At 61.1% G+C, this 55,328-nt stretch carries 60 protein-coding genes (2 of these 60 running past the window's edge); 27 read left to right on the top strand and 33 right to left on the bottom strand.

Features of this window, described 5'->3' with window-relative positions; translation table 11 throughout:
• A protein-coding gene (locus ACR3FE_RS20795) for a LutC/YkgG family protein (RefSeq protein WP_458209522.1) crosses the window boundary here: on the bottom strand, positions 1-429 show its 5' portion. Its footprint begins 75 nt before the window's first position; the window shows 429 of its 504 coding nt (coding positions 1-429); its start codon is at positions 427-429; its stop codon lies off the left edge, out of view.
• Between the two features lie 31 nt (positions 430-460).
• A complete protein-coding gene (locus ACR3FE_RS20790; RefSeq protein ID WP_458209520.1) occupies positions 461-3,436 on the bottom strand; it encodes an FAD-binding and (Fe-S)-binding domain-containing protein in 2,976 nt (991 codons plus the stop codon).
• 260 nt (positions 3,437-3,696) lie between these two features.
• Between ACR3FE_RS20790 and ACR3FE_RS20785 the strand changes: the two genes are divergently transcribed.
• On the top strand, positions 3,697-3,996 hold the full coding sequence (locus ACR3FE_RS20785) for a PadR family transcriptional regulator (protein ID WP_266080104.1): 300 nt from the start codon (positions 3,697-3,699) through the stop codon (positions 3,994-3,996).
• On the opposite strand, the gene ACR3FE_RS20780 is transcribed toward ACR3FE_RS20785, so the two are convergent.
• The 4 genes from ACR3FE_RS20780 to ACR3FE_RS20765 are packed head-to-tail and all read right to left on the bottom strand — an operon-like array spanning position 3,993 to position 6,693.
• Positions 3,993-4,640 carry a hypothetical protein gene (locus ACR3FE_RS20780; RefSeq protein ID WP_458209518.1) on the bottom strand — a complete coding sequence of 216 codons (648 nt, stop codon included), beginning with the start codon at positions 4,638-4,640 and terminating at the stop codon, positions 3,993-3,995. The genes ACR3FE_RS20785 and ACR3FE_RS20780 overlap by 4 nt on opposite strands.
• A 51-nt stretch (positions 4,641-4,691) precedes the next feature.
• On the bottom strand, positions 4,692-5,090 hold the full coding sequence (locus ACR3FE_RS20775) for a hypothetical protein (RefSeq protein ID WP_458209517.1): 399 nt from the start codon (positions 5,088-5,090) through the stop codon (positions 4,692-4,694).
• Positions 5,091-5,128: 38 nt separating this feature from the next.
• A complete protein-coding gene (locus tag ACR3FE_RS20770; protein ID WP_458209516.1) occupies positions 5,129-5,818 on the bottom strand; it encodes a DUF7530 family protein in 690 nt (229 codons plus the stop codon).
• Complete coding sequence (locus ACR3FE_RS20765; protein WP_458209515.1) at positions 5,815-6,693, bottom strand: NAD(P)H-binding protein; 879 nt, start codon at positions 6,691-6,693, stop codon at positions 5,815-5,817. The genes ACR3FE_RS20770 and ACR3FE_RS20765 overlap by 4 nt, the downstream gene beginning before the upstream one ends.
• Positions 6,694-6,772: 79 nt before the next feature.
• On the opposite strand from ACR3FE_RS20765, the gene ACR3FE_RS20760 reads away from it, so the two are divergent.
• The 3 genes from ACR3FE_RS20760 (at position 6,773) to ACR3FE_RS20750 (ending at position 8,504) form a co-directional block, all read left to right on the top strand.
• A complete protein-coding gene (locus ACR3FE_RS20760; RefSeq protein ID WP_458209513.1) occupies positions 6,773-7,252 on the top strand; it encodes a DUF456 domain-containing protein in 480 nt (159 codons plus the stop codon).
• A 143-nt stretch (positions 7,253-7,395) separates the two neighbouring features.
• A complete protein-coding gene (locus tag ACR3FE_RS20755) occupies positions 7,396-7,938 on the top strand; it encodes a DUF192 domain-containing protein (RefSeq protein WP_458209511.1) in 543 nt (180 codons plus the stop codon).
• A gap of 80 nt (positions 7,939-8,018) precedes the next feature.
• A complete protein-coding gene (locus tag ACR3FE_RS20750; RefSeq protein ID WP_458209510.1) occupies positions 8,019-8,504 on the top strand; it encodes a GNAT family N-acetyltransferase in 486 nt (161 codons plus the stop codon).
• A 74-nt stretch (positions 8,505-8,578) separates the two neighbouring features.
• Here ACR3FE_RS20750 and ACR3FE_RS20745 read toward each other — a convergent pair whose 3' ends face one another.
• On the bottom strand, positions 8,579-9,829 hold the full coding sequence (locus ACR3FE_RS20745; protein ID WP_458209509.1) for an RNA-guided endonuclease InsQ/TnpB family protein: 1,251 nt from the start codon (positions 9,827-9,829) through the stop codon (positions 8,579-8,581).
• A gap of 246 nt (positions 9,830-10,075) precedes the next feature.
• The gene (locus ACR3FE_RS20740) at positions 10,076-10,447 is read right to left on the bottom strand and encodes a hypothetical protein (protein WP_458209507.1); all 372 of its coding nucleotides are present in this window, start codon (positions 10,445-10,447) and stop codon (positions 10,076-10,078) included.
• A gap of 143 nt (positions 10,448-10,590) precedes the next feature.
• Here ACR3FE_RS20740 and ACR3FE_RS20735 point away from each other — a divergent pair, with 143 nt between their 5' ends.
• Positions 10,591-11,178 carry an HdeD family acid-resistance protein gene (locus ACR3FE_RS20735; protein WP_458209505.1) on the top strand — a complete coding sequence of 196 codons (588 nt, stop codon included), beginning with the start codon at positions 10,591-10,593 and terminating at the stop codon, positions 11,176-11,178.
• A gap of 17 nt (positions 11,179-11,195) precedes the next feature.
• On the opposite strand, the gene ACR3FE_RS20730 is transcribed toward ACR3FE_RS20735, so the two are convergent.
• Positions 11,196-11,762 (bottom strand): HalX domain-containing protein, encoded by a 567-nt coding sequence (locus ACR3FE_RS20730; RefSeq protein ID WP_458209503.1) that lies wholly within the window; start codon positions 11,760-11,762, stop codon positions 11,196-11,198.
• A 261-nt stretch (positions 11,763-12,023) separates the two neighbouring features.
• Here ACR3FE_RS20730 and ACR3FE_RS20725 point away from each other — a divergent pair, with 261 nt between their 5' ends.
• Entirely contained in the window at positions 12,024-12,317 is a 294-nt protein-coding gene (locus ACR3FE_RS20725; RefSeq protein WP_458209501.1) for a hypothetical protein, read from the top strand.
• Positions 12,318-12,515: 198 nt separating this feature from the next.
• Positions 12,516-12,785, top strand: a complete 270-nt coding sequence (locus ACR3FE_RS20720) for a hypothetical protein (RefSeq protein ID WP_458209499.1) — start codon at positions 12,516-12,518, stop codon at positions 12,783-12,785.
• 1 nt (position 12,786) lies between these two features.
• Here ACR3FE_RS20720 and ACR3FE_RS20715 read toward each other — a convergent pair whose 3' ends face one another.
• From ACR3FE_RS20715 to ACR3FE_RS20685, 7 genes are all read right to left on the bottom strand, one after another.
• Entirely contained in the window at positions 12,787-14,055 is a 1,269-nt protein-coding gene (locus ACR3FE_RS20715) for an ABC transporter substrate-binding protein (protein ID WP_458209498.1), read from the bottom strand.
• A 78-nt stretch (positions 14,056-14,133) separates the two neighbouring features.
• The gene (locus ACR3FE_RS20710) at positions 14,134-14,874 is read right to left on the bottom strand and encodes a hypothetical protein (RefSeq protein ID WP_458209496.1); all 741 of its coding nucleotides are present in this window, start codon (positions 14,872-14,874) and stop codon (positions 14,134-14,136) included.
• Positions 14,875-14,898: 24 nt separating this feature from the next.
• Positions 14,899-16,479, bottom strand: coding sequence for a protein kinase domain-containing protein (locus ACR3FE_RS20705; RefSeq protein WP_458209494.1), 1,581 nt, complete (start codon positions 16,477-16,479; stop codon positions 14,899-14,901).
• 125 nt (positions 16,480-16,604) lie between these two features.
• On the bottom strand, positions 16,605-16,847 hold the full coding sequence (locus tag ACR3FE_RS20700; RefSeq protein WP_458209492.1) for a hypothetical protein: 243 nt from the start codon (positions 16,845-16,847) through the stop codon (positions 16,605-16,607).
• Positions 16,848-16,856: 9 nt separating this feature from the next.
• Positions 16,857-17,771 carry an MIP/aquaporin family protein gene (locus tag ACR3FE_RS20695; RefSeq protein WP_458209490.1) on the bottom strand — a complete coding sequence of 305 codons (915 nt, stop codon included), beginning with the start codon at positions 17,769-17,771 and terminating at the stop codon, positions 16,857-16,859.
• Position 17,772: 1 nt separating this feature from the next.
• The gene (gene glpK / locus ACR3FE_RS20690) at positions 17,773-19,311 is read right to left on the bottom strand and encodes a glycerol kinase GlpK (RefSeq protein ID WP_458209489.1); all 1,539 of its coding nucleotides are present in this window, start codon (positions 19,309-19,311) and stop codon (positions 17,773-17,775) included.
• A gap of 126 nt (positions 19,312-19,437) precedes the next feature.
• Positions 19,438-20,403, bottom strand: coding sequence for an aldo/keto reductase (locus ACR3FE_RS20685; RefSeq protein ID WP_458209487.1), 966 nt, complete (start codon positions 20,401-20,403; stop codon positions 19,438-19,440).
• Here ACR3FE_RS20685 and ACR3FE_RS20680 point away from each other — a divergent pair.
• The gene (locus tag ACR3FE_RS20680) at positions 20,402-20,527 is read left to right on the top strand and encodes a hypothetical protein (RefSeq protein WP_458209486.1); all 126 of its coding nucleotides are present in this window, start codon (positions 20,402-20,404) and stop codon (positions 20,525-20,527) included. The two genes, ACR3FE_RS20685 and ACR3FE_RS20680, sit on opposite strands and share 2 nt — an antisense overlap.
• Here ACR3FE_RS20680 and ACR3FE_RS20675 read toward each other — a convergent pair.
• Complete coding sequence (locus ACR3FE_RS20675) at positions 20,502-21,341, bottom strand: spondin domain-containing protein (RefSeq protein WP_458209485.1); 840 nt, start codon at positions 21,339-21,341, stop codon at positions 20,502-20,504. The genes ACR3FE_RS20680 and ACR3FE_RS20675 overlap by 26 nt on opposite strands.
• A gap of 229 nt (positions 21,342-21,570) precedes the next feature.
• Between ACR3FE_RS20675 and ACR3FE_RS20670 the strand changes: the two genes are divergently transcribed.
• Together ACR3FE_RS20670 and ACR3FE_RS20665 are read left to right on the top strand one after the other, a co-directional pair.
• Positions 21,571-22,986: an adenylosuccinate synthase gene (locus tag ACR3FE_RS20670; protein WP_458209483.1), complete on the top strand. Its 1,416-nt coding sequence runs from the start codon at positions 21,571-21,573 to the stop codon at positions 22,984-22,986.
• Positions 22,987-23,276: 290 nt separating this feature from the next.
• Complete coding sequence (locus ACR3FE_RS20665; RefSeq protein ID WP_458209481.1) at positions 23,277-23,732, top strand: SHOCT domain-containing protein; 456 nt, start codon at positions 23,277-23,279, stop codon at positions 23,730-23,732.
• Positions 23,733-23,738: 6 nt separating this feature from the next.
• Here the strand turns inward: ACR3FE_RS20665 and ACR3FE_RS20660 are convergent, their stop codons facing one another.
• Complete coding sequence (locus ACR3FE_RS20660; RefSeq protein WP_458209480.1) at positions 23,739-25,466, bottom strand: MutS-related protein; 1,728 nt, start codon at positions 25,464-25,466, stop codon at positions 23,739-23,741.
• Positions 25,467-25,546: 80 nt separating this feature from the next.
• On the opposite strand from ACR3FE_RS20660, the gene ACR3FE_RS20655 reads away from it, so the two are divergent.
• A complete protein-coding gene (locus ACR3FE_RS20655; protein WP_458209478.1) occupies positions 25,547-28,051 on the top strand; it encodes a bacterio-opsin activator domain-containing protein in 2,505 nt (834 codons plus the stop codon).
• A gap of 31 nt (positions 28,052-28,082) precedes the next feature.
• Positions 28,083-29,360, top strand: a complete 1,278-nt coding sequence (locus tag ACR3FE_RS20650) for a TIGR00341 family protein (RefSeq protein ID WP_458209477.1) — start codon at positions 28,083-28,085, stop codon at positions 29,358-29,360.
• On the opposite strand, the gene ACR3FE_RS20645 is transcribed toward ACR3FE_RS20650, so the two are convergent.
• Positions 29,326-30,489, bottom strand: coding sequence for a hypothetical protein (locus ACR3FE_RS20645; RefSeq protein ID WP_458209476.1), 1,164 nt, complete (start codon positions 30,487-30,489; stop codon positions 29,326-29,328). The two genes, ACR3FE_RS20650 and ACR3FE_RS20645, sit on opposite strands and share 35 nt — an antisense overlap.
• 163 nt (positions 30,490-30,652) lie before the next feature.
• Here ACR3FE_RS20645 and ACR3FE_RS20640 point away from each other — a divergent pair, with 163 nt between their 5' ends.
• From ACR3FE_RS20640 to ACR3FE_RS20620, 5 genes are all read left to right on the top strand, one after another.
• A complete protein-coding gene (locus tag ACR3FE_RS20640; protein ID WP_458209475.1) occupies positions 30,653-31,846 on the top strand; it encodes an ABC transporter substrate-binding protein in 1,194 nt (397 codons plus the stop codon).
• Between the two features lie 217 nt (positions 31,847-32,063).
• On the top strand, positions 32,064-33,170 hold the full coding sequence (locus tag ACR3FE_RS20635) for a FecCD family ABC transporter permease (protein WP_458209474.1): 1,107 nt from the start codon (positions 32,064-32,066) through the stop codon (positions 33,168-33,170).
• Between the two features lie 14 nt (positions 33,171-33,184).
• Positions 33,185-33,967, top strand: coding sequence for an FAD-dependent oxidoreductase (locus tag ACR3FE_RS20630; RefSeq protein WP_458209472.1), 783 nt, complete (start codon positions 33,185-33,187; stop codon positions 33,965-33,967).
• Complete coding sequence (locus ACR3FE_RS20625) at positions 33,964-34,827, top strand: ABC transporter ATP-binding protein (protein WP_458209471.1); 864 nt, start codon at positions 33,964-33,966, stop codon at positions 34,825-34,827. Before ACR3FE_RS20630 ends, ACR3FE_RS20625 begins: the two co-directional genes overlap by 4 nt.
• A gap of 77 nt (positions 34,828-34,904) precedes the next feature.
• Positions 34,905-35,327, top strand: a complete 423-nt coding sequence (locus tag ACR3FE_RS20620; RefSeq protein WP_458209470.1) for a hypothetical protein — start codon at positions 34,905-34,907, stop codon at positions 35,325-35,327.
• Positions 35,328-35,791: 464 nt separating this feature from the next.
• On the opposite strand, the gene ACR3FE_RS20615 is transcribed toward ACR3FE_RS20620, so the two are convergent.
• Positions 35,792-36,904, bottom strand: coding sequence for a M24 family metallopeptidase (locus ACR3FE_RS20615; RefSeq protein ID WP_458209469.1), 1,113 nt, complete (start codon positions 36,902-36,904; stop codon positions 35,792-35,794).
• Between the two features lie 33 nt (positions 36,905-36,937).
• Positions 36,938-37,552, bottom strand: coding sequence for a universal stress protein (locus tag ACR3FE_RS20610; RefSeq protein ID WP_458209468.1), 615 nt, complete (start codon positions 37,550-37,552; stop codon positions 36,938-36,940).
• 131 nt (positions 37,553-37,683) lie between these two features.
• Between ACR3FE_RS20610 and ACR3FE_RS20605 the strand changes: the two genes are divergently transcribed.
• On the top strand, positions 37,684-39,060 hold the full coding sequence (locus ACR3FE_RS20605; protein ID WP_458209466.1) for an AI-2E family transporter: 1,377 nt from the start codon (positions 37,684-37,686) through the stop codon (positions 39,058-39,060).
• 124 nt (positions 39,061-39,184) lie between these two features.
• On the opposite strand, the gene ACR3FE_RS20600 is transcribed toward ACR3FE_RS20605, so the two are convergent.
• Positions 39,185-39,463: a hypothetical protein gene (locus ACR3FE_RS20600; RefSeq protein ID WP_458209465.1), complete on the bottom strand. Its 279-nt coding sequence runs from the start codon at positions 39,461-39,463 to the stop codon at positions 39,185-39,187.
• Between the two features lie 31 nt (positions 39,464-39,494).
• On the opposite strand from ACR3FE_RS20600, the gene ACR3FE_RS20595 reads away from it, so the two are divergent.
• Positions 39,495-39,776 (top strand): WNWW family protein, encoded by a 282-nt coding sequence (locus ACR3FE_RS20595; RefSeq protein ID WP_458209463.1) that lies wholly within the window; start codon positions 39,495-39,497, stop codon positions 39,774-39,776.
• A 28-nt stretch (positions 39,777-39,804) separates the two neighbouring features.
• Here ACR3FE_RS20595 and ACR3FE_RS20590 read toward each other — a convergent pair whose 3' ends face one another.
• The 3 genes from ACR3FE_RS20590 to ACR3FE_RS20580 form a co-directional block, all read right to left on the bottom strand.
• A complete protein-coding gene (locus ACR3FE_RS20590) occupies positions 39,805-40,542 on the bottom strand; it encodes a CPBP family intramembrane glutamic endopeptidase (protein ID WP_458209462.1) in 738 nt (245 codons plus the stop codon).
• On the bottom strand, positions 40,539-41,558 hold the full coding sequence (locus ACR3FE_RS20585) for an NAD-dependent epimerase/dehydratase family protein (RefSeq protein WP_458209461.1): 1,020 nt from the start codon (positions 41,556-41,558) through the stop codon (positions 40,539-40,541). Before ACR3FE_RS20585 ends, ACR3FE_RS20590 begins: the two co-directional genes overlap by 4 nt.
• Positions 41,559-41,893: 335 nt before the next feature.
• Positions 41,894-42,574 (bottom strand): MBL fold metallo-hydrolase, encoded by a 681-nt coding sequence (locus ACR3FE_RS20580; RefSeq protein ID WP_458209460.1) that lies wholly within the window; start codon positions 42,572-42,574, stop codon positions 41,894-41,896.
• A 107-nt stretch (positions 42,575-42,681) separates the two neighbouring features.
• Here ACR3FE_RS20580 and ACR3FE_RS20575 point away from each other — a divergent pair, with 107 nt between their 5' ends.
• The gene (locus tag ACR3FE_RS20575; protein ID WP_458209459.1) at positions 42,682-43,134 is read left to right on the top strand and encodes a hypothetical protein; all 453 of its coding nucleotides are present in this window, start codon (positions 42,682-42,684) and stop codon (positions 43,132-43,134) included.
• Positions 43,135-43,140: 6 nt separating this feature from the next.
• Here the strand turns inward: ACR3FE_RS20575 and ACR3FE_RS20570 are convergent, their stop codons facing one another.
• Positions 43,141-43,656, bottom strand: coding sequence for a DUF7988 family protein (locus ACR3FE_RS20570; RefSeq protein WP_458209458.1), 516 nt, complete (start codon positions 43,654-43,656; stop codon positions 43,141-43,143).
• 98 nt (positions 43,657-43,754) lie between these two features.
• Here ACR3FE_RS20570 and ACR3FE_RS20565 point away from each other — a divergent pair, with 98 nt between their 5' ends.
• The 6 genes from ACR3FE_RS20565 (at position 43,755) to ACR3FE_RS20540 (ending at position 47,200) form a co-directional block, all read left to right on the top strand.
• On the top strand, positions 43,755-44,489 hold the full coding sequence (locus ACR3FE_RS20565; RefSeq protein WP_458209456.1) for a sporulation protein: 735 nt from the start codon (positions 43,755-43,757) through the stop codon (positions 44,487-44,489).
• Positions 44,490-44,559: 70 nt separating this feature from the next.
• Positions 44,560-45,405 (top strand): alpha/beta fold hydrolase, encoded by an 846-nt coding sequence (locus tag ACR3FE_RS20560; RefSeq protein WP_458209454.1) that lies wholly within the window; start codon positions 44,560-44,562, stop codon positions 45,403-45,405.
• 66 nt (positions 45,406-45,471) lie between these two features.
• On the top strand, positions 45,472-45,807 hold the full coding sequence (locus ACR3FE_RS20555) for a thioredoxin family protein (RefSeq protein WP_458209453.1): 336 nt from the start codon (positions 45,472-45,474) through the stop codon (positions 45,805-45,807).
• Positions 45,808-45,897: 90 nt separating this feature from the next.
• Positions 45,898-46,335: an NUDIX domain-containing protein gene (locus ACR3FE_RS20550; protein WP_458209452.1), complete on the top strand. Its 438-nt coding sequence runs from the start codon at positions 45,898-45,900 to the stop codon at positions 46,333-46,335.
• 148 nt (positions 46,336-46,483) lie between these two features.
• Positions 46,484-46,738: a Sec-independent protein translocase subunit TatA/TatB gene (locus ACR3FE_RS20545; protein WP_458209450.1), complete on the top strand. Its 255-nt coding sequence runs from the start codon at positions 46,484-46,486 to the stop codon at positions 46,736-46,738.
• A gap of 183 nt (positions 46,739-46,921) precedes the next feature.
• The gene (locus ACR3FE_RS20540; RefSeq protein ID WP_458209449.1) at positions 46,922-47,200 is read left to right on the top strand and encodes a hypothetical protein; all 279 of its coding nucleotides are present in this window, start codon (positions 46,922-46,924) and stop codon (positions 47,198-47,200) included.
• Positions 47,201-47,239: 39 nt separating this feature from the next.
• On the opposite strand, the gene ACR3FE_RS20535 is transcribed toward ACR3FE_RS20540, so the two are convergent.
• Positions 47,240-48,910, bottom strand: coding sequence for a gamma-glutamyltransferase family protein (locus ACR3FE_RS20535; protein ID WP_458209447.1), 1,671 nt, complete (start codon positions 48,908-48,910; stop codon positions 47,240-47,242).
• Between the two features lie 87 nt (positions 48,911-48,997).
• On the opposite strand from ACR3FE_RS20535, the gene ACR3FE_RS20530 reads away from it, so the two are divergent.
• On the top strand, positions 48,998-49,648 hold the full coding sequence (locus tag ACR3FE_RS20530) for a DUF1028 domain-containing protein (RefSeq protein ID WP_458209446.1): 651 nt from the start codon (positions 48,998-49,000) through the stop codon (positions 49,646-49,648).
• A gap of 43 nt (positions 49,649-49,691) precedes the next feature.
• Here ACR3FE_RS20530 and ACR3FE_RS20525 read toward each other — a convergent pair whose 3' ends face one another.
• From ACR3FE_RS20525 to ACR3FE_RS20500, 6 genes are all read right to left on the bottom strand, one after another.
• The gene (locus tag ACR3FE_RS20525) at positions 49,692-50,321 is read right to left on the bottom strand and encodes a hypothetical protein (protein WP_458209445.1); all 630 of its coding nucleotides are present in this window, start codon (positions 50,319-50,321) and stop codon (positions 49,692-49,694) included.
• Between the two features lie 79 nt (positions 50,322-50,400).
• On the bottom strand, positions 50,401-51,720 hold the full coding sequence (locus tag ACR3FE_RS20520; protein WP_458209444.1) for an ABC transporter ATP-binding protein: 1,320 nt from the start codon (positions 51,718-51,720) through the stop codon (positions 50,401-50,403).
• The gene (locus tag ACR3FE_RS20515) at positions 51,717-52,790 is read right to left on the bottom strand and encodes an ABC transporter ATP-binding protein (RefSeq protein ID WP_458209442.1); all 1,074 of its coding nucleotides are present in this window, start codon (positions 52,788-52,790) and stop codon (positions 51,717-51,719) included. Before ACR3FE_RS20515 ends, ACR3FE_RS20520 begins: the two co-directional genes overlap by 4 nt.
• The gene (locus ACR3FE_RS20510; RefSeq protein ID WP_458209441.1) at positions 52,787-53,785 is read right to left on the bottom strand and encodes an ABC transporter permease; all 999 of its coding nucleotides are present in this window, start codon (positions 53,783-53,785) and stop codon (positions 52,787-52,789) included. Before ACR3FE_RS20510 ends, ACR3FE_RS20515 begins: the two co-directional genes overlap by 4 nt.
• On the bottom strand, positions 53,782-54,735 hold the full coding sequence (locus ACR3FE_RS20505; RefSeq protein WP_458209440.1) for an ABC transporter permease: 954 nt from the start codon (positions 54,733-54,735) through the stop codon (positions 53,782-53,784). The genes ACR3FE_RS20510 and ACR3FE_RS20505 overlap by 4 nt, the downstream gene beginning before the upstream one ends.
• On the bottom strand, positions 54,736-55,328 hold the 3' portion of the coding sequence (locus ACR3FE_RS20500; protein ID WP_458209439.1) for an ABC transporter substrate-binding protein. It continues 1,084 nt past the right edge of the window; only the last 593 of its 1,677 coding nucleotides appear in the window; its start codon lies beyond the right edge, outside the window; the stop codon is at positions 54,736-54,738.

Below are 55,328 nucleotides of genomic sequence, written 5' to 3'. Positions count from 1 at the left end.
GGTCGCGCTCGGCCCGGTTGCGAAGATGGCGCTCCCGCCAGCCTCCGCGATGGTTACGAGTCGGTCGAAGGCTGCTGTCATACCGGGCACCACGTCGCTCTCGGCGACGACGGCGACGTGACGGTCGGGGTGGAGGCTCACGCTATCTTCACCCGCATCGGTCGGCTGGACGACGACGGTTCCGTAGTCTGCGATCGCGAACGTCGCGGGCGTGATTCCGGTCTCCGCCCGCTCCAGCTCGGCCAGCGTCGGGTCGAGCGTGACGGACTCGGGAAGCGAGACACCGTCGAACGGCAACGGAGTCCCGACGGCTGGTTCGACGACACACTCCGCGAGCGCATCCTCGGCCCCGGTGGGTGTCGTCCGGGTGAACTCGACACCGAGTTCCCGGAGCGACTCCCGAAATGCGGTGACGGTGTCGGTGGCCATGGCCGAACGTGGCGCACTCTCCGATAAAAAGTTATGGTCGGTGGAGTGCGTCGGCGACCTTTTCGATGGGATGTGGTGGCCGTGTCTCGTACCCATCGAGTTGCGTTCGGCAGGACGCGCCGGGCGCGACGATGCCCTCTGCATCGCTTTCTTCGACCTGTTCGAACAGGATTCGACCGATAGCCTGCGAGAGGTCGTACTGCTCTGTGCGGTAACCGAAACTGCCTGCCATGCCACAACAGCCGCTATCGAGGGGATCGACCTCGTAGCCCGCGCGGCGAAGGACGCCGACCGCGTGGTGGTCGCGGCGAAGTGCTTTCTGGTTGCAGTGGCCGTGGTAGGCGAGCGATTCGTCCACTGCGTCGAACTCGATTCCGGCGTCCAGTCGCTTTCGGTCGATGAACTCACAGACGCCAAAAGCGTTCGCAGCGACCTGTTCGACAGCCTTCGACTGTGGAGACTCGGCGAGGAGGTCGCGGTACTCGTCCTGGAACATAACGGCGTCGGATGGCTCGACGAACACGACAGACCAGCCCTCGGTGAGCCGGGGTTCGAGTCGGGAGACGTTCGTCTCGGCCTGTTCCCGTGCTTTATCGAGGAATCCCTCGGAGTAGGCGGCCCTGCCACTCGGTGCGAGGTCGTCGGGCACCTGCACGTGAACCCCTGCGGCTTCGAGAACGCGGACGGCGGCCTTGCCGGGGGTAGGATGGCTGTAGTTGGTGAACGTGTCCGGAAAGAGCAGGACACGGTCTGTCGCCGCGTCCACCGGAATCCGGGGGCCACGGGCGTCGAACCAGTCGACGAACGTCTCCCGACGGAACTGGGGAACGTCTCGTTCGGGAGCGATACCGAACAGTTTCTCCGCCACGGCGTCCGACCCCGGAAGTTTCGTCGCCCAGTTCGAAAGCGGTGCGAGGGCGCTCCCGAGCGCCGAAACGCGATCGATGTCGGCGAATAGGCGATCGCGGACGCTCGAACCGGCCTTCTTGTGGTGGGCGTGTTTCACCTCGGCTTTCAGCTTGGCGAGGTCGACGCCGGTCGGACAGTCGCGGGCACAGCCCTTGCAGCCGAGGCAGAGGTCGAGCACCTCCTCCTGGAATCGATCGGTGAACAGCTCCTCGGTCGGAATCTCGCCGCTGATGGCTGCCCGGAGGAGATTCGCGCGTCCCCGCGTGGTCGTCATCTCGTCTTTCATCCCGCGATAGGAGGGACACATCGTCTCGCTCTCGGTCTGGCGACAGGTGCCACAGCCATTACAGAGTTCGACGAGATGCGAGAAGCCACCCTCATCAGAGAAATCCTGTACGGTAGTCGGTTCGAGAGAGGAGTATTCGACACCGTATCGGAGATTCTCGCGCATATCCGCGTCGTCCCGAAAGACGACCTTGCCGGGGTTCATCCGCCAGTCCGGGTCGAAGGTCGTCTTCAACTCCTGGAACGCGCTCCAGAGCTGTGGCCCGTACATCTTTGGATTGAACTCAGTTCTGGCGAGGCCGTCGCCGTGTTCACCGGAGAACGCGCCGTGATGATCAAGTACGAGGGTCGTCACGTCCTCGGCGATGGAGTGCATCTTCTCGATCCCGTCTTCCGCTTTCAGGTTCAGGATTGGCCGGATGTGGAGAGTTCCGCTTCCGGCGTGGGCGAAGTAGGCCGCCGACGTGTCGTGGTCGTCGAGAACGGCCATGAACTCGCGGACGTACTCGGCGAGTTCCTCGGGTGGGACGGAGGCGTCTTCGATGAAGGGATACGGTTTCGGGTCGCCCTCCATGCTCATCAGGAGCGGAATCGCTGCTTTCCGGAGTTTCCAGAGTTCGGTCTGTTCTGCTTCCGAATAGGCTTCGAGCACGTCGAAGGCCGCACCAGCGCCGACGAAGTGAGCCGTCGTCTCCGCGATAGCGCCCTCGAAATCAGAGTGAAGTTCGGAGTCGAACTCCAACATCAGGGCAGCCTCGGCGTCCTCCGGAATCGGCTCTGCGTATTCAGCGAACTCGGTCGAGTCACGGGCGAGGCGGAACACTTCGTCGTCCATCAACTCGACCGCGCTCACGTCGAATTCGAGAGCGTCGGGCACTGCTGCCATCGCAGAGACGAGGTCGTCGTAGCAGTAGAGCGCGAGCGCGGTCTCCTCGGGGCGGGTCACCAGGTCGAGTGTCGCGCGAACGACGACGCCGAGTGTGCCCTCTGCTCCGACGAACAGCTTCGAGAGGTTGATGCATCGCTCGCCGTCACGCTCGTAGACGACCTTGTGGAGATTGTAGCCGCTGACGCTGCGCTTGAGTGTGGGATAGCGCGCGTCGATCTCCTCGCGGTTCCCTTCGACCAGTTCACGGACTGCTCGGTAGAGTTCGGCCTCGCGGTCGTCTTTGGCGACTATCTCGTCCCACTCCTCGCTGTCGAGGACGACTTCGCGGGTGTGGATGAGCGACCCATCAGCCAGCACGACGTCCAGCTCGACGGTGTACGCGTCGGTGATACCGTACCGAACAGAGTGCGCCCCCGTGGAGTTGTTGCCGATGCCGCCGCCGATGGTCGCCCGGTTGGAGGAGGCCGGGTCGGGTGCGAACTTCAACCCCCACTGTTCGAGGTGGGCGTCGAGGTGATCCTGCACGACGCCAGGTTCGACCGTCGCCTGCTGGCGTTTAGGGTCGACGTCCACGATGTCGTCCATGTGTCGCGAAAGGTCGAGGACGACGCACTCCGGCCCGACCGCTTGCCCGGCGAGCGACGAGCCAGCACCGCGCGGGAGGACAGGTGCGTCGTATTCGTCAGCGACCCGAACAGCACTCCGTACGTCTTCGACACAGGTCGGAAAGACGACGCCAGCCGGTCGGGCCTGATAGATGCTACCGTCGGTCGCGTAGAGAATCTGTGTGTACTCGTCGAATCGGACTTCTCCCTCGACTTCGGCACGCAGGTCGTCTGCGAGAGCGGGGTGGGCGTCGGCCGGTTCGTGACCGAGGGACTCTCGGTACGATTCGAAGTCGGGCTTCTCGTCCCGTGTTGCCATGACAGAGAGAAACAGGCAGGTGGGCATAAATCCGGTGCCGGTACGAGGTCGGTCGAATCGTACTATTCTGTGTGACCTGACGGACCGTGAACTATCTTCACGGTCTGGATAGAGTCACAGAGTGTCGAGCAGACAACAGATGAGTTACCCAGAGGGGACGCGAAGGGGAGAGATGCAAATCGCAAGCAAGCGTCGGGTCGATATGAATTTGGCCATCACTCTTTTGTCTGTTGCATGATTCTGTAGTCCTAGGGAGAACCATGCACGACCTGACTGGTTTCCAGCGGGACTTGCTGTACGTCATCGCTGGGTTGGACGAACCCCACGGCCTCGCCATCAAAGAAGAACTCGAAGCATACTACGAGAAAGAGATTCATCACGGTCGACTCTATCCGAATCTCGATTCACTCGTGGACAAGGGACTGGTCGAGAAAGGCCAACGTGACCGCCGGACGAACTACTACACGCTCACTCGTAGGGGGGCGCGGGAGATCGAAGCGCGTAGAGAGTGGGAAGAGCAGTACGTCGGCGAAGATCTCGCTCAGACGCAGACCGTCTAGGGGGAGAGCGCGGTTCCGAGAACCGCGGCGTCTAACGCTCTGACGTTGCCGAATACCGAATTCGCTTCGTTCGTTACGTAGCTGTCGCCGGATTCTGCGAGCACCCCGAGGTTCGTGAGTCGTTCGACGTGCATCCACACCGTCTTGCGGGGCAGTCCGACGAGTTCGTGGAGGTCGTCTTGTGTGAACTGTTCGTCAGTCTCCATCGAGAGCAGTGCGTCTAGCATCAGCCGAACCGCTTCCGGACTGGCGAGGTCGTCTATACCATCCGACGCGCCGTGTTCGATGGCAGCACGCCGGAGGCGGTCGGCGGTCTGCGCGACGAGACTCTCCGGATTCGGACGGTAGATCCCGTCCCCTTCGCGGAAGACGCGAAGCGCGACGAGGTCGTCCAGACTTCGTTCTACGTGTTCTGCACTCTGGTCGAGTTCCTGGGCGAGTTCGTCGGCTTCCCACTCGCCACCAGTCGTGGCGGCGAGGCGAACCAGTTCGCGGGTCGCGGTGTCGCGGGTTAGAAAGAGCCAGCCGGACGGATAGGCCAGTCGTGCCTCCCGGATGCCCTCTTCGTCTGCGAGCGTCCACATCTCGTCGTAGTTGTGGGCGGTGCGAAGCGTCCAATCCTGGGTGTCGGCGTGATTCATCATTACGTTGCGTTCTGTGCGCTATGGTATTTAATATTGCACTCGCACTGGAGTTCAGGTATCCGGTTTCGATTCGCACGAGACAGACCACGTCACGTCCGAACGTTCCGTAAGCCGTCGGTAGAGGGCTTGAAGGCCGGACGAACGAGTGTCCGGGAGCACGTGGAGTTCGATCGACCCATATCTGACGACCACGCGAAACGTCGTGTCGTGGTCGTGGTCGCGGACGAGATACATCGGCACGGGGAGGTCGAACCAGTCGCCCGAGGTGTACGGTTCGTCGGCCAGAATCTCATCGACGAACGCGACCAACTGTTCCTCCGAGCAGTCAGAACTGGGAGAGAGCCGAAACAGAGTCTCGCCCTCGTAGCGGATACCGCCCTGCCGTGGATATCGGCGGCGTGGGCGGTGTGGGATCGAAAACGACGGTTCGCTATCATTCATGACTGCCATCCCGTACTCCCGAACTATGCCGTCATCAGTTAAATAGTTCAGCCACGGGAGCGAACGAAAATCGTGCTGGCCGAGACGACCACGACCGCCACGACGTGCCCGACGAGCAAGAAGACGAGCAGATCGTCTCCCCAGACGAAGGGAACGAGCACGAGTTGAAGGAGGGAGAACCCGACGACGAGCAGGTCGATCCGGCGGAGTTGGGTTCGCATCGAGTCGTCGGTCGGATACCGAACTGCGACCCAGAAGCCGGTGACACTCGCCCACCACGCCGTGCCGATCCGATAGCACACGTCCCAGAGAACGAGCAACGTGAGATACACTGCCGGAATCGGCGGTGCCGTCCCGAGCAGTCGCTCTACGAGGGGCGAGCCACCCTGTCGAGGGTCGGCGACGAACAGGTAGGTGACGAGTCCGACGTACGCCAGCAGGCCGAGCACCACCTCGATACTCGACCCGAACAGCAGTTTTCGATAGACGTCGGGCGTCGTCAATCCACGGATCCGTCGCCCGAGTGTGAGCATGAGGGCGCTCCCCGCGGTGGCGACGACGACCGCCGCAGTGCCTGCTGGCACGGCGTTCCAGAGGTCGTAGCGCAACGCGAGGACGAGGAGCAGCCCCTCGAAGAGTGCGAACTGTATCGTGAGCGCGAGCCAGTCGGGAAGCGTGACACCCGGAATCGCATCCACGATGCTCTCGTACGCCCACTGGTAGTCGGGACGGTTCATCCGACGGCTTGCCTGACAGACTCCTCGAACGGCGTCAACTCGACCGGTACGAACGAGCGAATTCGGTCGTCTTCGACCACGGTGCGCGTCTTCAGGCCGAGGATGAGCGGATGGGCGACCTCCTTCGGAACGTCGGTCACGAGGTCCACCCAGTAGGCTGAGAGTTTCGGCGAGAGGACGGGGACGGGAACCATCACCGATGGACGGTCTAACAGCTCGCCCGTCGTGAGAACCATCTCGCCGTAGGTGAGCACGTCCGGGCCGCCGATCTCGAACGTCTCGCCTGCCGTCTCCGGACTGTCGAGGACGCCGACCAGATACGCGACCACGTCGTCGATTGCGATCGGTTGGCACTCCGTTCGAACCCACTGGGGCGTTATCATCAGCGGAAGGCGTTCGGCCAGTTGTCGAACCATCCGGAAGCTCGCGCTGTTGGCACCGACGATGATGGCCGCCCGAAGAACCGTGCAATCGTAGTCGCCTTCCGCGAGGATGTGTTCCACTTCCCGCCGCGATTTGAGGTGTTCGGAGAGCGTCGCACGCTCACCGCCGAGTCCGCTGAGATAGACGACCCGCGAGAGGCTCGTCCCACGTGCCGCATCGACGAAGTTACGAGCTGCCACCCGGTCGCGTTCCATGAAGTCGCCATCGTCCCCCATCGAGTGGACGAGGTAATACGCGACGTCCACCCCCTCGAAGATGCCATCGAGACTCTCACGATCGTTCAGATCTGCCTCCACGACCGCCACACCTCGTGGCTGGTCGTAGGTATCGGCATCACGTACCAGTGCAACCACGTCTTCTCCGTGGGCGACGAGTTCAGGGACGAGATGGCGTCCAACGAACCCGGATGCACCTGCGACGAGTACCGTCATCATCTGACAATCGGTCGTAATCGTTCAAAAGCTATTGGGCAACCCGAGGGGTTATCCCGACCGAGTGCGACGGATGGATATGGACTGGCCCCTCCTCGTGGCCCTCGTTCTTCTGCTCGCGGGCATCCTCGGGAGCGTGGTTCCGCTCTTGCCGGGAGTTCCGCTTTCGCTCGTCGGAATCTACGCCTACTGGTGGGGATCCGACTTTTCCGAACCGGGCCTCCTCTTCCTCGCTGGTGCGACCATCGTCGGACTCGTCGCCATCGTCGGAGAGTACACTGCAGGAGCGATCTCGGCCAGAGCAGGCGGCGGGTCACGCTGGACTGCCGTAGCGGCCGCAGTCGTCGGATTGCTGGCGTTGCTCGTCACCGGCCCCCTCGGAATGCTCGTTGGGGTCGCACTCGCCACGTTCGCGGTCGAGTTTTATCGAACACAGGACGCCGAGAAGGGTGCTCGAACCGCAGGCTACGCTGTCATTGGTCTTCTCGCGTCCGCGGTCTTCCAGTTGGTCGTGACGGTCTCACTGTTCGTCGGCTTCCTCGTCGCGGTTCTAATCTGAGTGCTCGTGTCGGGTCGGACGACGACGGAACGAGAGTGGGGAAGCCGGGACGAACGCCCGGACGACGGAACGACTCTGTCGAGGCAAGTTGCCGCCAAGAGAACACCCTGCATTTTTTGTCGAGTGCTCTCGTTTCAGTGTGCATGCGTTCGAGCGCCATCCTGCTGACTGCCGCACTCGTCGTGATGGCTGGCTGTGCTGGATTGGGACTGGGAGGAGATGGGGCGACCCAGCAGACAGGAGACGCCACTGTCACCCATACGACGACGGATACGGAAGAGAACGTCTCTGCTGCGTTCGTCACGGACGGAAACCGAACGTCGGTGACACTGGAAGTGGCGAACTCGGGGGACGAACGAGCAAGCGGGCTGATGTTTCGGAAGTCGCTTCCCGAACAGCACGGGATGGTGTTCGTCTTCGATAGCGCAGCATCTCGGACGTTCTGGATGAAGAACACGCTCATCCCGCTCGACATCATCTTCGTCTCCGCGAACGGTACCGTCATCAACGTTGCACACGCCGACCCGCAACCCAACGCCAGCGACTCCGAACTCCGACGCTATTCCAGTGATGCACCTGCGAAGTACGTGGTCGAGATGGAGCAAGGGTTCGCCAACCGGACGGGGATCGAACCGGGGACGAAGCTCGTGTTCGAAGCGTCCCGACCGACGACCGAAGAAAGCTGACCTTTCTTTCTGCAAACAGACTGGTGATTCAGAACTGTTACCATGCGACACGGCAAATAGTCGGGATGGAGGAACGGAGGATGGAAATTCGACCCGCGAACGACGGTGATTTCGGGGCGGTCCGCCGGATCGCCCACCGAGCTTGGAACGAAGCGTACGACGAGATCGTCGACGACGAGACCATCACGGAAACGGTATCGTCGTGGTACTCGAACGAATCGCTAGCAGACGCACTGGACAGACCAGGAACGGCCTTCCTCGTGGCAGTCGAGGACGACGAACTCGTCGGATTCTGTCACGCCGTCGTCCACGAAGACGAGGGTGACGTGCTCCGACTATACGTCGACCCGGACGACTGGGGCAAAGGGGTCGGCACCGCACTGCACGAGCGTTTGCGTACCGACCTGCAGGATTTCAACATGAAACGGATGCGGGCGATGGTCCTCGCCGACAACGAGATGGGCAACGAGTTCTATCGCAAACTCGGATTCGAGAAAGACGACGAAGGCACGGTCGAGCTCGGTGGCCGGGAGTACGCCGAGAACGTCTACACGTACGCCTTGTAAACTACCCCTCCTACTCCCTCGGCGCTACGCACCTCGGTACTTGAGGGTGGGGCTTTGATGTGGACTCCCGGCAATCAGTCACCAGCGATCGGCCGGTGACTCTCGCCGTTCATCATCCCACCATTTACACGCACGTCTACTGGTGCGCCTCCGTCCCCCGACGTGGGCGAAGAACGGAGTCTGTGTTGTCGTTTCCGGGCGTACCGCAACCCAATGTTTTTCGCCGCGTTGTAATCCGCGTTCACCTCGTACCCGCACTTCTGGCAGTGGAAATGCTCTCCATCACGATTATCCTCATGGGTGAAGCTACAATCCGTCCGAGAACAGCGTTGGGATGTGTGGTTTGGCGTTACCTGTTCTACGGAGACTCCAAGCTCCGGTGCTTTGTATTCGACGTACTCGAACAGGCGTCGGAACGCCCATATATGGTGCCACTTTGCCTGTGGAAGCCGCTCCCGAATGTCTGTCAAGTCCTCGAACACAATCGCATTGCAACCGTGTTCGATGGCTTCCATGACGATCTCGTTTGCAACCGTATGGATGTATTGTTTTCGCCATGCCTCTTCGCGCTTTCCAAGGCGAAGGAGAGCGTTATGGGAAGCTTGCGTGCCGCGTTGTTGCATCTTCTCACGTCGCTTCTCGAACTCGCGACACCAATGGTCGTACTCATCTCCTTTCCAGAACGTGCCTGTCGAAGCGACGGCGAGACTGTTGATCCCGAGGTCGATACCGAGGACTATTTGGTGCGCGGTATCTGCCGAACCCTCGGACTCATCGCCGTCATTCTCGTACTTCCGCGTGGTAATGTGGAAGTAGAATTCATCGTCCACTGCGTCATATTGAAGCGTACTCGCTCGGAACTCGTACTCCTTGGATAGCACGTACCGCCCGTAGGGGGTCAAACTGTCCGAAGGGAGTTCGAAGTCACATTCAATACGTCCGTTGATGGTCGAGAGCGAGACTTTGTTCCGATAGAACGTGGCGCTCCGTTTGTCGTAGACCATACTCCACGATGTAAACTCCGGCTGAGAGGTTCGTTTGCCTTTCTTCCAGCGGTCGACACCGCTTTTCGTCGCGTGGACAGCCCGCCGAATCGCCTCTTGGACGAGATTGGCGGTGAGGTCGGTTTCATCGCGGAGGTCGTCGTAGAGGGCGTCTCTCGCGGTCGAGTTGGCAGTGACACAGTTCGTATGGTCGGTATCGTCCCAACAGAACTCGGCGGCGCGGTTCGCGCAGTGGAGGAATTGTCGAGCGGATTCGTGGAGGTCGTCGCGGCGCTCGTCGGGGACGACTAGTTTGACAGGTGCAGACCGCCGAACCTCCATATTTCGGATTACTCTCCAACGATTCTTAAACGCTCGGGAGTCGCCCCGCTACCGTCTGCCGGTTGTGTCGTTCCGTGTCGGATTCCCCCAATCTACTCGCTAGCTTCGCTCGCTCCTGGAAGTCGGGGCTCCACCTCGAATCATGCTGAAGTGAACACAGAACACAAAGCATTTACCTCATCCCCAACACGTTGCAGATACCTCGGGTAGGGGTACACGAGGTTTTCTTTGCGACTGTTCGGTGAGTTACGCCTCTCCTTCCCACTCGTCTTCGAACAGCTGATACGCACTGGCCAGATTGAAGAGCAGTTGTCGTTCGGCTGCTGCCGCCGCGTGTGCGCGTGCGGTCGCGTGGACGATCTGCGTATACTGTACCGTTTCCTCGCTCACGTCGGCGTGGTCGGGCCCGAACTCACCCTGCATGAACGACGCCCGGATCGCAGCGCGCTGATATCGTTCCATGAGTTCGAACAATCGCCAGTACTCCACGCCGTCACGACGTGCGTCCACGAGAGCGGAGAGTAGACGGTGTTCGAACCGTGCTTCCGCCTTTTCGAGCATCCCCTCACTGTCAAGCCCGAGCGCAGTCAGTATCTCGTCCGTGTCCTCGGCAGCCATGTACGGAAACTGTAAAGTATACTATTTTATTATTAATGATTGACCGTTCGGTGATCTGACTGTTTGGCGCGTCGGTCGGCGAGTTGAAAGATGGCCCTATCAGTTTTGTCGATAGCCGTCGCACGACCGGCGGGGTGAGAAAAATGAGCACGATCGACACGACCCGACAGAGCACGGCAGACACGGCGTGGCGCACACTGATGGGAGTCGGCGCAGTTCTCGCGGTACTCGGTGTCATCGCCATCTTCTTCCCGTTCGTCACCGGTATCGCGCTCTCGGTGTTACTCGGAGGAGCATTACTCGTCGGTGCGATACTCCACGCAGTCCACGCCTTCTCGGCTGGCGATTGGAAGGGCGTCCTCTGGCAGGTCGTCCTTGTGGTCGTCTACGGTATCGCAGGCCTCTCGCTCGTCTTCAATCCGATCCTCGGACTGACGACGTTGACACTCCTCCTCATCGCGTACCTCGTGGTGGACGGCATCGTCGAACTCGTCATGGGGTTCGCGCTCCGCCCGGAGAGAAGCTGGGGATGGGTGGTCGCTAGTGGCGTCATCTCGCTCCTACTCGCGGGATTGCTCTGGATCGGGTGGCCCGCAACCGCGGCGTGGGCGCTCGGACTCCTGTTCGGCGTCAGCGTACTCACCAGTGGATTGTCGATGGTCGGTCTTGCAATGGGTGGTCGCAAGGTGGCGAGCGAGACCGCACCAGGAGGGGCGGAAGCACGGGCCTGATAGAAGTCGTGGAGGAACTAATCGAGGTCCTGGAAGGCACCGACGAAATCGTCGTGGTCCTGGAGATTCGCTCGCGCGTCGTCGACCACCTCTCGGAGCATCTCGACCTGTGCCGTCAGTTCCTGATACTCGTCGTTGTTGGCGAGTTCCTCTGCGTCTTTCTCGGCTTCGAGCACGGCCTTCTTCGATACCAGAGAAAAGTATTCTTGCATCTGGGTGTCGTACTCGACACGCGATAGCATCCCTTCGACGGTCGTGTAGAGGTCGTCTTTCGAGACCGGTTTGACGAGGTAATCGTCGAATCCCATCTCGATGATATCGAAGTCCGGTTTGACGGCAGTTACCATCACGACACGGGATTCGAGACCACGATTTCTCAGTTCTGTCAGCACCTCGTCGCCGGAAAGACCGGGCATTCGGCGGTCGAGTAAGACGACATCTACCTCGCCGTCGAGTTTCTCAAGTGCCGTGTGACCTTCGTACGCGTGTCTGACGTCGTAAGATGACTCTAACCACGTCGCGTAGAGATCCGTCACGTCTTCCTCGTCGTCGACGACGAGAATGGTTGGTTCGTCGGCAGGCATAGTTGATTTTAGGTGTTCAGGTTTTTGCAGTCCGGGCAGTTTGTTAATGAACCATTCGCCAAAGCATCTTTATATCTTATGGTTGAAGAGTCGGAGGACAGCTAAATATGTTACGTAGGTGAGCCAGTCTCGCAGTACCAGTATTTGATACACCTCGACACCGACGAGCGATCGTCTGTTTGATCGATGTGCACTATTTTCAATAAGCATCGGATAATTAACTATATTAAAAGATACATAAAAGCGGTATGTCGAAATCCAGTGGTCGTTTTTGGCGGGGGCTCCGGCAGTGAAACAACCCCCACGCAACGATTCGAACGGCTTCTTGAACTGCCACCCAGTGCGAAACTCGTCTACCGGGTCTTACAAGATGACGCACCATTGACCCAGCGGCAGGTGCGCGAGGATGCCCTGTTACCCGCCCGGACGACACGTGACGCGCTGACGAAACTGAAAGAGCAGGGTCTCGTAGAGGAACGGCTGTACGTTCCCGACGCCCGCAAGCGACTGTATGCTCCACTCCCGGTCGCCCGGCCTGACGACGTGACGGGGTAGTAAGACCGGGGGACTTTGGGCCAGTCGACGGTACTGATTCCAAAATGGCGAGCAACTGCCAACGTCGATCAGCTGCTCGTCTTGATTCAACGACGACGTGAGAAACGATAGCCGGCATGGTGGCTTCGAAATCAGCGACCGCTTCTTAACCATCGACGCCGTTTCACCGACACGATGCCGACGAACAGACGCGGGCGTGTGTCACAGGATCGGCACCCGCGGATCGACCCACCGAAACATCGAGTCGACCAGAATCAGCTGCGTGCATTCGTGCATCTTCGTTCCGAGCTCGACAGACTTCGACAGCATATCGCGGAGGCCGAAGCCAGGTTGGAATCGCTCGAAGCGGAGTGCCGACGGCGAGAGCGAGCCATCAGGGCGTGTTCGATGTGCGGGCGCGTCAGCACTCGTCCCGGCGTGGACGCCGAGTGCCCGTACTGCAAAAATGGACGACTGAAACGGGTGTGAACTACTGGAACGCTCGCGCGATTCCTCGGCTGGCTTGCTGGACGTTCCAGTTCGAGGTGAACGTCGCCATCACGTCGCTCAGGTTGGTGAGCGTCTCCGGAGGCACGGCGAGACCGTGCGCGGTAGAAGGTGGCTGTGTCTCCGAGTTCTGGAAATCGTTCATCTGGCCGCGCAAGAACGGCCCGAACGGCTTCTTTGGCACGTCGGTTCGTGGCGGGATCGACCCTTTCTTCGGATTGAAACGTCGCTGGGCGTCGACAGACCCGACGTAGCGCAGGAACTTGTTCGTCGCCTTCGGCGATGGATTGTTCTTCGGATACGGGAACGAATCCATGTTCAGGGCGTACATGCCCTTCGTTCCGGGGTAGGGGACGTGCCCCCAATCGCGTTCGAACTCGAAGTTCTGTTGTGCGCGGTACATCCCGGCGGCCCAGTCACCCTGATGGATGAACGCCGCGTTCCCGTTGATGACTTTCTTGTTCGCCTGTTGCCAGTCGATGGAGCCAGCGTCCTGGTTGAAGTACTGCCGATAGCGTTTGACGATCTCCAGGGAGTTCGTCACTGCCTGTTGGTTCGCCTGCACCTTCCCCTGCGTTATCGCGTCGTAGGTCTCCGCCCCGTGTTCCCCGAGAACGACCTGCGCCCACAGTTGCAGGGTCGACCACGGCGATTTGGTCTGGTGGGCCATCCCCACTGCGTCCGTGTTCTGTTGTACCTGCTTCATCGCGCCGACGAGGTCGCTCGGCTTGGAGATGTTTCCGGGTTTCACACCGGCCTCCTCGACCACCGGAACGCTGTAAAAGAGGTTGTTAAGACGGTGGATGTTCAGTGGGACGGTCACGTACGAGCCCGCAGGTTTCGCGGCCTGCTTCGGCCCTTGCAGGTAGGCGTTTTTCATATCGTTGTTCGTCCACACAGTCCCGCTGATGTCTTTCAGTTTGTTCGCATCGGTGTACGGGCGGAGATTCGCGCCGGGCCACGCTTGCCACGAACTCGGCGGATTGTTGTTCAGGACCCGCTTTTTGATGACCGTGTGAAGATTCTGGCCCGCCCCACCCGAGACGGGATTCTGGTTCACCGTCACGTCCGGATACTGTTGTTTGAACCCATCGAACAGCGCCTGGATCGCCTTGCTTCCGTCGCCGCCGGTCCACCAGTGTTGGACTTCCAGCGTCTGTCCCTGTGCGTCAGCCACCCCGGCGATACCTGCCAATCCGAGCGCGCTCGCCCCCCGAAGGCAGCCGCGTCTCGATATCGTGTCGTGTCGCATCGTTTTCCCCTATCGGTTCACTACGGGGGACGACAAATATCTGTCCGATTAATTACTATTTTTGGGCGGTGTTTCAACTCACGACGACCCCGAAAGTCCCCGGACGTTCTGCTGGAGTCGGATCGTCGCCGTGAGCAGGAAGGCCCCGATCATCACGACGAAGACGCTCTCGATGCTGTCGACGACGAGGAGGCCGAATCCCACGTGGACACCGAGGTCGGCGAATCCGAGCAGGCCAGCACTGACGAGCACCGGAAGAAGATGACGGCGGAGCGTATCCATCGACGTACCGTGGGTGAGCGACTCCAACCGTTCTCCGAAGACGATGCCGTATACGGCAAAGGAGATGCTGCCGACGCCCTTGACGACTGCCACGACGGTGCCGTGACCGATGAGGAGGACGATGATCAGCTCCAGCACGATGATGCCGACGAATCCCAACTCGATCCGCCGGAGGCGGGAGAGCGATATCTTTCGGTCTTCCGGCGAGGGAGCCAGCGCGCTATTGAAGTACAACTCACGCATCGCAAATGCGAGAAACACCGTACAGAAGAGCAGCGCCGTGTGACCGAAAGCCACGAGCCAGCGCCCGGAAGAGAGCGTCCCCGCCACACCGAACAGGCCGTAGACGGTACCAGCCAATCCGACCGAGACGAGATACCACCAGAAGGGGCGCTGTGACTCCAATCGGTTCAGTCGGAGATTACGCAGTGCGTAGAACCCGAAGATAGCGGCTGAAACCGCGAGCAGTCCGGAGCCGACGAATCGAACGACGTTCGCACTGGCGTCGACACCGACCTGTGCGAGTGGGATACCCATCTGGATACTTGAATGTAAGTCCAATTATTTAAGCGATTCGACCATCGGATCCGAATCGAACGCTGCCAGGCAGTGTTCGAACGCGACCAACAGATCATCGACCGTCTCGTACCGCTCCGGTTTCCGCTTCGCCAGCGCGCGAGCGAGGAGTTCGTCCACTTCGTCGGGGAGTTCCGGATTTCGCTCCGTCGGCGCGGGTGGCTGAGTCGAAGTCACCTGCTGAACGACGATGTGTGGTTCCCCTGAAAACGGTGTCCGTCCCGTGAACAGGGCGTACAGGAGTACTCCGAGTCCGTACACGTCTGTCGAGTGGTCGATGATACCGAACGACTCCGGGTCGAGGTGCTCCGGTGCTGCGAAGGCAGGCGAAAGCGGCGGTTGTTGAACGTCTGCCGCGATGGAGGTAAGTCCCCAATCACCGATCTTCGGGACGGGCCACGTCGGTTCGAACGTGGTCGCAAATCGTACCGCAGATGGGGAAAGTCCACCGTGGATGACGCCGACGGCGTGTGCTTTCGACACGGTGTGGACGATTCGATGTGCGAACCAGAGCGTTGCATCGCTGTCGGCGTCGAGGTAGTTGCCGAGCGTTCCACCATCGGTGAACTCCGTCGCGACCCACTGAGTCGGGTCGTCGCTGTGCGCCCGCACAGCGAGGACGTGGTCGTACTTGTCGATAGACTCCCAGCGGTCGATGGCACGGCTGAACGACGCCGGAATCGTTCCATGTCGGCGGTCGTCGCGCAACGTCGAGAGCGTCACGACGGCGTGTTGCTCTCTGGGTGTCGAGGCCCACGCACGGTGGACTTTCACCAGCGAGGACGTACCGACCTCGTTCAACTTCTCGAAGTCGTCGTATTCGACCGCGAGCGGTTGTGGTGAAGTGATGTCTTCAGCCGACGGCGGACCGGTACCGGTTCGTTTGCGGCGGTTCCGGGACGTGGGCCGTGCGTCGGCTTCGACCTCCGACGCGGGGAGGATCTGGATCGGTCCATCTCCTCCCGTCTCGCCGACTTGAACGACGTTCGCCCCGGCAGGGAGGAGGTCGGCCAGTCTCGGGTCGCTCACGCTGATGACCAGTGGGTCACCCGAGAGGGTCGATTTCGAGAGTGCATCGACGACGTGACGAAGTGCATCCGTCGCGTATCGTCGGACGATTCCGTCGTCGGCGTCCCGGAGTTCGGCGAGTGCTAGAACGGCTGGCTCTGCCGTTCGGGGATATTCGGACGCGACACCGGCGACGGTGACGACGGCGTTCTCACGAACCAACGGGTCGCCGTCGCCGATCAGGTCGATCGCACGCTTGACGACCGGTCGAGCACCAGCAGGATTCGATTGCGCGACTTCGGCGAGCGCCCAGGTCGCCCCGCGTCGAACCCACCGGTCGTCGTCGGCCACCGCCTGCGCGAGATCGGAGACGGGGATGCGTTCGGGCGTGTTCGCGGCCACCTCCGCGAGCGACCACGCGGCACTCGCTCGTCGCTTCGGGTCGTCGGCATCGAGCGACACGAAGAGATTTGAAACGTCCCGTGTCGAGAGCGTCCCGCTCTGCTCACTTTGCTGTCTCGCCTGCAAGTCGCGTACGTCTGATTCGAACCGACCCATATTTCGAAGGATATCGTTTACTTATCGTAGTTTCGATACGTTATAAGCGTTTTGTGTGCCCCGGTTTCGATAGTTCCAGTTTATGATCAGATACGACGATACGAGTCGAAGATGGCGGGACGCTATCACCGGTTCCACCGTTTCAGTCCCCACTGTGCTCGGGTGTAGCCGAGGGCGAGCAGCACCGTTCCGACCAGCATCATCGAACCACCCAGTAGTGGTGTCTGGGTAGACGCACTGGGGTCGGAGAAGGCGACCAGTACGATTCCCGCCACGAGGACGACGAGCCCGGCGAGCGTCACCGGGTCATAGAACACCAGTTGGAGATAATCGCCGAGCGAGTAGCCCGAATCGTCCGAGTTGGTCACGGTGGATGCTCAACTCCCTCCAGTCGGTCGTTCACCCTCTTCTTCGTGAACGCGGGGTTCATCCGGTTCCATCTCCGCCGATTCGAGTTCCCTGACGTACTGGCGCGTCAGATAGTCGTAGAGGCCACCCCCGACGATTCCGCCGACCGTGGTCGAAACGGCTGGAAGCCACCAGCCACCGCGCGGGCCGGGGAACGCGATCTGCCCCCATCCGGCGAGGTATCCGAAGATTCGCGGGCCGAGGTCCCGTGCCGGATTCAATGCCGCCATGCTGACCGGGGCCTCGTACTGGACGAGCGCGGCGACGAGAAGGCCGATGAGGAACGCGGCGACTGCCGGGGTCGCCCGCGTCCCCATCGGATTCCAGTCGTCCACGAGCGCGAAGATGACGGCGACGAGGATTGCCGTGATGACGACTTCGCTGAAGAACGCTTGCGGGAACGAGACGAGGAACGCCGCCTCCTGAAGCGTGTCGAAATCTCCGATTTTCACGCCCGCGAACGCAGGATTCGGGAAGAACGTCCAGAGCGTCATCCCCGTGATAGAACTCCCCGGTTCACCTCTGACCACGTTGTTCGCCTGGCTGAACTGCTGGTAGTATCCCGACCACGTGACGAACAAGGTCGCGGCGGCCAGAAACGCACCCACAATCTGAGAGACGACGTAGCCCGGAACGTGCCGCCACGGAAAATCCCGCCAGACCGCGTTCGCGATCGTCACCGCCGGGTTGATGTGTCCCTCCGAGACACCGCCGACCCAGTAGACCGCGAACATCACGGCGAAACCCCACAGGACGGCGACGCCGAACAGGTCGAACCCGCCTGTCAACACAGAGACGACGACTGCACCGTCACCGAGCAGGATGAGGATGAACGTTCCGACGAGTTCGTTGACGTACTTCGCCCGCCAGTACTCGTCTGCCATCTCATCCACCTCCCTCCCGTGCCCAGTCCAGTGACCGTTCGACCGCCTCCTGCCAGCGGTCGTGTTTCCGGTCGGCCTCCTCGCTCGCTATCTCGGCCTCGAACTCGCGGTCGACCTGCCAGTTATCTCGGAGTTCGTCGGTCGAGTCCCAGTAACCGACCGCGAGTCCCGCCGCGTACGCGGAGCCAAGCGCGGTCGTCTCGTCCACGACCGGTCGGACGATGTCCGCACCGAGGATATCGGCCTGTAGCTGGCAGAGGAAGTTGTTCTTCACCGCGCCGCCATCGACCTTCAACGACTCGACGTCGATGCCGCTGTCGGCTTCCATCGCTTCGGCAACGTCGCGGGTCTGGTAGGCGATGCTTTCGAGCGTGGCGCGAACGACGTGCTCTTTTCGCGTGCCCCGAGTCATCCCGACGATGGTGCCGCGAGCGCGCTGGTTCCAGTGAGGTGCGCCGAGGCCCGTGAACGCGGGGACGACGTAGACCCCGTCGGTCGAATCGACGCTTCGCGCCATCGACTCCGTCTCCGCCGCATCGTCGATGAACCCCATATCGCCGAGCCACTCGATGGCGGCACCCGTGACGAAGATGGAGCCTTCGAGGGCGTACTGGACGGGTTCGCCCGACCGCTGGAAGCCGACCGTCGTGAGCAGTCCGTGCTCGCTCTCGACCGCTTCCTCACCCGTGTTGAGCAGGAAGAAACTCCCCGTCCCGTACGTGTTCTTCGCGTCACCTGCATCGAAGCAAGTCTGCCCGAATAGGGCGGCCTGCTGGTCACCGAACGCGCCAGCGACCGGAACCTCCGCACCGAGAAAACCGTCTGGGTCGGTCGAGCCATACGTCGCGTCGTCGCTCGACGGACGCACTCCGGGAAGCATCGTTCGCGGGACACCGAACTCCGCACAGAGGTCGTCGTCCCAGTCCATCTCGTGGATGTCGAACAGCATCGTCCGCGAAGCGTTCGTCACGTCCGTTACGTGCTCGCCCGTCAGGTTGTAGATGAGCCACGAGTCGATGGTGCCGAACAGCACCTCGCCCGCCTCCGCACGCTCTCGCACGTCCTGCGGTCGCGCGCGTTGGGTTTTGATCGGGTCGGCGTTGTCGAGGAGCCACTCGGCTTTCGTCGCCGAGAAGTAGGCGTCCGGTTCGAGCCCCGTCTTCGACCGAACCATCTCGGTCTTCCCTTCCTCCTCGATCCGCTCGACACGATCGGTCGTCCGGCGGTCTTGCCAGACGATGGCGTTGTGAACCGGTTTGCCGGTGTCCGCATCCCACAGCAGGGTCGTCTCCCGCTGGTTGGTGATTCCCAGTGCGTCAAGTTGGTCTGCGTCGATATCGGCCACCGAGAGCGCCTCCTGGACGACCTGTTGTGTATTCTCCCAGATTTCGAGCGGGTCGTGCTCGACCCATCCCGGTTCCGGATAGATCTGTTCGTGCTTCTCGTAGGCGCTGGCGACGACCTGCCCACCCTGATCGAACAGCATGAACCGGGTGCCGGTCGTCCCCTGGTCTATCGCGCCGACGTACGTCTGTGTCATTGATTTCCCCCATTCGGTGCGTCGGTGCGTCCACCCCCGCCGCACCTCGCTAAACGGACGACACGAAGAATAATGACGTTTTTCGCCCTGTGCTCGCAGTCGGTGGAGTCGGGCCGACTCTGCCGATCAACTCGCGTCGGCGATGCGGTCGAACTGATCGCTGGAGAGTTCGATATCGGCAGCACCGGCGTTCTCCTCTAACTGCTCGACCGTGCGAGCGCCGACGATGGGCGTGCAGACGAAGTCCGGTTGTTGGATAAGCCACCGCAGCGAGACCTGTGCTGGCGTGGCGTCGAGTTCGTCAGCGACCGACCGAATCTCGTCCAATACCTGCCAGCCCTCCTCGGACATGTAGTAATCTTCGAAGGAGTCCGTGAGGTCTGCGCGCGACCCCTGGGGTGTGTCGCCGTCGCGCTCGTACTTCCCTGTCAGGAAGCCACCCGCCAGCGGGGAGTAGGGACAGACCCCGAGACCCTGATCGGCACACACGTCGAGGTAGTCCCGTACCTCGTCGCTCGCCGCCGCGTGGTACATCGGCTGGGTGACCTCGAACCGCTCGAAGTCGTTCACGTCGCTCTGCCAGAGCGCCTTCGTCAACTGCCACGCGGCCATCGAACTCGCGCCGAGGTAGTTCACCGTCCCTTCCCGAACGAGTTCGGTCAGCACTGATAGCGTCTCCTCGATGGGCGTCGATTCGTCCCAGCGGTGGATGTAGTAGAGGTCGAGGTAGTCGGTTCCGAGGCGGTCGAGGGTGCCCCGAATCTGCTTGCGGATGTGCTTGCGCGAGAGCCCGCGACCGTTCGGGTTGTCGCGGTCGAAGGGGAAGTACACCTTCGAGGCGATGACGAAATCCTCCCGGTCGTGCCCCGCCAGCCAGTCACCGATCCACTCCTCGCTGGTACCGTTCGGGTCGCCGTAGACGTTCGCGGTGTCGATGAAGTTGATGCCGTGCTCCCAGGCCGCGTCGAGGAGGTCGTGAGCCGTGCCCCTGTCCGTCTCGACGGTGCCGTTCGACTCTTTGGCGAATCGCCACGTGCCGAAACACAGTTCGGAGACTTTCGTGCCGGTGGAGCCGAGGTTTCTGTACTCCATGTGCGAACGCACCGCATCCGAACAGGTAAAGCCCCGGAAAGAGGCAGTCCGACGGGCGGCATCTCGGCCGCACTACGACGACCTTCTCGACTGGAACATCACGCGCGCCTCGACCGAACCGTGACGCGGATCACGTCCACGACTGCCGGATACTGGAATCCATCGCCGACACCCCGTATCGGCTGGACCGAAGCGTTCTCGTCCATTCCCGTGTTCGGCCCGGACTGTCGCGGGGCCTGATTCGGTCCGGTTCCGGGCTGTTCGTTCTGCTCGGTGCCAGCGTCCCAGAGGAGCACCTGCGAAGTCACGTTTCCACCGATGGGGTTGCCGTTTCGGAACAGCGGGATACCTGCTCCGATCGGGGCGTAAAACAGGTCGTTCGACGGGATGAACATCGTGGCGAACGAGAGGCGTTCTCCCGGTCGCGCGTCGAAGTCGAACCGGTACTCCTGTCCCGGCCCGATAGGTCCCGGCTGGTCACTTCCTTCGGGTCGGTCGAAAACGTCGCTACTGACTCCTTGCCGATCGTCGAGCGTCCGTTCCAGTTGGGTCGGATTCCCATCTTCGGCGAGCATCTCGAGCCCCTGTGCGCCACCCTGATTGCCGGGCGTGAAGATGGGGTTGCCACCGCGATAGACGGCGTATGCCCCCGGCGAAAGCGGGATCGGTTGGGTCTCGCCCTCTGGCGGTTGGAGCGTGTCGTCGGTGGAGACGTTTCGGATTCGCACCGTGAACTCAGTCTCCTGATCGCCGCCGTCCTGTGCACTGACCGCGCCGAATCCGGCCAGGCCGGTCAGCGCGGCGGTTCCGCCGAGTGCGGTCGTTCGGAGCAGGTCACGCCGGGTGTGTCGAGTGCGGTGGCGGTCGCGGTCGGCGTTGCGTCGGCAGTGGTCACTGTCGGCGTGACGGTGGCTGTGGCGCTCGGATAGTCGAATCATAGGTACCCCCTGCTTGAAGAGTACGTACGATAGAATAAACCGAGAACATCCTTCACGGTCGAAAGCCGCCGATACGTCCGGGAAGTGAATAGTATCGAAGATTGATGACGTACAACAAGAGCATAACTGACGATAACTGGCTTAGATATACATAAATGTGTATATATGATGCACTATTTGGCACGAAATTAACACATATATGTAGTAAGTCCGAGAACGTGGTTTCGGTATGACAGTAACCATCGTCGGCTCACAGTTCGGTGACGAAGGCAAAGGTGGTGCCGTCGACCTCTTTGGTGAGGTCGCCGACATCGTCGTCCGGTATCAGGGCGGCGATAACGCCGGTCACACCGTCGTATTCGACGGAGAGAAGTACGAACTCTCCCTCCTTCCCTCGGGCATCGTCCGGGGGAAAGAGTGCATCATCGGGAACGGATGTGTCGTCAATCCCGAGACGCTATTCGGCGAACTCGACACGCTCCGCGAGCGCGGACTCAAGCCATCCGTTCGCGTCGCCGAGCGTGCGCACGTCATCTTCCCGTACCACCGTTTCCTCGATGATATCGAAGAGGACGAAAAAGACGATCTTACTGTGGGAACGACGGGCCGCGGTATCGGTCCGACCTACGAGGACAAGGCCGGACGGCGCGGGATTCGAGTCGGCGACCTCCTCGACTCCGACGTGCTCCGCGACCGACTGGAGTACGTCGTCCCGCAGAAGCGAGAACTCGCCGAGACCGTCTTCGATGTCGCGACTGACGAAGCGTTCGACCTCGAACACATCTACGAAACCTACCGCGCCTACGGTGAACGTCTCGCCGAAGAGGAGATGACGGTCGACTGTGGTGCCTATCTTCAGCGACGAATCGACGAGGGTGACAGTGTGATGCTCGAAGGGGCACAGGGAACATTGATCGACATCGACCACGGCACCTTTCCCTACGTTACCTCCTCGAACCCGACAGCGGGAGCCGCCTGCACTGGGAGCGGGCTCGGCCCGTCGGTCATCGGTCAGGGTGACATCATCGGAATCGTGAAATCCTACATCACGCGTGTTGGCTCTGGGCCGCTCCCGACGGAACTGGGTGGCGTCGAAGGTCAGACACCCGGCTACGTCGGAAACGAGACACGGTCAGTTTCGGATGACCGAGCGGGGAAACCGCGAGGCGAGGGGGGACATACCGACGAGGCGGAAGAAGAGCTCGCAACGTTCATCTGCGACGAGGGCGGGGAATACGGAACCGTCACCGGTCGCCCGCGCCGCGTCGGGTGGCTCGACATGCCGATACTCCGTCACGCCGCTCGCGCGAACGGCTTCACTGGCCTCGTAGTCGGCCACATCGACGTGTTCGCCGGACTCGAAGAGGTACAGGTGGGCCACAGCTACCAGTTCGACGACGACGAAGTGAAGACCGTCCCAGCGACCACCGATGACTGGAATCGGTGTACGGTCAACTATCGCCAGTTCGATGGCTGGCCCGACGTGGATTGGAGTTCGGTCGCTCGTAAGGGCTACGAGGCGATACCGGAGAACGCCCGAGCCTATCTCGAATACATCGCTGACAAACTCGACACGCCCATCTACGCCGTCGGCGTCGGGCCGGGGCGCGAGGAAACCATCGTCCTGGAGAACCCCTACGAGTAAGCGATAACTCCGGAGCGCGACCAGCGGTGCCCGAATCGGCTCGGCAGTTCGGGACCGTCCTCCGCTTTTACGTTCATCTCACGACGTTACCACCGCCGCTCTACATAGAAAGAAGAGACTGTGGTAGCGTTCTACGAGAGAGTTCGGACGTACGTTCGTCTCGCACCGACAGTACATTTCAGTATATTTCAGTACATTTCAGTACTCTACATGAGGATTCTGATAGGAGGAAAAGACAACAGAGGATGCTGAAGGTGATTATTTATGTCGGAACGAAAGAACGATCACGCATGAGCGATAGTCCTCGCAAGCGACTCCGCGAGAACGCCACGGAGATCACGTCGGTACTCGTCACGGGAGTCTGGTTGGCGGCTCTCTTTACACACCAGAGTTGGTGGCTCCCGGCGCTCCTCGTCGGCTACGTCGCCGTCGTCCCCATCGTCGCCATACTGTTCGGCGACGAAGAAGACCGCAATGAGTGGTGGGACAAGAACGGAGAAAAGTGGTGGAACGGTCGCAAAAACACCGGCGAGAATCGGACGAGCAGATCGAACGAATCCGTCGAGGCGAGCGAACCGAACACCCGAGACGCCCTCGAAACGCTCCGAGACCGCTACGCGAGAGGTGAACTCACCGACGAGCAGTTCGAGCGGAAGGTAGAATTGCTGGTGAAAACGGAGACGATGGAGGATGTCGAAGACGGGTTTCGAGAGGGCGAACACGAGCGAATTCGGGAGCGAGAGTAGGTTTTCTCACTCCGCTTCCGACCACGAATCGAGGGTCTGCTGCACTAGCGCCTCGCCCACCGCCCGACCGAGCACGTCGTATCCGGCGCGTTCGGAGCGGTCGTTCGAGGAGGCGATGAGCCGCGAGACGATGAACTCGGGTGTGGATTTGCCGACCGTCTCGAATCTGGGCTGGTAGTCCACGAGCAGGTCGAGGTTTTCGTTCAGCCCTTCCGCGAAGATGCCGTCCTTCCGGGCCTGCGGGGGAAGCGGGCTCAAATCGTCCGCGAGGTGGGTGACGAACACGCCGAGCGCGCCGCGGTCGACCGTCAGGCCGACGAGTCCGTGGAGGAGGTTGGCGGCGCTTCCCGGTTCGGTGATCGCCTCGAACTCGTCCACGAGCATGAGCGTGCGCCCGTCGTCGGTGAGCGGCGGGACGATGTTGCGGAGCGTCGATTCGAGCACCCCGGCGTTGAAACTGGCGTGACGGCGGTGGAAGACGATGGTATCGGAGATCGACACCTGCGCGCGCTCCGCGGGCACGGGCAGCCCCATCTGGGCGAGCAGCGCGACCTGACAGAGCGTTTCGAGCAAGGTGGTCTTCCCACCGCTGTTCGCCCCCGTCAGGACGGTCACGCGGTCGCCTTTCGGCGGGCCAGCGACCGCGTGGTCGCCGATGCCGTAGGTGATCGGCTGGACGTCTCCGCTGCCGTTCGCCAGAAAGAGATTCCGCGAGTCCTCGACGGCGAATCCCTGTTCGACGAACTCGGGGCGCGTGAGGCCGAACTCGTCGGCGAAGCGGGCGAGCGACAGCGAGACCGCGAGCTCGCTCACCGCCGAGACGGCGGCATCGATGGCGTCGCGAGCCTCCTCGATCTTGGTTTCCAGTTCGTCTGCCACGCGCTCTTCACGGTCTTCGACCGCGGCACGCTGTTCGGCGACGAGTTCGCGGAGCGACCCGCCGACGAAATCCGTCGCGTCCGTCGCCTCGCCGACCGTCGCGTCCCGGATGCGCTGTGGTTCGATGTCGGTCTCGCGCGAGACGTATTCGACGTAGCTCTCCCGGAACTCCTCCGGATTTCGAATGTTGCCGGACTGCACCGCTTCGAGCACGTCGAGTGCGCCGCTTTCGAGTCGTTCGACGCCTTCCAGCGCGTCGCGGAGTCGGTCGAGTTCGTCGTCCGCACCCTCCGCCACTCGGTCGCCGTCGAGTTTGCCAAGGGCACCGACTGCGGCGTCGAGCGCGTCGGTGTCGATGGCACCGATGGGGGAGAACGCACCGTCGGTCGCGCCGGTCTCCTGCAAGGCGAGCACCGTCTCGACCGCAGTGCGCTCGCTCCCGTCGTATGCTTCGTATGCGGTGAGGACGGATTCGCGCGTCGCGTCGTCCAGACCGCCCCACGATTCGACGGCCTCCATCACCGAATCGAGTCGCTCCTCCGCTTCGTCGCGGGAGCGAACGGGGGTCAACACCCGGATTCGGTCACCCGCGTCGGGCGTCACGGCGTGGTTACTGGCGAGGTCGAGCAGCGATTTGTAGACGGAGCGAGTGTCGCGGGTCGCCAACACGGCCATCCCCTCCCCCCCGTTGGCCTGTCGGAGTATCCGCGTCGCTCGCCCCCGCGTCAGTCCCGCCTCCGTCAGAGCGCGGACGTTGCTCGTTTCGATCGCCTCGATCGCTCGTTCGACCCCCAGTTCCGATTCGAGAAGGTCGCTCGTCTTCGGCCCGACCCCCCAGTAGTCCTCCAACCTCATACCTGTCGGCTGACGCGCACCACTCTTAACGATTCCCGTTCGTCCAAAAGGTAAAGTGAGTGGTACGCATGTCTCAGTTTATGTCTTCGGTCGATGAATCGAACGTTTCGGCTCGCGTTCTCTACGTTGGTAACGGTGGGTGGGCCGACACACGAGCAGGCGTCGAGTCAGTTGACGACAGAGCGACGCTTCTCGACCGAATCCCGGAAGCGGACTGCGTCGTCTACGAATGCCACACATCTGAAAACGACTCTCTTGACACCCTCGACGCAGTCCACGAACTCGACTCTGACCTCCCGTTTCTCCTTGTCACCGACGACGAGCAGACGATTCACGACGCACTCACGGCGGGTGCGACCGATTGCGTACAGCCAGGAAGCGACGTACTGCTCGGACACAGGGTCGAAACGGCCATCGAACGATATCGGAACGAACGAGAGCGGAACTGGCGATATCGGGACGAGCGGCACCAGAACGAACGGTATCGGAACGGGCGGGAGCAGTCAGCGACCGAGACGCATCCCGAGTTACCGGACGATTTCGAGCCGGAACTCGAAGCATCGGACGAGCGATACAGGAAACTGATCGAGACCAGTCCGGAAGCAATCCTCGTCGCCGACACGGAGACTGGCCGGATTCTCGATGCGAATCCGGCAGCCGAAACGCTCCTCGGCAGGTCACGCGACGAGATTCTCGATATGCATCACTCGGAGATCCATCCCGAAGAGAAACGTGCCAGCTATCGAGATCTCTTCGACAGCCACGTAGAACAGGGAGGTGACTGGAAGAGCCCAGGGAGCCTCACGATACTCCGTGACGACGGTGAGGATGTGCCAGTCGAGGTGAGTTCGACCGTGATACAGCTCGGTGGTCGGCAGGTGATGTACGCCATCTTCCAGGACATCTCGGAGCGGACGGTGCGTGAACGAACGCTCGATTCACTTCGGTCGGCGACGAGAGAACTGATGGCAGCCGAGACGAAAGTCGAGATCTGCGAGATTGCGACGAGGGTTGCGAGAGCGACGCTCGGTCTTCCCCTGTCAGGGATCTACCTCGCAGACGACGACGGACATACGCTTCGACCCGTCGCGGTGACGAAGGAGACCGACGAGATACCGACGTTGGAGGCTGGAACCGCGCTCGCGTGGTCGGTGTTCGAATCCGGCGAGACCGCTGTGTTCGAGGACGTGAAAAACGAACACGGGGCGTACAATCAAGAGACACCGGTCGAGAAAGAGATGATATTCCCGCTCGGTGACCACGGAGTCCTCATGGTCGGGTCGCCGTCTGAGACCGATCTCGGCGAGTACCTCATCGATTTCACCGAAACGCTCGCGACGAACGTCCAAACGGCGCTCGACAGAGCCGAACGCGAAGAGATGCTTTCGGCCCAGCGCACGGAACTCGCGGAATTGAACCGCATCAACGAGGTGATCCGCAACGTCGACCGGACGCTGGTGCGTGCGACCAGTCGGAAAGAGATCGAACGATCCGTTCCCGAACGACTGGCGGCGACGGGTACGTATCGGTTCGCGTGGCTCGGCGAGTACGATACCGTTAGTGAGACCGTCCATCCTATTTCGAACGCCGGAGAGGGTGACGGCTATCTGGAATCGGTCATCGATCCAGCCGCCGACGCACGTGACCCAGCCACGAACGCACTGGAGACGGGAGAGATCACCGTCATCGAAGATATCGAAACCGAGCCGGCCTTCGGACCGTGGCGAGCGGAGTCGCTCGACAGAGGGTATCGGTCGCTGGCGGCAATCCCGATCCAGTACGACGAAACTCAGTACGGAGTTCTCGTCGTCCACGCCGACAGAACCAGTGCGTTCGACGACCGCGAACGCGCAGTGCTCGCCGAACTCGGGGAGACCATCGGTCTCGCTATCACGGCGATCGAGAGCAAGAAGGCACTCCTCTCCGAATGCATCGTCGAGATCGAGATCGAACTGCAGGGAAGCGACCATTTCTTCATGCGGATTCCACGAGAGACAGGCTGCGAGTTCACTCTACAGGGGACGACGCTTTCCACCGATGGGTCACTCCTCTGTTTCGTGACTGTCTCTGGTGCCTCGACCGAGGAGATTCTCGAACTCGCATATCGAGACGAAACGATAACCGACGCGCGAGTCATCCACGACTTCGACGACGAGAGTCTGGTCGAGTTCACGTACAACGGGCGATCTTTAATCAAGATGTTGGCAGATAGAGGGGCGACGGTCGCCCACGCGAAAGCAGACGAGAACGGGTCGAGGACGCTCATCGAACTCCCGAGAGATGCGAACGTTCGGCAGATGATCGATTCGATTCGTGATAGTTTCGGGAGCGTATCCGTCGTCGCACAGCGCGAACGCGACAGGCCCGAGCCGACCATCAGCGGGTTCCGGGCGATGGTGAGCGAATCGCTCACAGAATGCCAGTGGGTGGCGCTAGAGACGGCCTATCTTGCTGGATTCTACGATTGGCCACGGGGCAGCACGGGAGAAGAGGTCGCAGCGTTGCTCGACGTATCACCACCGACCTTCCATCAGCATATCCGTCGTGCCCAGTCGATACTGCTCGACGCTTTTTTCGACCGGTGAGGTTTTCAGTCTACAGACAGATTATCGAGCAATGCGTCTTATCCAGATTCTCGTCCACGAAGATTGTCAGGACGAGGTTATCTCTATCCTCGACGACGAGCACATCGACTACGTACTCACGCGGGAGGAGAGCGAAGACAAGGACGCCGTTCTCATCCAGTTTCCACTCCCCACACAAGCGGTCGACGACGTTCTCTCCGACCTCCGAGACGCCGGGGTAGACGACAGCTACACCATCGTCGGAAGTCTGGAGACGGCGCGAACGCGGAACATCGAGGAACTAGAAAATAAGTTCGTCAAAGGCGGTGACCAAGACGACAGCATCGCCACCGAGGAGATCCGGACGAAAGCACTCGGGATGAATCCGAGTCCCGTCACCTACTACGTGATGACCGTGTTGTCGGCCATCGTGGCGACTGCGGGACTGCTGCTCGACTCTCCGGCACTGGTGGTCGGGTCGATGGTCATCGCACCACAGGTCGGATCGGCGATGACGACGAGCGTCGGTCTCGTGTTGAACGACCGGGATATGATACGCGAAGGGTTGCGTTCGCAGGTGCTCGGTCTCGGCGTCGCCATCGTCGGCGCGACGATCTTCGGCTGGGCGCTCAAGACGGCCCAGTTCATCCCACCTGCGCTCAACGTGGCGACGGTGAACCAGATCAGCCAGCGCATCTCACCCGGTTTCCTCTCGTTCGCAGTCGGTCTCAGTGCGGGGGCGGCAGGGGCGCTCGGACTCGCAACCGCCCTCCCGGTTTCGCTCGTGGGCGTCATGATCGCGGCGGCGCTCATCCCCGCTGCGGCTGCCGTCGGCGTCGGGTTGGCGTGGGGACCGCCCGTCGTCGCACTCGGTGCATTCATCCTGCTGGTCGTGAACGCAGTCTCGATCAACGCAGCAGGTGGCGGCGTGCTCTGGCTGCTCGGGTATCGTCCCGGAGATGGAACGACGCTCCGTGATGCCGCCCCGACACTCGTCGCTGTCGCCATCTTGCTCGTCGCGTTCGCAGGGTCAGGCATGCTGATGACCCAGCAGATGCAGACCGAGAACACGGTCAACGAGGAGGTGCAGAAGGTGCTCCAGGAAGAGCAGTACAGATCGCTCGAACTCGTCAAGGTGCAAGTGGAGTTCGACGACATGGGACTCGTCGACGACTCTCAGCAAGTAACCGTGGTGGTGAGTCGCCCGGCAGACGAACGCTATCCACAGTTGGCACAGGAACTCGCCGACCAGATATCGAACCGGATCGGTGGGCGGACGGTCGTCGAAGTGGAGTTCAACGAGCGCCAACGCTCGGTGGCACGAACGTGAAACCGTACCGGTTCGTGATTCGATAGGCAGCCGTCCCCCAGATGTAATCTTCGCCGGGCCACCAGGTCCGGGCATTGTTCAGTCCACCGATGAAGACGCCGGATGCTGGATTCTCGGGGTCGGGATGGTAGTTGACGCATCCGCTGTCTCCGTCCGTCATATCCGACTGAGAACCCCATTTTACTTGACCATGCTTGCACACCTTTCCGTAGGCGCAGGTCATCCCGTCGATGGCCTTGATCTTCCCGGAGGTGTGGCCCGTCTTGACTCCGATCTTCTCCAATTTCGCGCCCCGCGCTTTGCGTTCTGCGAGGCCCTCGCGCGTGAACTGTCCGACGACCCCCGAGGGTGATGCACCGTGAATCTCGCTCAGGGGATGGAACCCGTTCACCGGGTCGATTCGAATGAAATCGTCGAGTTGGTATCCGCGACGAACCTCGCCGATCTTTCGGCGGCCACCGCGCCCGAAGACGAAGAACGGCTCGCCTCGATATCGCTCTTCGTCGCCGCCGTACACGTGATTCGACGTGGTGAAAAACGGGGTCTTACCGTCGTACAACGCGGGAGCCAGCGTTCCAGAGGCACCACTGTTGGCACATTTGACACTGCCGGGAATGCGCTTTCCCTCGACGGTTCCACTCGGGGGGGAGCCAGCCGGTTTGGGTTCCACCTGTTCGATTCGGTTCACTTCGACCGCCACGTCGCCGACCCGTTCGGGAATTGTGCCACCAGCCTCGTCGTCGGAGACGTCCACCGCGATGGCGGCGTTTCTCCCGCCGAACTCCCCCGGAACGACAGCACTCCCGACGATGCCCTCGACGTCCTGTCGAGAGAGCAGATCGAGTCGGTCGTGGGCATCGATTGCGGCCCGAAGGTCTGCGAACCAGTCCGCCGGGACGGTCGTCGTCCGCGGTTCGAGTCCACCAGAGTTGTGAGCGTGCCCGTACACGAGTGGAACTTCGTCGCTTCCTGTTGCCCGAACGTCCTCGGGCGTGAGTAGACAGGCCATCGAACCGAAGCCAGCCCCCACGAGCGCCGAGACGAAGCGTCGCCGTCCCATCGTCGCAAGTCGTTTATCAGCTATCGAGCGTACCGCTGGTCGTCTCCCGATGTCGTCTTGTTTCCCCATCGTCTCGTTTCCCCATTCCCGGAGAGTGATACGACGAGCGACTACTTGAAGTTCGGCCGTCAGGTTCGGCAGGTGATGGGAAAAATTATCGCGTCGTCATCGACGGGGTTTTAGGTTCGCCGAAAGATGGGAAGCTTTACAAACCTTTAGGCGAGCCTAAAACATGAGCATGGTAGCAGACGAGTCGAAACACGTTACCCGACGACGATTCATCGCAGGCAGCGGTGTCGCTGGTGTTTCACTGTTCGCGGGATGTACTGGCGGAAGTGATGGCGGGTCGAAGCAGACGACACAAACGGACGCAACCGAGACCAGCGGTGGAGAGACGAGTGATAGCGAAACGACGTCGCAGTCGGGAGCCTACTCCGTGAAGATGGCACCTGTCGGTGAGGTCGGATTCGAGTCGGTGCCGAAGCAGTGGGTCGTGTACGAAGCCGGTTACGCCGACATGGGTGTCGCGCTCGGGATGGCCGATGGCCTGAAGGCGGTGGGTCTTCCGAGTCGATACCACACGCAGTTCTACGACGAGCTGTCGGGCGTTTCGGTGGACAAATCCTCGCTGACCACACTCTACAGCGAAGGGGTCGACCGCGAGATATTCTTCGAACTCGACGCCGACGTTCATCTCATCGACCCGAACTGGCTGGTCAACAACTCCTCGTTCGGGCTGAAGCAGTCTGACGTCGACCAGATCGGGTCACAGGTCGCTCCCTTCTTCGGGAACACCATCTTCCGCCGGACGGACTCGTGGCACGATTACCGATACTACTCGATGTACGAAGCGTTCGGCAAAGTTGCGAAATTGTTCCAGCAAGAGGAGCGATTCCAACAGTTCAAGTCGTTCCACGACGAGTACATCTCCGGCCTCAAGTCGAAACTGCCGTCGAAAAGCGACCGTCCGAGCGCCATGCTCCTCTGGCAAGGGAAGAACGAACCCACTGAATTCTACCCATATCGGCTGAACGATAAGGGGACGAACAAGAAGCAGTGGCACGACCTCGGGGTGAAAGACGCTCTCACCGGAACCGGTATCGAGGGGCTCAGCACGACCAAGCGCGGCACGGTCGATTACGAGACGTTGCTGGAGGTCGACCCCGAGGTCATCCTCCTGCGCGGCCACGAGACCAAGACCAGGAAGCAGTTCGAGAACACCGTCGTCGCCTTCATGAAAGAACACAACGTGGCGAGCAAGCTACAGGCCGTGAAGGACGACCGCGTCCTTCGCGGCGGCCCCATCTATCAGGGGCCGATCATCAACCTCTTCACGACCGAACGCGCCGCAACGTCCCTCTATCCGGACACCTTCAGCGGCAAGCTGTTCGACCGGGAGAAGGTCGCCAGCATCGTCACCGAATAGCATCGCTTTCCAACCGAACGACGCGAGCACGGTAGGCATCCAACTCGCGTCCTGTCCCATATTCCACCCACGATTCCAGTGGGTGTTTTTCGAGACCATCGATGAATCCGTGCGAGAAACCAAAGCCCTTTTCCAGAGTTAGGTCAACCTAAAGTACGAGATTGCAATTCACCGCCGAAGCAGTCGTAGACGATTGCAGTAGATTCGGACGAGTCGAATGCAACGATCAGCTATGACGGAGGATTTCGAAACCGGGATTCGGGAAACGTTCGATGGGTCGCTTTCGGCGCTCGTGCTCGCCAGTATCGGTATCGTCGTCGCAGGGGCGTTGATACAGGTGCGCTTCGGCGCGTTTTCGATGACGCTCGAAGAGGCGTGGGGGGCCGTGTTCGACCCGACCGTTCTCACCGATCTCGACGTGTTGGCGGCGCTCCTGCTCGGCAACGAGATTCCAGTGGAGTTGAGCACGGAGACGAGCGTCGTGTGGAGTCTCCGTCTCCCGCGCGTCTTCGTGGGCATCCTCGTCGGCGCGAACCTCGCCATCTCGGGAGCCATCTTTCAGGCCGTGACCCGCAACGAACTGGCGAGTCCGTACATCCTCGGCGTTAGTCACGGGGCTGGACTCGCAGTGTTGCTCACGCTCGTCGTCTTCAGCGGCCTGTCCGTCTTCCTTCCGGCGTTCGCAGCGCTAGGGGGTATCGTCGCCTTCCTCGTCGTCTACGCCATCGCGTGGAAGGGCGGAACCAGTCCGGTTCGCCTCGTACTGGCGGGAGTCATCGTCGGCACCATCGCCCACTCCCTCCAGACCGCCCTGTTCTTCTTCGCGCAGGACGTGGGCGTCGTCCAGAACGCCATCGCGTGGACGACCGGGTCGCTCACCGGCACCGGGTGGAAACAGGTGCGAGTCGCACTGGTGCCGACCCTCCTCGTCGTGCCGACCGCCGTGTTGGCCGCGCGGCAGTTGAACGTCCTCCTGCTCGGCGAGCGAACGGCGCGTTCGCTGGGGATGTCGGTGGAGCGAATCCGCTTCGCGCTCTCCGCACTCGCCATCGTGGCAGCCAGTACCGCCATCGCGGTGGCCGGAATCGTCGGATTCGTCGGTCTCATCGTCCCGCACGTGGTTCGCAACGTCGTCGGAAGCGACTATCGAAAGCTCGTCATCGGCTGTCTGTTCGCCGGGCCAGCACTGGTCGTCGGTGCGGACGTGGGAGCGCGACTCGCACTCGATCCGGTGCAGGTACCGGTCGGAATCGTGACGGGGCTGGTCGGCGGGCCGTACTTCCTCTATCTCATGCGTAAACGCCAACAGGTAGGTGAACTCTGATGTCTAAGCAGACGATGCCAGAACGGGACGCGGTCGTAGTCGGTGGCGGCGCGTCGGGTCTCTCAGCGGCGATATTCCTCGCGCGATACGACCTCGATACACTGGTGTTCGACGGCGGGTGTGCGGCGATTCGCCAGTGCGCTCACCTCGAAAACTTCCTCGGATTTCCCGGTGGCATCCCTCCGGAAGCGTTCCTCGCGTTGGGGCGCGAGCAGGCCGAACTGGTGGGGTGTGCGATAGTCGAGGAGATGGTCGTCGATGTTTCGGGAACCGAGGCTGGTTTCCACGTCAGCACACGAGACGGGCGGGAAGTCGAGACGAAACGACTCGTCGCTGCCTCGGTCTACGACGACGAGTATCTGTCTCGCTTTGCGGACGAACTGGTCGTGGAAGCCGACGGTCGAACCTCGGTCGATGGACTGTACGTCACCGGGTGGCTCGGCGACGACGCAGAGCACCAGGCGATCGTGAACGCGGGCGATGGAGCGCGGACGGCGCTCGCACTCATCCGCGATGTTCGCCACGAAGACGAAGGTCTCTGGGAGGAGATTGCCGACTACTATTACGACTGGGCGGTCGAGGACGGTCGATACAGCGGTCGGGAGTTCGAAGATAGTCTCGACGAACTCGTCGCGGAGAGTGCGCCCCCGGACGCGACTCCGGAGGAGAGGGAGCGGACACGCGAACGACTCAGACGAGAGTACCTCGCGCTCGAAATCGGCGATGCCGAACGGAAACGACGTGCAGAGCGCGGGCGGAGACTCGTTCGAAAACACGTAACGGAGAGAGAACCATGACAAAACGAATCTCGGATGGCGGTGTGGTCGTCGAACGCGAAGCGGAGGAATCGGAAACCCAAGACGAGACGGTCGATTCCAGCGAACTGCTCGGCAACGAGCTGGAGCTCGGCTATCCCGACACCGACGAACCCATCGTCGAGTGCGAGTCCATCGTCGTCCCGGCGGGCGAGATCACCGCGCTCGTCGGGCCGAACGGGAGCGGCAAGAGCACGCTCCTCAAGGCGCTCTCCCGCGAACTCGAACCCGAATCGGGTGTGGTGCGACTCGACGGCGAGGACGTACAATCGCTCGGGACGAAATCGCTGGCGCGGAAACTCGGCCTGCTCTCGCAGGAGAACGAGTCGCCCTCGACGTTGACCGTCGAAGAACTCGCCTACCACGGACGCTATCCCCATCGAGGCTTCTTCGAATCGACGACCGAGGACGACCACGAGGCTGTCGAATGCGCGCTCGAACGTGCGGGCGTGACCCACCTCCGGGACGAGGAGATGGGCAATCTCAGCGGCGGACAGCGACAACTCGCCTGGATCGCCATGGTGCTCGCGCAGGAGACGGACGTCCTGTTACTCGACGAGCCGACGACGTACCTCGACCTACGCCACCAACTGCGCGTTCTGGAGGTCGTTCGCACGCTCGCGCGCGAACAGGGGCTCACCATCGGTATCGTTCTCCACGACATCTCGCAGGCGGCCCGCTACGCCGATAACCTCGTCGCGCTCCACGACGGCGAACCCTACGACTGGGGGCCGCCGAGCGAAGTCGTAACCGAGGAGTTGCTGGCCGACGTGTTCGGCGTCGAGGCGACCGTGGGAATCGGCCCGGAGGGGCCGGTCGTGAATCCGCAACGACCACTCTGACCCGAATCGCATCGGGAAATGGCCGAAGCCGTAGGTCGGCGCAATATATAAATCACTCATCTGTTATTTTCGTACCGATGGCCCTCCATCGCGTCGCTCGCCGCGACCTCCTCGCCTGCCTCGTCGTCAGTCCCCTCCTCGCAGGGTGTAGCCAGACGCCATCGGAGACGAAGTACTACGTTCGCGCATCAGAGGTTCAGGATGCACCGTCGGGAGCAACCATCATCGACAGCGTGGAGGGGAATCTGGACGCTGGAAAGGCAGTCCGACAAGCCATCGCCGACGCACGACGTGAGGGGCACGCGAGAGTCGAGGTAAACGAGTCCAAGTACGAGCGGTTGAACGACGTGTTTCGTGACCGCCCGCATCTGGTCGTGAAGGATTCACTTCGAACTGAATCGCCGGAGTTCGAGACGACGACGGACGGCAGGCGCGTGCTGTTCGTGAGCGACGGCGATTCGATAGTCGTGGTCTGGTTGGAGCGCGTCGTTCTTGCGTGAATGTGTCGGGAATCGTTTCTGCTGAGCTGCCCGGTTGATGGTGAACGACGGCACGGAAGTCTGAGCCCGCGCAGCGAAGTTCTCGTGAGTGACCGGAGGGAGCGAACGAGAGCAGGGAAGAGCTTGCCTCTTCCCGTGCGAGCAGGAACGTCTTCTGGAGGACGACTGAGCGACCGCGAGCGGGCGGGGGCTTTCGAAGACTGCCTCTCAGGAGGTTCAACCACACTAGAACCGAACTGATCTCGTAGCAAGCGACCGGTGGCTTTCGAGAACACCGCGACTGCGGGAACTCGTGCGTTTTCAGGGAAACGCCAGAAACGTTCGAGGATGATACCGGTCTCCTTGGCCAGTACATAGTAGTACATATCAGTACAATCCACGCCCAGTACAGTTCAGTACAAAATAGTACAGAAGCTAACGACCGAAATCCACGCGACGAGATCGGTTCTGTGCGATCTCGATTCCTAGAGCGAGTGCCACGTCCGGGGTGAGTCGTTCAGTCGCTCAGAACCATCTTCCGTGACGACGACCAGATCCTCGATTCGCACGCCGAACTCACCAGGGATGTAGACGCCGGGTTCGACGCTGAACACCATGCCGGGTTCGAGTTCGCGGTCGTTCCCGGAGACGATGTACGGGCCTTCGTGCACGTCGAGACCGACGCCGTGGCCGGTGCGGTGGATAAACTGCTCGCCGTAGCCGTAGGATTCGATGACCTCGCGGGTGGTACGGTCGACCGATTCGGCGGTGACGCCCGGTTCGACCGCCTCGACGCCCGCCCGCTGTGCCTCGCGGACGGCGCGATGAACCCGGTCGAACTCCTCGGGGGGCGTACCAGCGAAGACGACGGTGCGCGTCTGGTCGCCGGGATAGCCATCCACGAACGCGCCGAAGTCGAGGACGACGGGGTCGCCGTAATCGATCTGTCGCTCGCCGTGGCCGTGGTGCGGTTTCGCGCCGTTCGGGCCGGAGCCGACGATGGTGTCGAACGCGGGTTCTTCGCCTCCTGCGTCGGCGAGGCGGCGCTCGATCTCCTGCGCCAGTTCGCGTTCGGTCATGCCGATGGCGTCCTCGCCCATCTCACGAATCTCGACGCAGACCTCGTCCGCGAGCTCTCCTGCGCGGCGGAGCGTCTCGATCTCCGAATCGTCTTTCCGCATCCGGAGCGGTTCCAGCACCTCGCTTGCGAGGCCGAAGGTCGCCTGGGGAAGGGTACTGCGGAGATCCTGGGTGAACAGTGCCCACATTGCATCGTCCACGAGGAGGTGGCCGCCGTGGAGGTCGAGGTTGTCAGCGACGGTGGAAACGAGGTCGAGAGGGTCGTCGCCGTCGCTCCACGTGCGCACGTCCGCAACCCACGACGCCTCCGCTATCTGCTCGCCGTACATGTCCGGGACGACGAAGACGGGATCGCCGGAAACCGGTACGAACAAGAAGAGGTGGCGTTCGCCGGGATGCTCACGAAAACCGGAGACGTAAAAGAGGTTCGTGCTCGGAAACAGGACGACTGCGTCAGCGCCGACCGCACGAAGTCGCTGTTGACACCGTCGCGTTCGTTCGGCGAAAGTCGATGGCATTGAGATGGGTGTCACGTGGAAACGATAAAAACCTCACTCTCGCGAGCGGATGCGCGCGACGCTCGTGTCGCCGGTGACGGGGTCGACGTGAACGTTGAACGTCTGTCCGTCGCCGTTCGCGCGAACGATCCACGTGTTCGCTGCCCGGTAGGGTTCCTCGGTGACCGATACGTCGTCGTAGCCCTCAGCGGTGAGCGTTTCCTTCGCAACCGTCGTCGCCTGTTCAGGTGATTCGATGGTGCGTTCACCCGACGCCCGGACGAGCAAGACCGGCACGGTCGCCTTGCGAACGACGCGCTCTGCGACGCTTCCGAGGAGCATCCGACCGACGCCAGATCTCCCCTGGGTCGCCATGACGATGAGATCGACGTCGTTGTCGTCCACGTAGTCGAGGATGCTATCGGATGGGCGTCCCTCCAGCACTGCTCCGACGGCGTCCAGTCCGTGATCGGACGCGAGTTCGACGATGTCGTCGGTCGCACGCTCGCCCTCGGCTTCGAGTTCGTCTCTGTCTTCCCCCAGTTGGTCGCTGACGACGTGGAGGGCGTGAACCGTCGCATCGTACTGTTCGGCGATGTCGACTGCGTGGTTCGCCGCACCGCGCGTCGCACTTCCCCCGTCCGTGGGAACCAATATCCGTTCGTACATCGAGCGGCGGTACGACTCGGTTCCGTAAAAACCCCGTCGGGACCGAATGGGAGAGTCCCCCGAGTGATTTATCTTCGACGCACGTAGGGACGATATGGGTGGCGGCGGTATGAATGGATGGTGGAAGCAGTATGAAAGAGGGTGGTGACGGTATGAAAGGGGGTGGTGGCGGTATGGGTAGGGGTGAAATCGGTATGGATGGGGGTAGAATGGACGAGGACGGTATCGACCGAACTGGCGAGCGCAGAGAACCGGAATTCGCTGGAAACCGCTCACGCCTCGCGTGGTGGACCGTCGGAATCATCTTCGGTGTCCTGTTGCTATTCGTACTTTACTCGTTCCTCGGGACGGTCGTGCTGGGCCTGTTCATGTACTACGCGACACGACCGGTGGCCGACGGGATGGCGAAACGCCTCGGCTATCCGGGTGTGACCGCAGCAGTTGCCTTGCTGGTGGTTGCGGTTCCGGTCGTCGTCCTCTTCGCCTACACCGTCGCCGTCAGCGCGTCGGAAGTCGCCGCCATCGCGGGAGGGTCGGTGGCGGAATACGAAGATATCCTTCGGCCCTACCTCGACCTCTCGTCGGTGCGGATCGACCCTCAACAGTTCCTCGACTTCGCACGCGAGAACCGAGGCGAGTTCACTCGTCTCGGCGGGACCGCACTGCTCGGCAGTGTCGCGAACGTCGTGGCCGCGTTCGGAACCGCACTCTTGCAGTTGTTCGTCGCAGTGGCGTTGGCGTTCTACCTCCTCCGGGACGACGACAGACTCGTTCGGTGGTTCGTCCGCGACATCGGTGGTGAACGGAGCACCGCCTACGCCTACGCGACAGCAGTCGACCGAAGCCTCCAGACGGTGTACTTCGGGAGTATCTTGAGCGCCTTCGTCGTCGCGCTCGCCGCCGCCGTAGTGTTCAATCTCGCCGACCTCGTCGCACCAGCAGGTCTGTCCATCCCGCTCCCGACGTTGCTCGGACTGCTCACTGGAATCGCCAGCCTGATTCCAGTCGTCGGGACGAAACTCGTCTACGTCCCCGTCGCCGCCTTCCTCGTCGTCCGTGCGCTCGGGCGCAACGTCGTCGTCCTCTGGTTTCCGGTCGCGTTCGTCCTCGTTCTCGTCGTCGTCATCGACCTCGTCACGGAATCCGTCGTTCGACCGTACACCTCCGGACGCGAACTCCACGTCGGGCTGATGCTGTTTGCGTACATCTTCGGGCCACTCCTGTTCGGCTGGTACGGACTGTTCCTCGGCCCCCTGTTGCTCGTCCTCCTCGTCCAGTTCAGTCGAATCGTCCTCCCTGAGCTACTCGAAGGAGAGCCGATTCCGACGCGCTCGGTTGGTCGGGACACTGAGGTAGAGTCGGACGGTACGGAAAGTGATGGAGAAGAAAAAGCGGAGGACACAGAGGAAAGAGAAGTGGAAAACGAGGTCGATGCCGAAAAACGAGACGATTTCAAAGGCTCAGATGAAACGCCTTCAGTTCAGGAAACTGATGACAGCGGAGGGTAGAGCTGAGATTCTGCCGATTTAGAGAGTAGAATAAGTCCTGGCATCGCTATGGAGATTGCAAGGCTAAAACCGCACCTCCGGGGCGAGGAGGGTGGCAAGGTCAGTCAGAGAGGAAAGAGAATCGTCAGTACTGTTCTCGCTCTAGATCCTCCAGATGTCGTCTGATTCGTTCGAATTTCGAAGTATCTACGAATGCGTACTCCGCACCGCCGAAGAATGAATCCGGGACTTCCGAGTCGGTGAGGAGGAGTTCGGGGTCTGCATCCACGTGATTCACCTTCTCGAACGGGATGACGCGCGACAGCGGTGGGTCATCGTTAAGACAGACGACTGCGTTCTCCTGTACGAGCACGGCGTCGTACTCCTGTGCCTCGTATTCGTCCACTGCGAAGACGGTCGGCATATGAGATTCGACGGGGAGCACGGTAATAAAAATGAACGCGACCGAACTCGAACGACGACTGCGCGAGACGTTCGACGCACCGGAAAGCGAGCTCCGCGTGGTCGTCCGGCAGGCGCGTGACCTCTCAGACTCTGGGCAGTTCCGCGAGGATGCGGGTGTCGAGCTGACCGCGAAAGCTGTCGTGTCGAACTTGCGCGATGCACCAGACGACTTTCTGCTGCCCGAGAAGTGGAACTGGTGGATCGGGTCGCTGGAGATCGCATATGGAGGGTACTCGGAGTTTCAGGTCGTGCGATGGAAACGGAGCGGGTAGTCCAGCGACGGTGAGTCGTCGAACCCCGTCAGGGCGAAAGCCGTCCCGTCACCATCAGGTAGGCGAGCGCGAACTGGAGGGCGTTGAACGCGCCGTGGATCAGCGCCGGAACGACGAGGTTTCGGGTGTACTCGTACGCCGCGCCGAGGATGGGTGAGAGGACGAATAGGATACCGAGGTAGACGAGTTTGCCCGCCCCTTGAAGTGAGAAGACGTGGACGAACGCGAAGATGAGACTCGCCAGCGCGATGGCGGGCCAGCGACCGTACGATTCGCGGAGTCGCTCCTGGACGACGCCCCGATATAGTAATTCCTCGCCAGGGCCGATGAGCAGGAACGAGAGCGGTATCAACATGAGAAAGATCCGCGGATCTTCCTCACCGAGCGTCGTGAGTTCGTTCTGGGCGGATTGGATTCCGAAGGTGGCGAGCACGAGCGACACCGCGATGAGCGCGGCGTAGAACATGATGAACCCCCCGACCGTCCACCCGAAGTCGGAAAGTGTCGGGACGCGAATCTTGATGTAGCCGAAGCTGCGACCGGTGTATCGGAGGTACGCCAGCGCGAACAGCCCGAACGCGACGCCCTGACCCATCACGACCGAAACCGCGACGAGAAGCGACGGCTGGTCGAGGACGGGGATACCGACCGCGATGAGTCCGAAAGCGGCGATCAAGACGATGACCGCGGCGAAGGCGTACCCGCCGATTCCGAGACTGATCGCGGCGAACAGCGCACGAGAACGGCCGTTCCAGAGTTCCGTCATACGCGAACCTCCTCGGATTCCGACTCCCGATACCACGCAAGCGTCCGTCGAATCCCCTCGTCGTAGTCCACCTGCGGTTCGAAACCGACCGTCTCACGGATCGCGCTTCCATCCATCCGAACGTCGTGTGAGAAGACGTGGAGGACTTCGCGTGCCAGTTCGACGCGCTCGCTGAACAGGGCCACAGTCTGGAGCAACCACGGCGGGAGTCCCCGGACTCGGCCATCCGACCCCACCTCGTCGTAGACGCGACGGACGAACTCACGAACCGTGATCGGCTGGGTGCCGACCGTAAACCGGCGGTCGTCGCGAGGAGTGTTCGCGTCGTCGGGAAGCACGTCGGAGTGGGTGGAAGACACGTCCAATTCGTCGGAATGCGCGTCCGAGTCGTTGGCCACGGCGACCAGTGCTCTCGCGGCGTCTTCGATGAAGATGAACTCGTGAGGAACGTCGACGGGCGCTGGAAAGCGGACGTCTCGGCCCTGAAGCGGGTGTTCGAACAGCGGGCGAACGAGGTCGTTCGTCACGCGCGGGCCGTAGAAATCCGGGAGGTGGACGACGGTCGTCGGAAACGGTGCACTAACGAGGGTATCGTCGGTTGCGGCCTTGATCCGCGCGATGCGCGAGGGCGGGTCGAACGGCGTCTCGGGCGTGATGGGTTGTTCGGGCGTCCCGAAGACCCACGTATTACCGGGAAAGACCAGGTGAACGTCCGAATCACCGATTGCGGTGACGAGCAGGCGTGCCGATTCGAGGGTGTGGTAGTAGTCCGCGAGCGGGAAGTTGACGCAGTGAAAGACAACGTCGACGTCTCGAACCGCCCGGCGCACCGTGAGCGGGATGAGTACGTCCCCCCGCACGATCTCGACCTGCGCGTTCGGAAACAGCTCCCGAAATCTCTGCTTACGCTGGACGAAGACGCGAATCTGGTCGTCCGGATTCGATTCGCGCAGTCGTTCGACGACAGCACTCCCCAATGCGCCGGTCGCTCCGGTGACGAGATATCGGCCCCCCATTCGATTTCGTCTTCTGATTGGACGTGCGTGATAGTGATTATTGTGTAAGAAATCGATTATTTTCGGGGAGAAGATGGGATCGGCTCGTGGGGAGGTATTGTACTGTTTTCTACTGAACCGTACTGAAATGTACTGGTTGTCGGCAGTTGGAGCAGTGTAACGATCGTCGCGTTCTATCGAGAACGAAATCGACGGTGACGAGGAGGAGATCTTCGATCTCCCCGGTTCTACTGTCAGCGGGCGGTACTGCCCCACCGACCACCTCGACGGTCGAGGTTCGAGTAGCAGCCACCGTCTCCATCGAGTCGCTGGCGTCGTCGAACACCCCGATTCGTTCAGATCCGACTCGCAAGGTTCGAAACCGCCTCGGAACCCCCGGTCATGATCGGCGTTCCGTGGCCCATGCAGAGGACTTCCACCGGGGGCATCGACCCGGCGAATCGTCTGATACTCCGCCGAATCTCACGTGTGTCGTAAGAATCCCACCACTCCGGCGGGGTCAGGACACCATCGCGCTCCCAGACGAGATCGCCGAGGAGACCCACACCGAGTTCGTCGTGGACGTACACCGTATGGCCCGGATTGTGTCCTGGGGTGTGGTGGGCCGTGAATCCGCCGACCCGTGCGCCGTCTTCGAGAGGACGCACGTCGAGATGGGATGGAATCGTCACGAGCACGCGGGCGAGGCGGTGGAACGCACCCTTGTGGTGGAACAGAGGTGGGTCGTAGGCACCGGAGAGGAGTGCCGCGTCACGCTCACCGACGAAGACGGGCACGTCGAGGTCGGGGAGATTTCGAAGGCCACCGACGTGGTCTACGTCGTAGTGGGTGACGAGCACGCGGTCGATATCCGCCGGAGTAATGCCCGCATCACTGAGCTCACGGCGCACGCCGAACCACGGAAGCCCTGCGTCCACGAGCGTCACCTCGCCGTCGTCCACGACGTAGGCGTTCGCACCGAGGACAGGGAAGCCGAGTTCGAGCAGCCAGACCCCCGCCGTGAGTTCCTGCGCCATGAGCACGTTACGCCGGCCACGAACATAAGACTGGAAGTCGAGATCCGGATCGAGACCCACAATCGAGACCCGAAACGCCTTCCCGCGTCAGGCACTGACACCCGAGTATGCGTCTCGAAGCGGTCGGTGCGGGCGTGCTGGTGCAGCTCCTCGCGGTACTCGTCGGTGCGACCATCCCCCTTCCCCAGGGTCTCAGGGTCACCGCCGCAATCGCGCTGCTGACGGTTGGGCTGGCTGGCGGGTACGTCGCAGGCTTGTTCGCAGGCGGTAGCTGGCGCGACGGAGTCCTCCACGGCCTGCTCGCGGGGGCATTGGGCGGTGCCGTACTCGCGCTCGTCCTCCGGTTTACGATGACGACACCCGGAAGCGAGGTCGGCGCACTCTGGGGATTGAACTACCTGATCGCCACGAGTGGAATCCCGACCGACCTGGCCGCCGAGTTCGACGCCCATATCGCTGTCGTCGTCCCCGCGCTGGCTGGATTGCTGTTCACACTGGAAGGCGCGCTGGCAGGTGGCGCAGCAGGAAGCGTCAGCGTCGAACCACCACCGAGAACGTAACGGAAGCTACCTGAACGCGACCGACACCGCCTCTCGCGGGTCGTCCGTCCCTCGAACGTACTGCGTCTCTTTTGCTCGAACCACGTCGAACGCGTGGACGGAGACGACCAGCCGACCCTCCGACACGGTCGCTCGGAGAACCGGGCCTCGACTGGTTATCGCGACGTACGGCGGCGCTGGAACCGGTGTCGCCTGCATCGAGAATCCGGTAGCCGCCACCGCACCGGAGAGAACCGTTGGAAAGCGCGCCAGTAGACCAGTTTCGCGGAGTTCGCGCGAAAGCGGCTCGACGACCGCCTCCCGGTCGGTGGTCGTCTGCTCCTTTGCCACTCGTTCGTTCTCCATTTCCGCTTGCACCTTCTCCTTTTCCGCCTGCCCCTCTTTTCCCCTCTCTTGCCCCTCCCACGTCTCCACAACCCGGTCAGCACACTGCAAAACCGAGGCGACCAATTCGCTGTGTTCCGCCAAGACGTGCTTTCTGGCTGCGGACTCCAGATCGGTCGAACGCTCCAAGTCGGTCATCCACCCCGAGAGAGACTACCAGGTCACAAAACCGTGCCGAACGATACCCACCCACAGAGCGAAAACTTATGTTTGAAATCGACGAAATAACTCCCGAGATGAGACGAATTCTCTCCCGCGTCGGAATCGGTGCTGCCCGTGTCGACACCATCCTCCCGAAGACCACGCTGACCGCAGGCGAGTCGGTCGAAGCCGAGGTCCACGTGAAAGGCGGTTCGTCCGAACAGGACGTGGATGCCATCTACTTCGCCCTGTTGACTCGGTACGAGACTGACGACAGCAACCGGACGGGCGTCATCGACAAATTCCAGGTTGCAGAACCGTTCACCATCGGCCCGGACGAAGAGAAGACGTTCCCCATCACCATCGACGTACCCATCGACACGCCCGTCACGGTCGGTCGAACCGACGTCTGGCTCGAGACCGGTCTCGACATCGAGTGGGCGGTCGACCCCGACGACAAAGACCCGGTGCAGATCGACCCCGGCCCGCGTCTCGCCACCTTCCTCGACGCACTCGACTCGCTCGGATTCACGCTTCGAACCGCGAACTGTGAATCGGCACCCGGCGGGTTGTTCTCCGGACAGCGGTTCGTCCAGGAGTTGGAGTTCGTCCCCCACTCGGGGCCGTTCTCCGGCAAACTCGACGAGTTGGAAGTCGTCCCTACCGAAACCGGCGGCAACCTCGACGTGAAACTGGAGACCGACCGACGGGGTGGCCTTCTCTCGGAGATGGCAGACATGGACGAACGCTGGACACAGCTTTCGTTCACGAACGAGACGATGGACGAGATGAAAACGAGGCTCCGTGACGAGATAGAGCGACACGCCTAATCGTCGAAGGACAAATGCACGAGGCACAGATATAGGAAGAGAAATGACTAGTTGTTAGACACTTATTTCTGTGCCAACTGTTCAGACGAACGGGATTCGAACGTACTACGAGGAGTACGGAGAGGGGCCACCGCTCGTGTTCCTCCACGGTGCGTACAGTGACCATCGGCTCTGGGCGGAACAGGCCCGGCAACTCGCCAGCGACTATCGAGTCATCGTGTACGACCTCCGCGGTCATGGTCGAACCGGCGGTTCCGAGACCACCTCGTACACGATGGGGTTGTACGCCGATGACCTCGATGCCCTTATCACGGCGCTGAAGCTCGATCGACCGGCTATTTGTGGGCTCTCGATGGGCGGGATGGTCGCACAGACGCACGCAGCCGAGAACCCGGACACCATCGCCGCACTCTGCACGTTGGGTGCTGTCACACCGGAGATTTTGACACGTGGCGAGTGGCTCGACCGGCGGGTAGTACCGAAGCTCATCGACACAGTGTCTACCGTCGTCGACCGCGAGCGCGTAATCGCGGTACTGCGATGGATCAACGAACGGAGATACGAAGAGGGTGCGAGCGGGGATCTCGAAAAACTCGTGCGCATTCAGCAAGCCCACGCCGAGGAGTTCCCGGAAGTCACGGAAACGGAGTCGGAGAAGATAGGTGAACTACTTACGACGTACCCCGCTGTTACTATCGAACACTCGGCTATCACCGTCCCGTCATTGCTCATGTACGCGGAACGTGAACCGAATTCAGTGGCTCGCCACGCGAAGTACATGGCCAACACGATTTCCGACGCCGAAGCCTGTCAGATACCGAACGCTGGCCACAACTCACACGTCGATAACCCCGAGTTCGTCATCGATTCGCTTCGTGCGTTTCTCACGGGAATCACCGAACACGGGCACTGGTAAGCCCGACGGAGTACACCGAAACATGCGAGGCTGGCACGTAAGTACGACGGGTTCCTACCCCGAAGCGTGAACGACGAACCGGCGAAACCACTCCGAGTCAGCGATGGAGACGAACTCGCTCGCGTCATCGACGACCACGACCTCGTACTGGTCGATTGCTACACGAAGGGCTGTCCGAAGTGTCAGGCGATCGAGCCTGTCATCGGGAACGTCGCCCGGGTGACCGACGCAACGGTCGTGATGGTCAACCCCGGTGACGACGTCTCGCTCGTGGAGGAGTACGACATTCGAAGCGTCCCGACCCTCCTGCTGTTCGAGGACGGCGAACTGGTCGGGCGGATGGCCGAGGGGTTCCAGGGGACGGAAGCGATGGTCGAGTTCGTGAACGAAAGCGGAACGTAACAGGTTCGACTTCGAAGTAAATTTTTCGGGAACTCGCGGCGCAGTAGCTGTACGGAAGAATTATCAGCAGATCGTCCGATCGACTAGACGATGGAAGCGTCCGGTTACGTTGTGAACATCGATGGTGTCGTCGTCCGAGACGACGAGTATCTGCTTATCGAACGTGGCGCAGACGAAGAACACGCTGCTGGTCTTCTGGGATTCCCCGGCGGAAAGGTCGAGGGAGAACCCGGCGACGAAGCCGTGATCGAAAACACGGTTGCCAGAGAACTCCGCGAAGAGGTGGGAGTCGAGGTCGGTAACGTCGAGTACGTTCTCAGTACGACGTTCGAGGCAGACGATGGTACCCGATGTCTCAACATCCTCACCCTATGCGAGTACGAAAGCGGAGAGGCGTATCCCCGTGCTCCTGATGAAGTGGCTGCGGTTCACTGGCTCTCCTACGACGAGATCAACGATCGGGAGGACGTTCCAGCGTTCACGGAACACTATATCGACCGGATCGAGGAATATCGTACTGATAGGTGAGTTCTGGCTGGTTCTCGTCGGACGTGCTATCTCTGACTGCGACTTCCGGAACGAGTTCGATCTCACATTCGTTGTATCGGGTGCGTATGTCAACATCCACCACGGAGCAAAAAGCCTATAAATAACTACTTACGATTGTTCATCACAGATGGTAGTTGAAACGATTCCACTGTTCGGGCCGGTTCCCGGTGGGATGGAACTCGCGGTGATCTTGCTCATCGCAGTCCTTCTCTTCGGTGCTAACAAGATCCCCAAACTCGCACGTTCGACGGGCGAGGCGATGGGCGAGTTCAAGAAAGGGCGTCAGGAAGTCGAGACCGAACTCCGCGAGATGCAGGAGTCCGACTCCTCGGCCAGCGAGACTGAAAGCGACTCGGCGGTCGAAGCCGACGCGGAAGTCTAAACGAGTCTCGGGGAGGTTCGGGGGTCCCCCCGGCCCGAACGCGGTTTTTTCGAACAGTCCGACGCAGAAAGGGATTTCCAGCAGTACTCGGTACGTAGTTCGGCAATGAGTTCGTCCGGAGCGACAGACACCACGCATCGACCGACCACAACGGAAAAGTCCCTCTCCCGCAAAAGAACCAGTATGTCCGACGACACGACAGCCGCGGAACGCGAGGGTGCGGAACGCGAAGCGTCGAACGACGGTGGAAGGTCGGGACTCCGGACGCTCTTACTGATGGGACTCTCGTTCATCGCTGGCTTCCTTCTCGGCAAGAGTCGCGGCGATCCGAATCTACGGAAAGAACTCGAAGATCTCAGCACCGACGAGGGACCGATGGAGATCGAGATCAGCGATACTGGAAGTAGCTCCGAAAACGAAGACGAGAACTCGGGAGAAGACGAAGAAGACGAGGAAGAGTAGAAAGGTGAAAATGAGGAGGACGGAGAAGACCCAGAGTGATCAGTAGCCGGTAGCTGTTCCGTCTTTTCGTGGTTCGGTGGCACCCGAGAGAACACCACCATCGTTTCTGACCATCTGTGCACCCCCGAAGAGGGTCGGCGGGAGCACGCGCACGTCGTGCCCTTTTCGCGCGAGTTTCGTCGAGAGGTTGCCGTCCATCCGCCCTTCCACCCCGAGGGTTCCATCCTCCCGGTAGCGCCATCGCGGCTCGTCGAGTGCCGCCTGCAAGGGCATGTCGTAATCGACGACGTTCGAGATGACCTGCACGTGGCCCTGTGGCTGCATGTATCCGCCCATCACGCCGAAGGCGGCCCAGTCGTCCGCGTCGAACCGCGCGAGTGCGGGAATCAGTGTGTGGAACGGACGCTTGCCGGGTTCGAGATGGTTCGGATGGTCGGGGTCGAGCGAGAACGACGCCCCACGGTTCTGGAGCGCGATACCCGTGTCACCAGCGACCAGCCCCGACCCGAATCCGGCGAACCGGGAGTTGATGTACGAGACGACGTTGCCCTCGTCGTCGGCGACACAGAGCAGAACGGTATCTGCGTCTTCCGCGTTCGCGTCGGGGACGCCGAAACTCACGTCGTGGTTCGCCTGCTCGCCGACCTCGGTCGCCCGCTTGCGCGCCCACGTGTCGGACGCGAGCGGTGGAATCTCCTCGAACTCCGGGTCGGTGATGTACCGATGTCCGTCGTGGAAAGCGAGTTTCATCGCCTCTGCAAAGTAGTGGATACGCTCCGGGGAGTCTATCGGATGGTCGCCTGCACCGATTTCGTCGGCGATGTTGAGGGCCTCCAGCGCGATGAGTCCCTGATTGTTCGGCGGAAGTTCGAAAACGTCCACTTCGCCGTAGGTCGTCGAGACCGGATCGATGAACTCGGGTTCGAAATCGGCGAGGTCGTCCACCGTCAGGAAGCCCCCCTGTGACTGGACTTCTCCGGCGATCTCTTCGGCGATCTCCCCCTCGTACACCACGTCTGCTCCCGCTTCCGCGATCATCTGCATACTCTCTCCCAACCGGGGGAGCGTCATCGTCTCGCCCACACCCGGTGCCCGACCGTCTTTCAGGAAGGCCGCCCGCGCGTGGTCGCTCTGGAAGAGACGCTCCGCACCAGTCCAGTGGGACGCGATGACCTCCGATACGGGGTAGCCATCTATCGCGTACTCGATGGCGGGTTGGAGTACGTCGCCGAGCGACAGGTGACCCAACTGCTGTACCGTGGCCTCCCACCCCCTCGCAGTTCCGGGGACGGTGACGGCGTGAGGGCCGAGGAACGGCATCCCGAGGTCGGCAGCGTCGTCTCCATCATCGACCGCGTAACCTCGGTTCGCCGGATACCAGTCCGAGGGGTCGTCCCGATTCTCGACCGACGATCGAACGTTCTCGATCGTCGCCTCGCTCGGCGCACCGCCGCAACTTCGCATCGCGCCGACCTCCCCAGCTGCGGTTCGATAGAGCGCGAATACGTCGCCACCGAGTCCGGTGCTCGTCGGTTCGACGACGTTGAGCGCGGCAGCGGTGGCGACGGCGGCGTCGAATGCGTTGCCACCCGCTTCGAGTATCGAGACACCTGCCCGTGCCGCGAGCGGCTGACTCGTGGCGACGATGCCGTTCGGTGCGTAGACGGTCGAACGACGTGAAGAAAATCTATCGAGGTCTGGTTTCGTCATACGTTGCCATACTCGGACGTCGTTCTATAATACCCCCCAAATAGTTTCGGTGGTGGGCTTATCGGTCCGCGGTGAAATTCAGAAGCCATGACGTTCTCTATCTGCGTCCGAGAGAAGTCGGACGAAGGAACCACCTTCGGTGTCGCCGTCGCCACCGACGCCCCGGCGGTCGGCGCACTCGCACCCTGCGTGACCCACGATGGCGTCATCAGTACACAGAGTTTCGTCAACGTCCGTCTCGGCAGACGCGGTGTCGCGCTCCTCCCAGACCTCGCCATCGACGACGCACTCGAAGGACTGCTCGCGCAGGACGACTACAGCAATCTCCGTCAGGTACACGGACTCGACGTGCGCGGGAACGCCTACGCCTTCTCCGGGGACGACTGTGACGATTGGTTCGGCCATCAAGTTCACGAAGAACAGGGTATCACGGTCGCCGGAAATATGCTCGTCGGCGAGGGGACGCTCGAAGCACTTGTCGAGACGTTCACCGAAAGCGAGGGCGAGATCGTCTCGCGACTCATCGAGACCCTCGGCGCAGGAAAGGAGGCAGGTGGCGACAAACGCGGCCACACGTCGGCAGTGGTGCGGGTGAAAGCACCGCAGACGACCGCCTTTCACGACCTCCGGGTCGATGCACACGACGAACCGATCGCCGAACTCCGGCGGGTCTACGAGACGGCGAAGGAAGCGAGTGACGGATTCAGCGAAGGATCGAAAGAACGAATCTTCGACTGAGAAACGTATTATGGATAAATAATAAATACACGGTTTTTTGGTGCTATTTGCTGGCGCTATTCACTAAGCACCGCTTTCGGAGTGTACCAAACTCGAATGATCGAGGGTTGTCGTGATTTCTCTGAATCTCGTCTAACGATTTCTCTGTTGGATTAGAATCTCTGAGTGGAATCTGTTCTCCAGAAATTGTTTCATACGTGTAGTATAGACAGAGTTCGGCATCATCTTCTACTACCTTCTTCCCCTCTTTGTGTATATACTTCTCAAGTTTATCGTTCATCAGAGGAAATGATTCGCCTGCTGGAAGGTTAAGCGGGTTATCTGACTCTTCATTTTTCAAAACCACATCAACGTAATCAACGGACTCAACTACCGCCAATACCCTTAGAGATAGAGCTGGTTCATTACCGAAATTACGAAGTGCGGGAACCTCGAAGCCACGTTCCTCATCGTATTCAAAATCACGTCGAACAAATGAGCTCAGATATAGTTGGGATGTTTTCCTCGCTTCTCGCATTTGGTTGAATGATGGCAGAACATACACTGCTGTCAGAATGGCGAGAATAGTGTTCGTAGTGATGCCCTTGAAGACCAGTAGAATTCCACTAATGGTAAATATACATATAACCCCAACCCGATTCCAGAAATCAAAAAAACCCCTTGATGTTCTCAATGAGCCTCTTCCGACTAACCATTATTCTGACAGAATTGGTCAAAGACAATAAATCTATTTAGTCTGATGGCGAAGTCAGCTAATCTGAATCTCTCGGTTCGACTCGATGACACGCGGCGACGTGACCGTCTTCCGCTTCCACGTCCGGGGGCGTCTCCCGCTCACAGGGTGACGGGAACGCCCCGGACACTATTTCTTCAGCTTCGTCACGGTTCTCGACAGCGAGCGCCTCTGCGGCCTCGCGGATGGCGTCGGTCGCTCTCGGCGGAAGGTCGCTCGGGTTCCGCGGGAGCAACTGTTCGACCAGATACGACGCGACCGTCGCATCGTCGGTTCCGCGACCTTCTGCCTGGAGACGATTCCGCGCAGCGTCGGGATCGAGTTCGCCCGAGAGCACGTGGTTCCGGAACGTGAAGGCGTCCCGAAATCCGTCCTCGGTGCCAGCCCAGTCGTCGGGGGGGATCACGACGGGACACCGAGTGTGGAATCGACAGCCGGATGGCGGGTTCATCGGCGACGGCACCGTCTCTCGGAGGATGATGCGTTCGTCCCTGTCACCCGAATCGATACGGGGAACCGCCGAGAGGAGCGATCTCGTGTACGGATGTTGTGGGTCGGCGAACAGTCGTTCGACCGGGGCCGTCTCGACGATCTGTCCGAGGTACATCACTGCGACGCGGTCGGCGACGTGGCGCACGACGCTCAGATTGTGCGCGATGAACACCAACGAGAGTCCGAACTCGTCCTGCAATTCGTCAAGCAGATTGAGTATCTGGGCCTGCACGGAGACGTCGAGTGCCGAGACCGGTTCGTCGGCGATGACGAGTTCGGGTTTGAGCGCCAGCGCGCGGGCGATGCCGACGCGCTGTTGCTGACCACCGGAGAACTGGTGGGGGTATCGTTCGACGTGTCCCGGTTTCAATCCGACACGCCGGAGGAGGTCTTTCGCTCGCTCCAGTCGTTCCTCGCTGTCGGCACCGATGTCGTGAACCTCCATCGGTGCGGTGACGATCTCGCCGACCGTCTGGCGTGGGTTCAGTGACGCCAACGGGTCTTGGAAGATCATCTGCATGTTCCGTCGGTAGGGACGCATCTCCTTCGCCGACAACCCGGTGATGTCCTCACCGCGATAGCGAACCGACCCCGCGGTCGGGTCGTGAAGGTTGAGTATCGTCCGTCCGAGCGTGCTCTTGCCACACCCAGACTCGCCGACGATCGCGAGCGTCTCGCCCTCTCTGACGCTGATATCGACGCCATCGACAGCACGAACGCTGGTCGTGTCGCCGACGAGCCTGTCGATGACACCACCCGACTGGTCGAAGTGCTTTTTCAGGCCGCACACGTCGAGTAACGGATTCTCGTCGCTTCGTTCGTCGGTTCTCGTCGTCTGCATGCTCATAACCGCTCCTCCTCTGGCCCCCGACGAAGACACGCTGCCACGTGGCCCTCGTTCGATTCGTCACTGGGTGACTGGCTGAACTGTGATGCGCGCCCCACCGGACGGGGATCGGGGTCGATCTCGTAACACTCCCGCTTGGCTTCGGGACACCGGGGCGCGAAGTGACAGGCATAGGGGATGTCGATGAGGTCGGGGACGTTCCCCTCGATGGGCTGGAGTTCGTCTGCGGGGGCGTCGAGACGAGGAGTGCTGGCGATGAGTCCTTGCGTGTAGGGGTGTTGTGGATTTTGGAAGAGCACGTCCGCCTCCGCCCGTTCGACGATCTCTCCGGCGTACATCACGTTCACCCGATTACAGACTTCCGCGATGACCGCGAGGTCGTGCGTGATGAGCAAGATGGAGGTGTCGAAGGCGTCTTTCAGGTCACGGAGTTCGTCCAGAATCTGCGCTTGTATCGTCACGTCGAGCGCCGTCGTCGGTTCGTCGGCGATGAGCAGGTCTGGCTCTGCGGCGAGCGCCATCGCGATCATCGCGCGCTGGCGCATCCCGCCCGAGAACTCGTGTGGGTAGTCGGACGCCCGACTTTCGGGTTCGGGAATCTCGACGTTCTCCAGCATCTCGATCGCTTTGCGCCACGCCTCACCGTTCTTCGCCACGCCGATTATCTTGCGCTTCATCTCGGCAGGAAGGCTCACCGACTCGCCGACGGGTTGGTGGAGCCGAACCATCTCCGCGATCTGTTCGCCGACGGTCAGCGTCGGGTTGAGGCTGTTCATCGGATCTTGGAACACCATCGAGATGGTGCCGCCCCGTATTTCGCGTCGTCGCTCCTCGGGCAGATCGAGCAGCGATTCACCGTGGAGTCGGATGTCTCCCGCCGCGATCTCACCGGGTTCTTCGACGATTCCCATGACGCTCTCGGCGAGGACGCTCTTGCCCGACCCCGACTCCCCGACGAGACCGACGATCTCGCCGGATTCGATACGCAAGTCCACTTCGTTCACCGCATCGACCGTCCCCCGTGGCGTCGGAAATCGCGTATGGAGACCATCGACTTCGAGCAGGGTCATCGGCTCTCGACCTCCCCTTCGCTCACGTCGAAGATATCGCGGAGACCGTCACCGAGCATGTTGAAGGCGAGCACCGTCACCATGATGGCGAGGCCCGGCATGACGCTGATCCACCACGCCTCGCCGATGAACTGCCGACCATCCGACAGTAGAAGCCCCCACGTCGGTGTCGTCGGTTTGACGCCAAGACCGAGGAAGGATAGCCCTGCCTCCGCGAGGATGGCCAACGGAATCATCAGCGTGGCCTGCACGATGAGCGGTGCGACGGCGTTCGGGAGTATCTCGCGGGTCATGATGCGTCGGTCGGTCATCCCGATGGCACGGGCGGCCATGACGTACTCCTCCTCCCGGAGCGACAGCACTTCGCCCCTGACGAGTCGGGCGAAGTCGTCGATGTAGGCGATGCCAATGGCGATGACAACGTTCGTGACGCCTAACCCACCTGAGATGGCGATGATACCGACGCCGAGGATGAGTTCGGGGAACGCCCACTGGAAATCGACGTATCGCATCAGCACGCTATCGACCCACCCGCCGTAGAAGCCAGCGAGCAGTCCGATCGACGTGCCGAGCGAGAAGGCGACGGCGACCGTCGCCAGTGCGACAAGCAGCGAAACACGTGCTCCGTAGATGATCCGGGAGAGGAGATCGTGACCGAACGAATCTGTCCCGAGCGGATGCCAGACTCGGTCGGTTCCGGGGTCTTGATCGTAGTTGCCCTCCGAGTAGCTGTTCGGTCCTTTCATGAACCCGAACGTCGCGTCCGGGTCGTGTGGAGCGACGTACGGTGCGAACACCGCCGTGAGGACGAACAGGACGACCACGATAGCTCCGAACAGCGCCATCCGGTCGCGCAGTATGCCCTCCACGAGTCGCTGGCGGGTCGATTTGTGTTCTTCGTACTGCTCTTCTTCCTGGTATTCGGGCGGAACGTCGGTCGACCCTGGTTCGGCGGGCGTGTTCGAACCGACGCCCGGTTCGCTGTGTTCCGTCATTGTTCACCTCCGTAGCCGATCCGCGGATCGATGACGGTATACACGAGGTCGACCGCGAGGTTCGTGAACACCATCACGGCGGCAACGATGAGGATGACCGCCTGCGTCACCGGGTAGTTTCGGTCTAACATCGAGTCGACCAGCAGGCGACCGAGACCCTGGATGCCGAAGACGAGTTCGACCGTGACGCTCCCGACGAGCACCAGCGCGAGTTGGATACCTGCGACGGTGACGACCGGAATGAGTGCGTTCTGGAGCGCGTGTTTGTAGAGCATCACGCGATTGCTGACGCCTTTGGCACGAGCAGTCCGCATGTACGGTTCGTTCAACACCTCCAACAACGACGAGCGCATCATCCGCATCACGACGGCGGCATAGGGGAGTCCGACCGCGATGCCCGGAAGCAAGATGCTCTCCAGCCACGGGCGGATCCCCTGACTCGGGGGCGTATAACCGAAGACTGGAAGTAGATTCAGCCAGACGCCGAACACGAGCGCGAGCAAGATTCCGACGAAGAACGCTGGCATCGAGACGCCGAGAAAGGCGGAGATGGTCGCCACGTAATCGACGCTCTCGCCCTTGCGCGTCGCGCTGACGATACCTGCCGGGATGGCGATACCGAGACCAACGACGATGGCGAGGACACCGATGGATAGTGTCTTCGGTGCGGCCTGTCCGACGAGTGTCGAGACGGACTGGCCTGTGCTGAGGCTGTCGCCGAAGTTCAGCGTGAGCATGTCTATCAACCAGTCGAGATACTGAACGTACAGTGGCTCGTTCAGCCCCATCTTCTCGCGGAGTGCCGCCACCGCCTTCGGGGTCGCCTCCTGCCCGAGCATGGTTCGAACCGGGCCGCCCGGAATCAGGCGGAGACCGAAGAACACCGTGGTCGCCACCAGCCACATGACGAACGCTGCGTGTGCGACCCGTTTTGCCACGTACCGACGCATCTATCCTTCGACCCACGTGCTGTGGAAGTTTCGCATGAAGGGGATGTGGGTGAATCCCTTCACGTTCGACCGTTTCGCGGCGATGTCGTTCTGGTGCATCAGGTAGGCGTGTGGCACCTCCTTGATGAGGTGGTCTTCCAACTGCTGGAGTATCTTCTTGCGCTCGTTTCTGTCGAGCGCCTTGCGCTGTTTCGCCAGCAGGTTGTGCGTCTTGTCGTCCTTGTAGTTTATCCAGTTCCACACGCCGCCGTCGTCGGGTTTCCGGTAGAAGTTCCACAGCGATTGATCCGGATCGGGGTCACCGACGCTACCGCTGATCGTGGTGTCGTAGTTCCCCTTCTCGTACCGTTCCCAGTAGGTCGAACTCGTGACCTGTTCGATACTGACGTCGAACCCCGCCTCGTTCAACTGCTGGCGCATCGCCTTCGCGCCCCGGAGACTGCTCTTGGTCGTGAGGATGTGGAACGACGCACCCTTGGCACCGGCCTCCTCGATGAGTTTCTTCCCCTGTTCGGGGTCGTGTTGCTGGTCTTTCGGTTTGTCGTCGCGCCACACCCAGTTCGTCGCCTTGTTGATGGGGCCGGTGTCGGGAA

It is taken from the genome of Haladaptatus rarus (assembly GCF_054177585.1).
The sequence above is the reverse complement of the archived record's forward strand: the minus strand, read 5'-3'. Positions and strand labels throughout refer to the sequence as shown.

Coding starts and splice junctions, on each gene's coding strand:
- ACR3FE_RS20565 (WP_458209456.1), top strand. CDS start 43,755: ATGAGACGAATTCTCTCCCGCGTCGGAATCGGTGCTGCCCGTGTCGAC.
- ACR3FE_RS20745 (WP_458209509.1), bottom strand. CDS start 9,829: ATGGAGGTTCGGCGGTCTGCACCTGTCAAACTAGTCGTCCCCGACGAG.
- ACR3FE_RS20505 (WP_458209440.1), bottom strand. CDS start 54,735: ATGCGTCGGTACGTGGCAAAACGGGTCGCACACGCAGCGTTCGTCATG.
- ACR3FE_RS20780 (WP_458209518.1), bottom strand. CDS start 4,640: ATGATGAATCACGCCGACACCCAGGATTGGACGCTTCGCACCGCCCAC.
- ACR3FE_RS20640 (WP_458209475.1), top strand. CDS start 30,653: ATGAGCATGGTAGCAGACGAGTCGAAACACGTTACCCGACGACGATTC.
- ACR3FE_RS20730 (WP_458209503.1), bottom strand. CDS start 11,762: ATGCCTGCCGACGAACCAACCATTCTCGTCGTCGACGACGAGGAAGAC.
- ACR3FE_RS20575 (WP_458209459.1), top strand. CDS start 42,682: ATGCGTCTCGAAGCGGTCGGTGCGGGCGTGCTGGTGCAGCTCCTCGCG.
- ACR3FE_RS20695 (WP_458209490.1), bottom strand. CDS start 17,771: ATGGCAGACGAGTACTGGCGGGCGAAGTACGTCAACGAACTCGTCGGA.
- ACR3FE_RS20630 (WP_458209472.1), top strand. CDS start 33,185: ATGCCAGAACGGGACGCGGTCGTAGTCGGTGGCGGCGCGTCGGGTCTC.
- ACR3FE_RS20600 (WP_458209465.1), bottom strand. CDS start 39,463: ATGCCGACCGTCTTCGCAGTGGACGAATACGAGGCACAGGAGTACGAC.
- ACR3FE_RS20620 (WP_458209470.1), top strand. CDS start 34,905: ATGGCCCTCCATCGCGTCGCTCGCCGCGACCTCCTCGCCTGCCTCGTC.
- ACR3FE_RS20520 (WP_458209444.1), bottom strand. CDS start 51,720: ATGAGCATGCAGACGACGAGAACCGACGAACGAAGCGACGAGAATCCG.
- ACR3FE_RS20530 (WP_458209446.1), top strand. CDS start 48,998: ATGACGTTCTCTATCTGCGTCCGAGAGAAGTCGGACGAAGGAACCACC.
- ACR3FE_RS20775 (WP_458209517.1), bottom strand. CDS start 5,090: ATGGCAGTCATGAATGATAGCGAACCGTCGTTTTCGATCCCACACCGC.
- ACR3FE_RS20680 (WP_458209486.1), top strand. CDS start 20,402: ATGTGCGAACGCACCGCATCCGAACAGGTAAAGCCCCGGAAAGAGGCA.
- ACR3FE_RS20750 (WP_458209510.1), top strand. CDS start 8,019: ATGGAAATTCGACCCGCGAACGACGGTGATTTCGGGGCGGTCCGCCGG.
- ACR3FE_RS20760 (WP_458209513.1), top strand. CDS start 6,773: ATGGACTGGCCCCTCCTCGTGGCCCTCGTTCTTCTGCTCGCGGGCATC.
- ACR3FE_RS20550 (WP_458209452.1), top strand. CDS start 45,898: ATGGAAGCGTCCGGTTACGTTGTGAACATCGATGGTGTCGTCGTCCGA.
- ACR3FE_RS20740 (WP_458209507.1), bottom strand. CDS start 10,447: ATGGCTGCCGAGGACACGGACGAGATACTGACTGCGCTCGGGCTTGAC.
- ACR3FE_RS20710 (WP_458209496.1), bottom strand. CDS start 14,874: ATGGGTATCCCACTCGCACAGGTCGGTGTCGACGCCAGTGCGAACGTC.
- ACR3FE_RS20615 (WP_458209469.1), bottom strand. CDS start 36,904: ATGCCATCGACTTTCGCCGAACGAACGCGACGGTGTCAACAGCGACTT.
- ACR3FE_RS20635 (WP_458209474.1), top strand. CDS start 32,064: ATGCAACGATCAGCTATGACGGAGGATTTCGAAACCGGGATTCGGGAA.
- ACR3FE_RS20515 (WP_458209442.1), bottom strand. CDS start 52,790: ATGACCCTGCTCGAAGTCGATGGTCTCCATACGCGATTTCCGACGCCA.
- ACR3FE_RS20590 (WP_458209462.1), bottom strand. CDS start 40,542: ATGACGGAACTCTGGAACGGCCGTTCTCGTGCGCTGTTCGCCGCGATC.
- ACR3FE_RS20650 (WP_458209477.1), top strand. CDS start 28,083: ATGCGTCTTATCCAGATTCTCGTCCACGAAGATTGTCAGGACGAGGTT.
- ACR3FE_RS20545 (WP_458209450.1), top strand. CDS start 46,484: ATGGTAGTTGAAACGATTCCACTGTTCGGGCCGGTTCCCGGTGGGATG.
- ACR3FE_RS20625 (WP_458209471.1), top strand. CDS start 33,964: ATGACAAAACGAATCTCGGATGGCGGTGTGGTCGTCGAACGCGAAGCG.
- ACR3FE_RS20685 (WP_458209487.1), bottom strand. CDS start 20,403: ATGGAGTACAGAAACCTCGGCTCCACCGGCACGAAAGTCTCCGAACTG.
- ACR3FE_RS20765 (WP_458209515.1), bottom strand. CDS start 6,693: ATGACGGTACTCGTCGCAGGTGCATCCGGGTTCGTTGGACGCCATCTC.
- ACR3FE_RS20735 (WP_458209505.1), top strand. CDS start 10,591: ATGAGCACGATCGACACGACCCGACAGAGCACGGCAGACACGGCGTGG.
- ACR3FE_RS20675 (WP_458209485.1), bottom strand. CDS start 21,341: ATGATTCGACTATCCGAGCGCCACAGCCACCGTCACGCCGACAGTGAC.
- ACR3FE_RS20570 (WP_458209458.1), bottom strand. CDS start 43,656: ATGACCGACTTGGAGCGTTCGACCGATCTGGAGTCCGCAGCCAGAAAG.
- glpK (WP_458209489.1), bottom strand. CDS start 19,311: ATGACACAGACGTACGTCGGCGCGATAGACCAGGGGACGACCGGCACC.
- ACR3FE_RS20605 (WP_458209466.1), top strand. CDS start 37,684: ATGAAAGAGGGTGGTGACGGTATGAAAGGGGGTGGTGGCGGTATGGGT.
- ACR3FE_RS20585 (WP_458209461.1), bottom strand. CDS start 41,558: ATGGGGGGCCGATATCTCGTCACCGGAGCGACCGGCGCATTGGGGAGT.
- ACR3FE_RS20715 (WP_458209498.1), bottom strand. CDS start 14,055: ATGCGACACGACACGATATCGAGACGCGGCTGCCTTCGGGGGGCGAGC.
- ACR3FE_RS20645 (WP_458209476.1), bottom strand. CDS start 30,489: ATGGGGAAACAAGACGACATCGGGAGACGACCAGCGGTACGCTCGATA.
- ACR3FE_RS20770 (WP_458209516.1), bottom strand. CDS start 5,818: ATGAACCGTCCCGACTACCAGTGGGCGTACGAGAGCATCGTGGATGCG.
- ACR3FE_RS20540 (WP_458209449.1), top strand. CDS start 46,922: ATGTCCGACGACACGACAGCCGCGGAACGCGAGGGTGCGGAACGCGAA.
- ACR3FE_RS20580 (WP_458209460.1), bottom strand. CDS start 42,574: ATGGCGCAGGAACTCACGGCGGGGGTCTGGCTGCTCGAACTCGGCTTC.
- ACR3FE_RS20670 (WP_458209483.1), top strand. CDS start 21,571: ATGACAGTAACCATCGTCGGCTCACAGTTCGGTGACGAAGGCAAAGGT.
- ACR3FE_RS20595 (WP_458209463.1), top strand. CDS start 39,495: ATGAACGCGACCGAACTCGAACGACGACTGCGCGAGACGTTCGACGCA.
- ACR3FE_RS20655 (WP_458209478.1), top strand. CDS start 25,547: ATGTCTTCGGTCGATGAATCGAACGTTTCGGCTCGCGTTCTCTACGTT.
- ACR3FE_RS20535 (WP_458209447.1), bottom strand. CDS start 48,910: ATGACGAAACCAGACCTCGATAGATTTTCTTCACGTCGTTCGACCGTC.
- ACR3FE_RS20790 (WP_458209520.1), bottom strand. CDS start 3,436: ATGGCAACACGGGACGAGAAGCCCGACTTCGAATCGTACCGAGAGTCC.
- ACR3FE_RS20610 (WP_458209468.1), bottom strand. CDS start 37,552: ATGTACGAACGGATATTGGTTCCCACGGACGGGGGAAGTGCGACGCGC.
- ACR3FE_RS20510 (WP_458209441.1), bottom strand. CDS start 53,785: ATGACGGAACACAGCGAACCGGGCGTCGGTTCGAACACGCCCGCCGAA.
- ACR3FE_RS20660 (WP_458209480.1), bottom strand. CDS start 25,466: ATGAGGTTGGAGGACTACTGGGGGGTCGGGCCGAAGACGAGCGACCTT.
- ACR3FE_RS20755 (WP_458209511.1), top strand. CDS start 7,396: ATGCGTTCGAGCGCCATCCTGCTGACTGCCGCACTCGTCGTGATGGCT.
- ACR3FE_RS20705 (WP_458209494.1), bottom strand. CDS start 16,479: ATGGGTCGGTTCGAATCAGACGTACGCGACTTGCAGGCGAGACAGCAA.
- ACR3FE_RS20785 (WP_266080104.1), top strand. CDS start 3,697: ATGCACGACCTGACTGGTTTCCAGCGGGACTTGCTGTACGTCATCGCT.
- ACR3FE_RS20665 (WP_458209481.1), top strand. CDS start 23,277: ATGAGCGATAGTCCTCGCAAGCGACTCCGCGAGAACGCCACGGAGATC.